Genomic DNA, 57,671 nt, shown 5'->3' on the forward strand with positions numbered 1-57,671 from the left:
AACATTAACTTAATGACATTGCTTCAGAGACAACTTGTTTTTTGGGCTAGTCCGTGCTTGAAAATCATTCCTATGGAGGACTTTGGCTGACTGAGGTTTCTAAGATTGTTAGTAAGAGCTGTACAGTTATAGAATAAAAAGCAGCTAACTTGCTTTACAATTATAAGCAAGTTGGCTGTTTTTAAATCTTTTATAGTTTAATGTGTTAATTCTTTTTTTATTCTCTCTATCTCTTCTTTACCTAGTTCTGTTGCAGTGCATACTTGTTCAACTGTGAACCCCATTTTCAAAAGGTTTTTCGCCACAGCTATTTTTCCATTTTCCAAACCTTTTTCCAAGCCTTTTTCCAAGCCCTTTTCCAAACCTCTTTCTGTCGCTTTCTTTTCTAATTTTTCTATAGTTTTTCCTAAATTGCTAACCATAAAGTCTACCTCCTCCTGATTAGATTTGTCTAATACATCTTCAACTTCTTTCTGTAAATCTTCTGCCAATCTTGGCTTTACTATTTTCTTCAACCATTGCTTAAATATAGTAAACTGTTCTGGCGAAATTTTCTTTAAAATATATATAATTTTTCTTAATCTTCTTACAAGTTCTTCTTCGTTCATTTCTTGATCTAATAAAAATACAGCAGAAACTAAATTTGCTACATTATAAAGTTCTTCTTCAGTATATCTATTAATGTCAAATAAAGAATAATTAAAGTTAAGTATATTATCTTCAAACAAGTTAGAGCCACTTAATATTTCTTTAAATTCTGTCTTTGCAGTCCAATTGTTTTTACCATTGTATAAAACTAAAGGTACTATTGCTGGAAGCTTAAAAGTTTTTCTTTTCCTCTCAACTTTATCTGTATTTTTAAGAATATCTCTCCAAACTTCTACCATATAAAATAATAACCTCATAGGCATTTGAAAATCTACCTTTGACTGAAATTCTAGAAGTACATAAAATATTATCTCATCTCCATCAATATTTACTTTATATAAAATATCAGATTCCTCTTCCTCAAAGTCTGAAAGAATATACGACTTATCCACTAATATTAAATCCTCTTCTTTTATCTTATATACCCAATCCTTTTTGAGGAAACTTCAAAAAAGTCAAGTTTCATATTCACTCATAAGACTAACTATAAGTTGTCAACTTTTAAAAAGATGTATTACATTTCAAATCCATCTTTCTTACAGTCTACTTTCCTCATCTAATGCCTTTATCTGAGTAGCTAGTTTATCTATATTAATTTGTATATTTTTTAGCTCCTCTGAAGTTATATTATCATCTTTAGCCTTAGTTGCTAACTCTTTCATTTTAAGAAGCTTTTCTTCTATAATATCAAGCATTTTTTGTCTATAAATTACCCACTTAAGTTCTTCCTCTAATTTCTTTTTTATCTCATCATTTTCCTTCATTTATATCACATCCAGTTGTTTAGTTGAGAATTAAGAATTGAGAATTAAAAAAGCAATTTACATTTGCTACTTATTCAATTGACAAATTATCTGTATTTCTCAATCAATTTTAATTACTTTATTTATCGTAATATAGAAGCTTTTCTTGATAATGAATAAGAGAAACAGTTAAGAGAGAAGAGTTAATAGTTAAGGTAGAAATTCTTTTAGAGAATTTCATAAACTAAAAACAAGCTACCAAAATAGATATTTATGCTAAATGTTAGATGAAATATTAATTAAAATTGGGTATAATATAAGTAAAAGGAAGTGATCAAATGAATGAGGATAAAGAGTATATTTTAGACCCTAAAAACGACGTAGTATTTCAAAAAATATTTGGTAGTCCAGAAAATGAAGAGATATTAATTAGTTTTTTAAATTCTCTTTTAAGTAAAACAGAAAAACAAAAAATAGAAAAGGTTGAGTATGTTGATACAAAATTAAATAATATTGATGTAGTAGATGATAAAATAGGTGTTCTAGATGTAAGAGTTGTTACTGATAACGGTACACACATAAACGTAGAGATTCAGCTAATAAACAAATATAACATGATTAAGAGAACCTTATTTTACTGGTCACGTTTATACTCAAATCAGATTAAAAGAGGCGAAAACTATAAAGACTTAAATAAAACAATAACTATAAATATCTTAAATTTCAACTATATAGATAGCGAAAAATATCATAATATATATCACTTATATGAAGATGAGGCAAAAAGTCAGTTAACAGACTTACTTGAAATACAGTTTGTAGAACTACCAAAGTTTTTAAGCCAAAATCCTGAAATAGACAATAGTTTAGATGGATGGTTAACTTTCTTAACAAATCCAGGAAGGGAGGGAATCGAAATGGCAGAACCGGTGATTGGAAAAGCTATAGCAGTATTAGATTTCTTAAGCAGAGACCCAGAAACTGTTAGATTAGCAGAACTTAGAATGAAAAAGATACTAGATGAAAGATCAATGCTTGAAGGTGCTAGAGAAGAAGCAAGGAAAGAGGGACTTAAGGAAGGACTTAAAGAAGGACTTGAAAAAGGACTTGAAAAAGGGCTTAAAGAAGGAGATTTTAAAGGTAAATTAGAAACAGCAAAAAACCTTTTAAAACTTGGTTTATCAGTAAAGGATATAATTTCTGCAACCGGACTTTCAGAAGAAGATATACTTAATTAACTGACCTATTGAATTAGTTATTAAAATAAAAACGAAAATTCTCAAAAGAATTTTCGTTTTTTTATATACCTCCTCTATGATCTGGCATCATTCAAATGGCGACCTTTGTCCAACTGAGGTTGATAAGAGTTAAGAGTTAATAGAGAATAGTTAAAAGTGAAGGTAGAAATTCTTTTAGAGAATTTCAGAAACTAAAAAACAAGCTATCAGAGACAACTTGTTTTTGGGGCTAGTCCGTGCCCGGGCATCATTCTGAGGGAGGACTTTGTTGGACTGATATTGCTATTTCAAATCCATCTTAGTTACAATCTACTTTCCTCATCTAATGCCTTTATTTGAGTAGCTAGTTTATCTATATTCATTTGTATATTTTTTAGCTCCTCTGAAGTAATATTATCATCTTTAGCCTTAGTTGCTAACTCCTTCATTTTAAGAAGCTTTTCTTCTATGATATTAAGCATTTTTTGTCTATAAATTACCCACTTAAGTTCTTCCTCTAATTTCTTTTTAATCTCATCATTTTCCTTCATTTATATCACATCCAGTTGTTTACTTGAGAATTAAGAGCTAGTCCGTGCCCGGGCATCATTCCGAAGGAGGACTTTGGCTGACTGAGGTTGCTACTGAATCAACCTTAACAGATTATATAGTAATGCTAGTCCATATCTAACCCAAATTTCTAACAATTACTAAAAAAGATAAGGAATTAATTATTAAGTTTAGTTCTAGATTTAATATTCAATCATCAGCTATTTATTTCCAATTAACTATCATATATGTCTCTTCTATCACATAAAATATACTATTATTTCATATGGAGTGATTGTAAATGATAGATATTTTTTTATCTTATAGCAGTTATGATAAATTTAATATTAATATCATGGACGATAATTTAAGTCCATTATCTTCCAAATATAATATATGGTATTATGATCAGAATTCAAAAATAACAATGGAAGAAGTCTTAGAAAAGCTAAACTATACAGACTTATTTATTTTAGTGGTTTCGAATTATTCTCTAAATAGCAAATATGTCCAAAAGGAGATAGACCACGCCATTCAACTAACAAAGGAAGGTCAAATAAGAGGATTATATTCTATTTTAATTGATAAAAGCATCGACATATCTTCCGATGACAGACTTCCAAATTACTTAAAAGAAAAAATATTCAGTGTCAATTCTTCTGTAGAAATCTCTAAAATTATAGAATGGATTGCAAGAGATTATTAAATAGGTATAAGGCGGTATAATATGAGTGAAAGTAACAAAAATAGTGCAAAAAAATACTTGATTGATAATTATTCTTACTATGATACAAAATCAGTTTTGTATAAAAGATGGTATTCTTTCTTAACAGCACTTGATATCTTTATAGCTTCAACGATTCCATTTACAACTCTATTTATTGATAGTTTCTTTTGGATTAAATATGCTATTGCACTAATGGGTTCTATTACAGCAATTTTGTCATCACTAAAGGCAACCTTTGCTTTTCATAAAAACTGGATTGAGTATAGAAGTACAGCAGAAATATTAAAGTTTCATCAGTATTTATATGAAACTAAGTCTTCTCCTTATAATCAAAAAAATAGAGATGAAATTCTTATATTAAATATTCACGCTATTGTTGAAGTAGAGAATAATAATTGGAAATCATTTCTACTAAAAAACAATAAAATCTATATAAATAATAATCCTATAAATCCTATTGAGTAACCAACGTATAGGTTTTTAAAAATATCTGCTTTTTGCATGGATATTTCTCTCCATTTACTCCAGTTATTATATAATCACCTCTACTAATATAATGCTTTCCCTCTAAAGTTTTTATAAATGGAATTTTATCTATTTCCATAGGGTTAATATAATTATTAATATCTAATCCAGACTTAATTGCAACCTCAACCTCATCAAATCCATCTTCCAATCCATATCTATATTGCTCAGCCTCAACAGGTATCGGTTTTTTAACATACATTGACATAATCTCAATCACCTCAATAATATTATTACTCATTTATAAATATATTAAACAAATTTATTATTATTTCTTATATACTATGTGTGATATATTCCTAAAGTGATATATGCTATATAATATAGATTGATAGAATCGAAATTTTTCAATTATTTTTTCACTTTCCAACTATAAAATTAACAACTTCCTATTTGACTTTCCTCATCCAATATTTTAACTTGAGTTGCTAAATTAGTTATCTTAAATTTGTATATTTTTTAATTCGTGAGAATCAGTACTCTCATTCATAGTTCAGTTACTGATTTTATGCATTCTAATATTTGTTTTAAATTTATTTCACCTTGAATCTAAGACTCAGTAATCCATTGACTGTTTAAAATTACTTGATTATTATTTTCATTTAATTGTATAAACACATCATCCCAACCAAGCAAATCTTCTTCATAATGAGCTATTTCTATCTCTTATCTCAATTATCTTATCATGTACTTTTGACAGTTCAGCATCAGATTTTATATATTCTTTCTTTTTAAGAGATGCTTTATTCTCTGTGGTCTTAAACCATCGATCATACAAAATTATTGCATGAAAAAAGCAACACTATAAAACGGCATTTCATTTCCATGTTTCTTCAAAAAGTTGCTATCATTACTTATTTCATCAGTTACTTTTATAACTGTTTCTATGAATGAGTAAACTTCGCTTAAATTTCTTCTTATACACCGATATAATCCTCATATCTTTTATAATTTTTCAAAACCTTAATATCATTTAAATCTTTAATCATATCTTCAGTTGATTTTATTTTCCTATCCTTCTAATGCACCTTATTATATAGAAAGAAGCCAAGGCATCCACCCTGACTTCTTAAAATTTCTCTTATCAATTCTACAATTTTAAAGAAACTCCTTCTCCTTGCGTCGAATGAGTGAGTGATTCACACAATTTTAGAAAAAGACTAAAATTGGTTCACTGCTTATCTTAATAACTGAAGAACTTGTTGAGGTTGTTGGTTAGCTTGAGCAAGCATTGCTTGAGCAGCTTGGCTAAGAATGTTATTCTTAGAGAATGTAGACATTTCTTTAGCCATGTTTACATCTCTGATTCTTGATTCAGCTGAAGTTAAGTTTTCACTTGAAGTTCCTAAGTTAGCTATTGTGTGTTCTAATCTATTTTGGTAAGCTCCTAGTTTTGCTCTTTCAGATGAAACTTTTTGTGTAGCAGTATCAATTACTTTAATTGCTACATTTGCTTGTGTTTGAGTTGAAGCTTTAAGTCCAGATACTCCTAAGGCAGCTGCTCTCATATCATTCATATCAATACTTAAATTTTGATTAGTATTAGCACCAATTTGAAGAGTAGCTCTTCCATCTGTTCTTATATCTGCTGCTGCTGTCGTTTCAGCGAAAGATGATAATGCATTTGTAGCTGCAGTTTTAGTAACTCCTGCTGAATCTTTCACTGTAATAGTAAGCCCACCTATAGCATTAGATATACCAGTACCTGTAGCTGTAGCTACTAAATTTCCTGAAGCATTTGTAGTCATAGTATACCTCGAGTCATCTAAATCTGCAACCGTAAGTGTTCCAGCTGCAACAGTACTAGATACTGTAGTTCCATTACTAACATAAGATATTGTTATTTGATCAGTAGCTGTTATACCTAAACTATTTCCATCTTTATCTTGTAAACTAACTAATGTATCTGTATCTGCTGCTACTGCACCGCCTGATTTTAAAACACTACTTGTATTTACATTTGCTACTGCTGTGTTTACAGCCTTCCCCATAGATCCATCTAAAAGATTTTTAGTATTAAATTGAGTTGTATTACCAATTCTATCAATTTCATTTGTTAATTGATCCATTTCTGATTGTATTGCAGTTCTATCATCGTTAGTTGCTGTATCATTTGCTGATTGAACTGACAACTCTCTCATTCTTTGAAGAATTGAAGTAGTTTCATTTAAAGCTCCTTCTGCAGTTTGAACCATTGAAATACCATCTTGTGCATTTGCAGATGCTTGATCAAGACCTCTGATTTGACCTCTCATTTTTTCTGATATAGCAAGACCTGCAGCATCATCTCCAGCTCTGTTTATTCTTAAACCTGAGCTTAATTTCTCCATTGACTTACTTGCATTTGATTGGTTAATACCCATCATTCTGTTAGCATTTAATGCTCCCATGTTGTGATTAATTATCATAATAAATTCCTCCTTGAATTTTGTATCAAGACATCCATGTCTTGATATTTTTTATTTATAGTTAAGACCTTAAGTCTTACTAACTTATTTATTATTTATACTTAATTATCGGTATTATCTAATAGTACTTTACACTTTTAATAAAAAAATTAAATTTTTTTATTAAAAAATCCATTTCTGTATGCAACATTACTCTGGTATTGTTTTGATGCATTTCTTGATATTTTAATCCTATCAATTTCTTGTTTAACTTTTTCTTTTGCCAAATTAAAAGCCATGTTTATTTTTATTTCTGAATCCTTATACTCTTTAGAATTTAAGAATTCTTTAAGTTCCTCTTTGTTATACTGAGCATACTCTATATAAAATTCTTTTCTTCTATTAATAAGACTTTCTATACCATTAAAATCTTCTTCTTCTATTAATTCGAGAAATTTATTCTGAATGTTTAATGCTTCTTTTCTATAATTATAATTCATAATCATATCTAGCTACTAAACTGCTGTGTAAGCCAGCTGCTTTGTGCATTATAATTATTCATTATCTTTTCCAAAGTAGCATACTTTTGATATAGTTTTGTTTCCCTACTCTTTAAGTTAGTTTCTAGAAGTTTTATTTGTTTTTCTCTTTTTAATAGATCATCTGTCATATCATTATCTGAATAGGTAGCAGTTCCTTCATAACCTACTCTTTGTAAAAATGTTGATGCTGATGTCATTACGGAATTATTAAGTATAGTTTTAATTCTTTGAAATATCCCAGAATTATTGTAAATTTCACTTTTATTGGTTAAATTACTTGGCGCTGATTTTGCAAATAGATTAACTATTTCATCAGCATTTTGTTCAAGTGATGTGGTTAGCTTATCTTCATCTATTACTAATTGTCCAGCTTTAGTTGTATCACTACTGAAATCTATTCCTAACTGCTTTAGAGTTAATCCCGTTCCTTGTATAGAGTCTGTAAAAGCTCTCCTTAAATCTGAAGTTATTTGAGTTAAGTCGTTATCTCTTTTTAATAAACCTTGTTTAACTTTGGTTTCCCACTTCTCTATTTGATCGTCTGTCATGCTTTCTCTTTGTGAATCAGTTAGTGGTTTATAGTTAAGATCTTTTTTCTCATTTAATTTTGTAGTTATACTTTCTATTACTTTGTTATAGTCATTGACAAACTCTACAAGTTTATCTTTAAGTGCAGTTGCATCATTTTTACCAACTATGCTTACAGCAGAACTAGTTACGTCTGCTACTGTGAATTTTACATTATCTATAATGAAAGTGTTTGAATCATATTCATTTGTATCTGTATTACCATAGGAATCTGTTATCTCAACCTTGGCTTTCTCACCTATACCCTTAAGTTCGCTTGCCTCAGATGTTACGGGAGTTCCATTAGCTATACTTTTCGGGCCATCTTCAGCCGTATCTTCACTTAATGAAAATATGTTGGCACTACCAGATGATTTAAATTGGAATACTAACTTATCATCTTCTCCTTTAGATACAGTAATCTTTTTATCTGTTAACATATCTTGTAGTATAGTTACAGCTTCATCAGTAGATTTTCCATCCAAACTTGTAGTTAAGTCTAGTTTCACTTCTGTTCCATTAATATTAAACGTGACATTTTTACCACTAATATCTTCTAACTTAACTCCCATAGTGCTGGTTGTACTTCTGTCTATAGCCACTGAAATATCTTGACTTGAACCTGTTGATGAAGTTTCGAAAATAAACTTCCCACTTAAATCACTTTTACTTACTTTTGCTTCTACTCCTGCATTTTTCATCTTTGCATTAATTGTTGCTATAATATCACTAGCGTTGGTTAAATCAATATCTACACTTTTACCATTTGCAGCTACACTTATAACTTTTCCTTTAAGAGATTCTAAGTCCCCAACTTCCACTCTAGCTGGCTTCGCCAAACTTTCCACTTTAACTTTATAGTTACCAATTTTAGCTCCTGCTAGACCTTCAGCTGTTACCGCATTTTCATCTGTACTTGTAAACTTAGAAGTTCCATAATTCTTCGTTAATAGTAACGAGTCAGCTTTAGCAATATCAGTATATTTAGTAAATAGACTTCTCAAATCTTTTATTGAGTCTCTATATAAAGTTTGCTTAAATATTTGTAAATCTCTAGCTTGTTTTGCTTGGTCAACCTTAGTTTGATAAGCTTGCATAGCTTGTTTTACCATAGCATCTGTATCTAACCCAGTAGCAAGCCCTGTTATTCTATTATAGGATGTACTGGTTGTAGACGATGTCGATGAAATACTTGCCATATTATATCACTCCCTCTTTTTTAGTTAAGAGTTAATTGTGAACAGTGACTAGTTATTGTGGAAATTCAGCTGTACTGAATTTCTTCCGAAACTATTAACTATTAACTATTAACTATTAACTATTAACTATTAACTATTAACTGCTACTTCTTCGATAGCTTATAAGCCTCATGCCATGTATCTCTTACGTCTTCAATTACTGGCATAAGCTTGTCTAATCTTTCTTCGCTTTTTTCCATATTTATTTGAAAAAGCTCATTTTTTATAAACTCATATACATTAAATAAATTATTTGCCCATTCACCTGCATTTCTGTCTAGGCTTATCATTAGTTCTGTAAATATATCTTGAGTTCTTGTTAGGTATTCATGAGCGTTTTTTATATCTTTTTTATTTATAGCCTCTTTAGCTCTTTTTGCGAATTTTACAGCTCCATCTACTAACATTATTAGAAGTTGCTCTTTTGAAGCATAATTAACTGAATTATTTTTATATACATTAACTGCATTTGGGTACATATTATTCCTCCTATTTTTTTGTATCTATAAATACCCCTTTGGAGTTTTCTGATACTTCTTTTTCTCCTTCAACTTGAAGGTTGTCTACCATTACTCCATCAATTACTATCTTTTTTTCTTTTTTAGTTTTCTTTTTATCTTCCAATATATCTTTGAAATTTTTATCTTTTCTAAATTTTTCTTTTTCCTCGTTATATGCTTCTACTGTTATTCCTGTTTTTCCATGAACCTTATGATCATCAGTTTTTTCTTGAAGCTTTCTTCTTAAGTCAGTATCTATTTTATTTAGTTTAAACTCCATAGAATCACCACCTTAAGTTTAAGCTTTTTTATCAAATAAGGACTCAGTCTGCTCTACCATTCTAGCAATTAAATCTAAAACTTTTTTAGGTGGTACCTCAAGTATTACTTCTTTTGTTTTGTTATCTATTATTTTCACCATTATATCGTACTTAAATTTATCATGAACCTTATACTCTGCATGGGTTCCTTCATCCTCTAAAAGCTTATTAAGCTTTTCTACAGCCTTTTTAACATCTTTATCTGTAAAATTTTTTTTATCCTCAGTTTGAGTTTTTATTTCAGTCTTTGGTGTCTGACTGCTTGAATAATAATCTAGGTTTAGTTGCCCCCCTTGACTAACTCCGTTAATATCCATTTACCCCACCTCTTTAAGATTATTTTTTTAAATCTTTAAGTATATCTAAATTAAAAGTTAAGGCTTCTTTGTTTTCTTTTTCGACTTCGTCATAAAGTTCTTTTCTTAAGATTGTGATATTTTTAGGTGCTTTTATAGCCAGTTTAACAGAACCATCTTGTATTTTGGAAATCTCTATTTCTATGTCTTCTCCTATAAGTAGAGCTTCCCCTTTTTTTCTTGTAATAACCAGCATCTAAATCACCTCTCAATCAAAGGATGCTTAATTTTATATTCTTCCTTATCTATTATTATCTGCTCACCTAGTTTTTTATCCATATTTATAACTATAGGAGCTTTTAAATTTACTGTTATTTTATGTACGTCTGAATTTAATGTAACTGTATTATATAACATAACTTCTTTTGGTGATGATATATTTAACTTTTCGATTAAATCATCATTAAGATCTATTTCATAGTTATTCTTAACCTCAAAGGGTGAAATTACAACCAGTCCTACAGCTTCATCTTCTATTGATTGAAGAATCTTAAATACAGGATTTTCTTTTATATCAGCTATTATAAACTTTTTTAAGTTCTCTAACCCCATTATTCCTTTTTTAAAGGTTATTACTTCCTCTTCATTATAAGTGAAGGTTCCATGCTGTTTTGTTTTTAATTCCATTTTATCTTCCTCCTATTATTTTAGGAAATCAAGTAAAGAAGGTTGTAGTACTCTAGATGAAGTCTGAAGTGATGCCATATAAACTGTCTGCATCATTGAATATTGCATAAGCTTTTCTGTTATGTCTATATCCTCTGTTTTTGATAAAAGTTCTGTCATATTAAAGTTTTCATCCTCATTTTTAGATTTAGCAGACTCCATTCTGTTTTGTTTAGCTCCTACTTCAGCCATTATCTTTGAAAGGTTACCCATAGTAGCTGTTAAATCAGCTAAATTTTCTCCAGTTATTTTACTGGATTCTGTAGCATCTGAAGATTCTAAATTTTTAGTTATATCACTTAAAAGCTCCATAACATTTATATTTTTGCCCTTATCACTTTTAAACATTAATACATCCGATGCTGAAACATTATACTCCATGCTAACACCTTGAGATATTTCTGTAGACATTTTACTCTTTATCATATCTATTTGAGCATTTATATTGGAATTACCACTGTTTAAAGGTAAAACCTCTCCATCTTTTCCTGAAAAATTCAACACATTGTTTCCTGTAGTTGGATCTTCTGTAACAGTTACTGGTTTAGAAGTTGTTTTATTTCCTCCAAATAAGTATCTTCCATCAAAGTTAGTATTAAGTATCTGAGATATCTCACTAACCTTTTCATTTATTTCATCTTTTATAGCTTTTTTTTCATCAGAACCATAAGCAGCATTTCCTGCTGATATCATAAGTTCTCTAACTCTTTGAAGAGAATCATTTACCTGTCCTAAAGCTGTATCTGTAGAATCTAGCCAATTTAAGGTATCCTTTATATTTTCGTTATATTGCTTGTTTGAAGCAATATCTGTATATAACTGCATTGATCTAGCTACTTTAAAGGGATTGTCTGATGGTTTACTTATTTCTTTTCCTGTTGTTAATTGGGTTTGAACCTTTGACATATTATATAAATTAGTACGCATATCTCTTAAATAATTGTTAGATAACATTCTGTTAGTTACTCTCATTTAGTATTCTCACCTCTTATCTTTTTAATCCATTAATAACTACATCCAAAAGCTCATCTACAGTAGATATTATTTTTGCATTTGCATTATAGGAATGTTGGAATTGAACTAAGTTCGCCATTTCTTCATCTAGTGAAACTCCTGATACAGAGTCTCTGCTTTGTTCTAGTGAAGCTAATAAACTGTCTTGGTTAGTTACCATTCTTTCAGCTTCTTGAGACTGTACTCCAAGTTTATCTATCATATCTTTAAAGTAAGCATCTAACTTCATACCTGAAGTATCGCTTGATATCTTCATTCCATTATCGCTTAAAGTTGCACCACCTTTAGCTGGGTTAAACATATCTTCTCTTGAATTTATGTTTTCACCGAAGTCTTGAACTCTAAGTAAAGTGTTTTGTAATTGTGCTATAGCTAAAGCTCTATCTCCATTACCTTCTCCATCTACAGTGTTATCACTGGCATAGGCATAGGAGTTATCATTAAGCTTAGCTTTTATCTTCATTACATCTTTTAAAAGCTCTGTGTTTACGCTTATATTTCCTGCGTTTATTTCTCCTTCTGCTGCTAAGGTAACATCTAAATTGTTAAGTTCTCCATTAGCTTTATATTTAGCAACATCTTTATTAACAAAAAATGGTGAGTAGTCTTTATCAGGGTATCCACCATTATTACTGCTCTTAGGAAGTCCTGAATGTATAGCATTTACTGAAAGTGCTATAGACTTTGCAACTTTGTTAAGTTGATCTATATACTCATTAATATCTTTTTGTACTGACATTATTCCTGAAAGTTCACCTGAGGTTGGTTTAAAGTCCATAAGCTCTCCAACATGTATAACTTCTCTCGAGTTTGTTGGATAACCATCTCCTTTAACTGGAACTCCTTCTGAGTTACTCCATAGAACTCTGTTTGCTTTGAGTTCATTCAACTTGTCCTCAGTTAGTCCAGTTACTTTAAGTGTTCCTTTGTTTAGCTCTGATGAAGTGTCTCCAAGTTTATAATAAGTTATCACATAAGTTTGTCCACTTACATCAGTTGCATCTTTTTGTATGTCACTTATATAAGAAAATCTAGAAACATCTGAGTTTTGATCAGCTGAAACCAGTTGTCCATACTTCATGTCACCTTTATCTACAGGTTTAACATCTACGCCTTCAAATTGTTTTCTGTCTACTGTTATATTAAACTTACTGCTTAGTTGATCTAAAAGTAAATCTCTTTTATCCATTAAATCATTAGGGGTATTTCCTGATACTTCAACACTCATTATTTCTTTATTAAGTTGATCTAGCTGATTCAGTATACTATTTACATCTGTAACACTGTTTTTTATTAAATTTTGAGCATTCGTTTGAAGATCTGTAAGTTTAGTGTAGGTATGATTTAATGCATCTGTAAGGGCTTGTGTTTGTTGAGCCACAACTGTTCTTGCATTTGAACTTTGTGGTTGTTTAGATAGCTCCTGCCAAGAAGAAAAGAACTTTGTCATTAAAGTAGATATTCCTGTATCTGAAGGTTCATTAAATATACTTTCTACTTCTTTTAAAAAACTGTTTTTTATATCATATTTTCCTAATGTACTATTTTCATTTCTTACTTGGTAGTCTAAAAAGCTGTCTCTAATTCTTTGTATGGCAGAAACCTGAGCCCCTGTTCCCATCTGACCTGCTGTTATAGTACTTGCTGGTCTTGTTGTTTCAACTTTAGCTACTTGTCTTGAATATCCAACTGTACCGGAGTTTGATATATTATGAGATGTTACATCTATTGTTTTTTGGGCTACAGTCATCCCTCTTTTAGCTATATTAAATGTTGAGAATAATCCTGACATAATTACCTCCTACCTATTTATCTTCCCATAAGAGTTATAGGTGTCCATATCTCTTCTTGGATTAATAAGGTTTAATAATTTATTAGTAAATACTAAACTTTGCTTAATTAATAAATCGTTTGTTTCCTTCTGTAACTTTAGTATTTCTAACAATTTCTTTATTTCTCTATATAAATTTTCTAATTCTTCATTTTCTGAGTCCCATATAAACTTTTGAAAATCTACATTTCCTACTGCTCTTCTTCTTTTAACTTCCCACTCGGCAACTTCTTTATTGGAGCCCTGAATTTCTTCTACTACAGCCTCCATTTTAAATATATCTTTCTTAAGTATATACTCATGTTGCCTCTCTAAGCTATGCAAAAGTTTTTCTAGACTTTCCTTTTCTTTACTTAATATATCTTTTAAGTTTTCAACCATTAAAAGTCTTTACCTTTCATAACATTATACATAGCTCTAGAAATAGCCTTTGCAGTAGGTTTATAAGTACCATTAGCTAATTGTTTTTTTATCTCTTCTATTCTCTTAGTGTTATCCTTTAGTTCTTCTATACCATAGCTTTGAAGTGTTTTAGCTGCTTCTGATATCTCTACTTTATCTTTAACACCCTCTATTTGTTTGTTTTCTATTTTTTTTCTACTTACATTCTGATAAGCATTAATATTAGTTTGAGATACACCTTTAATATTCATAACAAAACCTCCAAGCTCTTAATAATTATTCTATTTATATTATCGGACTTAATATAAATTTATTTAGAAAAAAACTTTATAATGCAAAAATTACCTAGTGAGTTGCATTATTTCCTTATTAAAAAACTAAAAGTTAAAAACTCCTATTATTATCTGAATTATCTCAGTAATAAAAAGGAGTTTCCCCTATTTTAGTGATTTTATTCTCTCTTGACCCGATACAATACTAGTTATTCTTACACCAAAATTTTCATCTACTACCACAACTTCACCATAAGCTATTTTCTTGCCGTTAACTAAAATTTCAACTGGTTCTTCTGCAAGTTTATCTAACTCTATTAAAGATCCATTTGAAAGACTTAATATATCCTTTATACTTTTCTTTGTTCTTCCGAGTACAACGGATATTTCTAGAGGTACATCTAATATTAAATCAATATTCTTATGAGGTACTCCTGTTGCTTCATTTCTTAAAGGCTCAAAATGTGCTTGATGAACTTCTACTGGTGGCATTTGTGGTGCAGGTTCTCTGTATGTAACTGGTTCTTCGTATGTATAATGTGCTTCCTCAACCTGTATGTTTTTAGGTGGAGTTTTTTCTAAAACTTCTTGTTTAACTTCCTGCGGTTTATCCTCTTCACCCATCATTATGGCTACTATTTTTTTAGCAGTTTGTATAGGTAAAATTTGCATTATACTTGAATCTACTAAATCACCTATAGTAAGTCTAAAAGAAACTTTAACTACAGATTCATCATCATTCATACCTTCTGAAAGTTTATCGTCTGGATTCTCCCAAGTTTTAGATGTTGGAGGAGATATATTAACTTCTCTAGCAAACATAGTTGCCATTGAGGTTGCAGCGGAACCTATCATTTGATTCATAGCTTCTTGAACAGCTGATATCTCAAGCTCTGATAAAACCTCCTGAGTAACAGTTCCATCTCCACCCATCATAAGATTAGCTATAACAGATGCATCAGAAGTTTTCATAATAAGTATGTTTCTTCCTACTATACCTGATGTATACTCTACTTCTAATATTATGTTAGGAGTTTCAAAACCATTTTTAATTTCATTTACTGTATTTATACTTACTACAGGAGTAGTAATATTTACTTGCTGATTTATTATTTGTGATAGAGCTGTTGAGGCTGATCCCATTGAAATATTTCCTATTTCCCCCAACAAGTCTTTTTCTATATCTTTTATGATCTCTTCATCATTACTTCCTAGATCAGGTGAAGGATCGCCGCCACTTCCATTTAATAGCGAATCTATTTCTTCTTGAGAAAGAAACCCATTACTCATCGTCTTCCACATCCTTATCTAAAATATCTAGAATAGATACACCTATATTTTTTCCTACTATACCAGGCTTTGCATAATAACTTGCTTCATTTTCTACAAACACTTTGACAGGTTCAGTAAATCTATTGTCTAGTTTTATAATATCGCCTTTAACTAACCTTAAAAAATCATCTATATTTAAATGGGTTTTTCCAAGTTCAGCTGACACTTCAACATCCACAATATTTAATCTTTCTTTGATTTTTTCTTGTGTATCATCTGAATCTTCTTCTGATTCATTTTTAAACCAATATTGTACTACTAGTTTGTCAGAGATTTTCTCTAAACTCATATATGGTATACACAAATTAATAAAAGAACTATTTTTGCCAAGTTCTACTGAAAAAGAGATTAATGCCACCGGTTCAGCAGGTGCCAAAGTCTGATTTAAGGCTGGATTAGTTTCTAGACCCTCCACTTTAGGTTCAACTTCTAATATATCTTCCCAAGCAAGTTTTAAGTTAGAAATTAATCCAGTATTAACTTGTTTTATTATATTTTTATCTATATCCGAAAACTCTTTAGTTGAATAATATTTTCTCTCACCATTACCACCTAAAAGTATATCAATAACTTGATAAACAAACTGTGGATTGGTCTCAAATAAAATGTTTCCGCTTAGTGGTGGCAAAGTGAAGATAGTTAGCAATGTAGGATTAGATATCGAATGTATAAATTCTTCATAGGGCACTTGTTCTACAGTTTCTAAAGTGACTTTAACGTTTCTTCTTAACTGAGCACCTAGATAGTTTGCAATTATTCTAGAATAGTTTTCATGAATAAGTTCTAGAGTTCTAATGTGCTCTTTAGAAAACTTCTGAGGGCTTTTAAAGTCATAAAGTTTAACTTTTTGTTTCTCTTCATCCCTTTGTAGCTCCTCAGGTTCAAGTTCCCCTGTAGAAAGTGCAGATAACAAGGCATCTATTTCACTTTGAGATAAAACCTCTGCCATGCTTTTCCCTCACTTTATTATGGATTCAATAATTTATTTATATCAATTATTGTTACTATTTTATCCTCTAGATTTAGTATTCCTTTTATATATCCTTGACCTTTTGAAGACTCTAGCTTTTGCATAGTAGTCTCTTCAAGTTCAATAACTTCTTGAACAAAATCAACAGTTATTCCTATTTGTTCACTTTCAATGTCTAATATGATTACATTAGACTGTTCACTTGTTAAATGATTGTTTTCGAGAAGTAAATTTAAATCTAATAAAGATATTATGTTACCTCTTAAATTTATTAATCCTTTTATGTATGATGGAGAATTAGGAACTTTAGTTATCTCCATCATATCACTTATATTTTGAACATTTAGTGTTTCAACACCAAAAAACTCTTCACCTAATTTGAAGACAACAATTTGCATAGGTATCCCCTCCTAAAAGCTAACCAATAGCCTTTTTAATCGCTTCTAGCACTCTCTCTGCTTGGAAAGGCTTAACTATAAAATCTTTTGCTCCAGCTCTTATAGCATCCATAACCATGCTTTGTTGACCCATTGCTGAACACATGATAACTTTAGCACCAGGATCGAAAGCCTTTATTTGTTTTACAGCTTCTATTCCATCCATATCTGGCATAGTTATATCCATTGTAACAACATCTGGACTTTCTTTCTTATAAAGTTCAACAGCTTTTAATCCATTGTTAGCTTCTCCAACAACTTCAAAACCGTTCTTTTCTAAAATATCCTTAATCATCATTCTCATAAAAGCAGCATCATCAACTATTAATACTTTTGACATTTACATTACCTCCGTAATTAGATTACACCTATTGCACCTAATATTTTTTCTAATGAACCAGGCATTGGTAAGAAGTAAAAATACCCTCCAGCCTCATTGTTTTTTCCTGTTAAAAATTTTGTTTCTATTTCTAGTATATTTTCACTATATTGTGCAGCCTCAATCAATGTAGATGATAGAATCGCACTTAGCATATCATGAGCCATTGCTGGTACAGATGCCATAATTGATAGATTTGTAAATTTACTTATGGCATTCATGTAAGCTCCTGATATTATATTTCCAACTTCACAAAGAGCGGAATTTCCCATTTCTGATAATAACAAATCTTCTGAACCAAGTAAAGCTTCCACAATCTCTTTTGCAGATTCTTTTTCAAAAATAAACAGAATATTTCCCGGGCAATCTCCTAAAACTCTTATTAGTATGCCCAAAACTTCTTTTTCTTCTGTAATATTAGTAAAAATATCTTCAAAATTAATTATATTAACAAAAGGAACAGTCATATCTATTTTTTTATTCACTAATTGAGAAAGTGCGGTTGCAGCATTTCCAGCTCCAATGTTGGAAACTTCTCTAATTGCATCCAACTGTAAAGGGCTTAATTTACCATGTTCCATCTTATACCTCCTACCACTCTATTATAATAAAGCGGCTACATCAAGTATTAAAGTTACAAGTCCATCACCTAGGATAGTTGCTCCTATGTATTCCTCTAGTGATTCTAAACTCTTACCGAGTGGCTTAATTACAATTTCTTGTTGTCCTGCTAAAGAGTCTACTAGTAAGCCAACGGTTTTCCCTCCAACCTTTACTATAATAACAAATTTCTTACCTTCTTCTCTACTTTGAATATTAAGTCTTTCATTTACTCTTACAAGTTGAATAACTTGATCTCTGTAGATTATAACTTCTTTTCCATTAGTCTTTTTAATATTTTGTTCTTTATAATCAATAACTCTATCAATAAAGCCTAAAGATATGGCAAAAGTCTCGCCTCCTACCTTAACTAGAAGAGCTTGTATTATTTGTAAAGTTAGTGGAAGTTTAATTATGAAAGCTGAACCTTTACCAACTTCAGAAACTACTTCAACAGTTCCTCCAAGTGCAGATATCTTTGTTTTAACAACATCCATACCTACTCCTCTTCCAGATATATCAGTAACTACTTCATTAGTTGAGAAACCTTGAGCAAATATAAGATTTCTAATATCTTCATCACTCATTCCATCGGTATTTATACCAACTTTTTCAGCTTTAGCTTTTACTTTAGCTACATTTATGCCAGCTCCATCATCTTCAACCTTTATAACAGCCTTTGTACCTTCTTGATAAGCTACAAGTTTAACTGTTCCTATAGGATTTTTACCACTTGCAATTCTTTCTTCTTTACTTTCAACTCCATGGTCAGCAGCATTTCTAAGTAGATGAATTAGAGGTTCTCCTATTTCATCTATTACTGTTCTATCTAACTCAGTTTCAGCACCTTCTATTACGAAGTTTATTTCTTTGTCAAGTTCTACTGAAACGTCCCTTATCATTCTTGGGAATCTATTAAATACAACATCTAATGGTAACATTCTTATCTTCATTACTAAGTCTTGAAGATCTGTTGTAGTTCTTGCTACTTGTTCTAAAGTTTCATTAAGTTCTTGTGACTTGTACTTTAAACTTATTTGTTCAAGTCTCGTTCTATTAATTACAAGTTCAGAAACCATGTTCATAAGTTTATCTATACGATCTAAGTCAACTCTTACTGACTGATGAGTTTTCTTGTTATCTTTAGCATTGTTTTTATTAGTTTCAACTTGTTTTCTTTCAACTTGTTTAACTTCCTGAGTAGCTTTTGCTATCTCTTTAACTGGTACGTCTAACTTTGTATAAGCTGCTTCAACACTACTAACTTCAGAAGTTTGTTCTATTTTACTCTCATCCATATTTACATAGTTAGCTTTTACACTCACAATTTCAGAAATTCCCATAACTAAGTCATAAACTTCTTCTTTAGTTGAATGAGTTAGTAATATAAACTTTAATACAAAGTCAAAGTTTTCTGACTCTATATCTTCTGTACTTGGGAAAGATTTAATAATCTCACCATGTTCCTCTAAGTCTTTAACAACTAAAAACGCTCTTGCAGACTTTAACAGAGTTGACTCACTTAAAGTTATAACTAAACTAATAGCATTAAAGTTCTTTTCCTTAGCTTGCTTAATTACCGATAAGTCGTACTGATTTAGTTCTAACTCTTCTTTAAACACTTCAACAGTTTCTTCTACTACTTCCTCTACTACATCTTCTACTACTTCTTGTTTAGTTCCTATAGACTCTAAATCTTGTATTATAGAACTAATATCTATCTGCTCATCTACACCATCTTGGATGTTGTTTATCATCTTTTCAAGTGTATCTAGACAAGCAAAAAGAACTGTTACTACGTTCTGAGTTACTTTTAACTCTCCCTCTCTAAACTTAGAAAGTACATCTTCCATTTTATGAGTTAACTCTGCTACATTGGTAAATCCCATAGTAGCTGCCATTCCTTTTATGGTATGAGCAACTCTAAATATTTCATTTAATTTATCCATATCTCCTGGATTTTGTTCAAGCTCTAGTAAAGATTCATTTAACATTTGTAAATTGTCAAAGGATTCTTCTAAAAACATTGATAAATATTGCGATGTATCCATGTTATCCTCCTTATAGTTTTCTATATATAAAAGTAGACGCTTTTTCAAAACCATATTTTTTATAATCGTAAATAGTTTCTGTAGCTCCTACAAAAAGTAGTCCTCCCTTTTTAAGAGACTCTGCAAACTTACTATAAATAGCTTCTTTAGTATCATTATTAAAATAAATGACAACATTTCTGCAAACAATTAGGTCAAAGTTTTTCTCATAAGTCCCAAGTATTAAATCATGTTTTTTAAAAGTTACTTTCTTTTTTATAGAATCATCTATATAGTATTTATCGTTAACTTTCTTAAAATATTTATTTAAATCTGTAGGACTTACATTTTTCATTTCATTATCAGTGTATTCACCCTTATTAGCTTTACCTAAAATAGTAGTATCTATGTCTGTTGCTAAAAGAGTTAAATTCCCTTTATAATTTATATTTTCTGCAATCATTGCAAGAGAATAAGGTTCACATCCTATAGAGCAAGCTGCACTCCATATTTTTAAGGATGAGCTTTTAGCAAAGTCTTTTTTAAGTATATCTTCTAGTTGTTTAAACATCTCAGGATTCCTAAAAAATTCTGTTACGTTAATCGTAATAAAATCTAAAAATCTTTGTTTTTGATTAGGATCTTTAGATATTAATTCTTTATATTCCTCAAGATTTCTAACTCCAACTCTATTCATTAAACTTTCTATTCTTCTATGCAGCTGGTTAGGTTTATAAGCCGATAGGTTTATTCCTATATATCTATGAACCCACTTTTCAAATTCTAAGAAATCCATGGCGCCTCCTAATTTTTACTGACTATTTTTATTATACTGTCTTTTATTTGACTTAAAGGTAACACCATATCTACTTTTCCAGTATCGTAGGCTGCTTTTGGCATTCCATATATGGTACAAGTACTTTCATGTTCTGATATAGTTATTCCACCTGCATCTTTTACTGCAACAGTACCTTTTGAACCATCCCTGCCCATTCCAGTTAAAATAACAGAGACAACATTTCCTCCATACACTTTAACCGCTGAAAACAATAAGTTATCTACTGCCGGTCTTACTCCCCATACAGTAGGCTCTTCATTTAAATGGATTCTCTTATCTACACCAACTTCCATGTGATATCCTGCTTTTGCTATATATATCTTATTTCTCTCAACTATCATGCCATCTTCTGCTTCTATTACCTGCATATTAGAATTTTCATTTAATCTATCTGCAAAGGCTTTAGTAAATCCTTTAGGCATGTGTTGAACTACAAAAACCGGAACATTTAAATCTTTTGGAAGTAGGGGAAGAACACTATATAAAGCCCTAGGGCCTCCTGTTGAAGCTCCTATTAAAAGCGCCTCCACTCTTTTTTTAGAACTTGTTACTCTTTCTATATGTACTGGTTCAACTTTATGTTTTATAGTACTTATCTTCTTGTTTACAGACTTTGTACTTCTTATCTTTTGTATTAAATCTTCTCCAACTTTAGTAATATCTAAAGATATAGATCCTGATGGTTTTGCTACAAAATCATAAGCTCCCAGTCTTAAACAATCCATGGTCAATCTTGAACCATTAACTGTTAAGCTACTTAACATTATCACCGGTGTAGATACTTTTCTGCCTTTTAATTCTCTAAGAGTTGTTACTCCATCCATCTTAGGCATTTCTACATCTAAGGTAATAACATCAGGTGTGAATTTATGTAATTTTTCTAATAAGTCTTCTCCATTTCTGGCAGTAGTAATAACTTCTAAATCATCCTGCTCATTAATAATATCTGATATTATTTTTCTCATAAGAGCTGAATCATCAACTACTAAAACTTTAATTTTATGCAATTCAACCAACTCCATTATATTTCTTTAGTTTCTTGTCCTATGGTTCTCACTATGACTACTCCATTTTGAGGATCTACAATCATAGTTCTTCCTTTATTTCCGCCAACATCTGAAGCAATTATTGGGATTTTAAGTTCCCCTAATGACTTTATTACAGCTTCAGCATTTCTTTTTCCTATATCATTTATCATAGTTTTATCTGAAAAGTTAAACATGGAAGCTCCTCCGACAATTTTTGCCTTCATGTGTCTTATAGAGCAACCTTCTTTTTGCATCTTGTCCATAAGTATTGGGATTGCTAAATCTGCAAACTTATACGGATTAGTTACATTTTTAAAACTTTTACTATCAGGAAGCATTATGTGCGCGAGTCCAGCTATTTTTTTTATATTGTCATATAGAGCAATACCTATACAAGAGCCTAATCCTATAGTCATAATTTTTCCTGGTGGATTAACGATATTTAAATCTGCAATTCCAACCTTTATCTCATTGCTCTGCATTTTACGCCTCCTAAAAAATTATCTGATTTTCCTCTTCAGTTAAAACTTTAGAAAGATTTAATAGAATAACAATCTTATTATCTTCTAATTTTATTAATCCTTCTATATATCTTCCAGAAATAGCTGATGTAATTGCTTTAGACATTTCAATGGACGATGTATTAATATCCTTAACTTCATATACATTATCAACTAATATTCCAAATTTATTTGTTTGTTCCTTTGTTACTACTATCTTAGAATCCTGATCATTACTAGACTGAGGATTTAAAGAGAATTTCTTTTTCAAATTAATTATTGGAAGAATACCAGTTTCGTAATTTATAACCCCTTCCATAAAATGAGGAACATCTGGTATCAAGGTTGGTTTTTCGAAACCTAATATTCTTTCAACATCCATTATGTTAATTCCATAAAACTCGTTATTTAAACTAAAAATTAAAACTTTCATCTCAGTAGATGACATAGCAATTCCTCCTATAATACAAACTTATCAATATTTACATCTCCATATTGATCTAAATATCCGTGTACATTTTTACACGGCGCATCAATAACATACTCTCTTTTTCCAAATATAAATTTTGTTCCCATGTATACAACATCAGCATATATATGTCCAGTTTTGCTGGTTATTAATGTTGTTTTTCCTCCGCCTTCTGAGCCAACTATCTTGCATTTTATTTCATTCTGCGCTTTTAATGACCCTCCCCTTATAACAGAATTGTTATTTTTAAAATATATACTGCCTTGAGCGGATATATTAGATAGATAAGCGCCTTTCCCTGTAAATATTATATCCCCAGAAGATTCTATATTAGAATCTTGAGTGTAGTTTATATATAAGTTTACAGGAAGCTTTAGTTCTGAACTTAAGCTTTTAATTCTATTATCTAATAACTCTATAATTTCATATAATTCATTATAACTTTTTATTTCGCTAACGCCTAGAGAAAAAAGTTTAGTTTTCAGTAGTTGTTTTATTTTTTCATTTTCTTCTCCATTTATGCTTTGGTTTACTAATAGTATTCTTCCCTTACTAGATAATGTTTTAAATTTACTTTCTAGTAGTGTAAGTATTATTTCACCATCTCTAACGCTTCCAACATTTAAATTTCTTTCTTTTATTTGGGTTATAACATCTATTAATTCAGATAAATCCTCTCTTATTCCCTTATATAAGTACACTTCATTCATTGCTAGAGTGTTATCTCCTCCTGCAATGACTCGTCCTCTTATTACAGTTCCTTTTAAGGTCATCTCTCCCTTTGAAGTTAAAAAGGCGCCTTCAACATTTTTTTCAACTATTAATGTATTTCCTGCACTAACAGTCATTCCATCTTTTATGTTGCCCCTTACATGCACATCTCCAATAAAATGTATATTGCCACTTTTCACATCTACATCAACATCTTGATTAAAAACTTTATAAACGTAAAAGACTCCCCCTTTAACGCAAGGTCTTCCATCAGTAGATGAATATACTTTATTATCTTTAATGTAGCAGCCTTCTCCAGCTTTTAAGTTAATTTTATTAAATGTTTTTCTTTTTTTTACTTTCCCAAAGATATCAATACCATCTTTTCCTTCTGATCCCTGTATTATCTCTCCTAAGGGCTGATTAGCTTCAATATTTGCTATATCATAAAAATTTCTATAATCTACTTTATCTAAATCTCCATGCTCTTTTGACTTAGTCTCTTCAGCAAAAAATATATTAATCCTATCTCCCACATCATCAATAGGCTTTAACCCTTCTGCTACTGTTATTCCTTCTACTATTTCTTTCTTTGTAAGTTCTTCTATTACATCCTCTTTTATACCAAAGGTTATTCCATTACTTTTTAAAGCGTCTTTTATTTCTTCTTTAGTAAATTTAGGTGGGTAGTTTTTTTCTTTTTCAACTATTTCAATATCTATGTTATAAGTTCTTTCACAATCTTTAATAGAGTAATTAATTTCTGGTTCATAAGTAATCCATAAATTAGCTTTCATATTATCATCTGAGGTTTCTATATTTAAATTTCTTTTAGCTTCTTTTTTTTCTATATGATAGTCTAAGTTGTTTTCTTCTAAAACTTTTATTTTATTAAAAACTCTTTCCTCATCTACAAAAAATTCTATGGTTTCTGGTATGTTTATTAGTGCTGGTTTTTTTTCATTTTTAGGATTCTCTATTAAAAACTTTCCGTCAATAATAGAAACATATCCTTTATCATCTATGATTTCCTTTGGTGTTACTTCAAGTTCTATACTCTTTTTAAACAAACCTTTTTTTTCATTAAGTATTCTATAACTTAATCGTTCTATAGGTAAATTTAATTCGTCGCAAGCTTCCTTTAAAGCATTTTCCAAAGTATCACTTTTTATTACAATTCTCTCCATAAACATACCCCTTTCAACAAGACAAGTATACCATAATTAGCTAAATTTATAAATTACTTTTATTTGCATTAACATAAGTATTTATCTTATCATCGTATGTTTTTATCAAAACCTTTATAATCTCATTAACATTTGAATTAAATATTCTATCATTAACTGAAGTAATTGGTAAAATTTTAGGAGATGTACCTGTTATAAATAGTCCATCTAATCTATCTAAGTCTTTATAATTAACTTTTTCTTCTTTAAAATCTATATTATTTTCTAGGCATAGTTCTATAATTTCTCCTCTAGTAACTCCTGGAAGTACAGCTTCAAGAGGTGATGTTATAATAGTATTGTTTTTTACCATAAAGATGTTAGATCTGCTTCCTTCAGTTATATTTCCGTTTCTATCCACTAATATAGCTTCATAGGCATTGTTTTCTTTTATTTCTTTATTAACTAAATCCCTAAAGCTATCATTAACTATTTTTGCATTAGGATTTGTTCTTTCTCCAAAATACAATATAGTTTTAACGCCTTTTAAATATTGTTCTTCTGCAGGATAACTATGAGGTATAAAAAATATCTTAAGTTTGTTATCTTCTGTAACCTCTATTGTTATCTTTACATTTCCATCTTTAACTTTATTAGTTTTCGAAAGTTCTATTATAGAGTTTTTTATCTCCTCATCCTTATATGGATTTACCTTATCTATTATTTTAAATGAATTATTCATTCTTTCTAAATGATTTTCTAAAAAAAGAGGCACTCCATCAATTATTCTCAAAACCTCATATATTATAGTTCCTTTTGGTTCTTCAAAATTTTTTGATAATTTCTTCAGATTATTTTCTATAAAATATTCATGTAAACAGGGCATGTGTATCAACTCCTAAATATTAGTTTTAGATATATTATAGCTCTTAATTGTTAAAATAAAAGGTGCACAATACAAATTATATGTATTATGCACCTAAAAAATCTTAAGCTAATTCATCTTGATAGAATTTTGATACTATCTCGAATTCATTTTCATCTTCTACAGGGATTAGAGACTCATCTGTATCTGCTTTCATTAAGAAAACTGAATCATCATTTGGATCTTGAATTAATGCATACACATTATTCTTTAAAGACTCTTCACTACCTGTATATTCAAAGCTATCTACAACATCAAATGATACTATATTTCCATTTTCATCTTCAAAATCAACTACTAGAGTTTCTCCTTCTTCATGATCATGGTCATGTCCGCATCCACATTCATGGTCGTGATCATGATGATGGTGTTCGTGGTCGTGTCCACATCCACAGCTTTCTTTTTCTTCACCTTCGCAGCCGCATTCACAGCCATTATTTAATTCTTTATCTGTCATATTAATTCCTCACCTTAACTAGCTATATACTAGTAAGTATGAGAAGTCACCTCCTTATATAAAAATGGTACTCTTTTCATTTTAACCGTAATATCTAAATATTAAAAGAAAATTTTTAAATTTTCTTAAATAATTATTTATTCCTCTTCAAAAGCATCTAGAAAACTATGTTTAACTCCACCCTTTTCCCATCCTAATATGGAATCCATAGCTACATTTTCAGCTGCTTTAAATATTGATTTATCAACATTTTCAAAATTCTTCTTTAGGTTTTCTATAAGTTCTTTTATTTCATATCTCTTATTACCTGTCTTTTTAGCTGCAACCATACAAGCGCAGTTAAGAGGCCATATTCCTGAACTTTGAGTAAAGTTTTGTATAGACTGTTCTTCTATGTAATACATAGGTCTAATAAGTTCTATTCCTTCGAAGTTTTTAGCCTTAAGTTTAGGTAACATGGTTTTAAAATTCCCTGCGTATAAAACATTTAGCATAGTTGTTTCTATAACATCATTAAAATGATGACCTAAAGCCAGCTTATTGCAACCAAGTTCCTGTGCTTTTGAATATAAAGATCCTCTTCTCATCCTAGCGCACATATAACATGGATATTCCTGTGCAATTCTATCTACAACATCAAAAATTCCTGATTCATATATCTGTACAGGTATATTTAAGTGGTTGCAGTTATCTATTAAAAGTTCTTTTATATTTTCATGGTACCCTGGGTCCATAGCTATAAACTCAAGCTCAAAATTAACTTGCCCATGTTTCTTAAGTTCTTGAAAAAGCTTTGCCATAAGCATAGAATCCTTACCTCCTGATATGGCTACCGCTATCTTATCTCCTTCTTCAACAAGTTTATAATCCTTTACTGCCTTTATAAACTTAGTCCAAATCTTTTTTCTATATTTCTTAATTAAACTTCTTTCTATTTCGTCTAGTGGTTTTCTTTCATTAAAAGGTACTAATATTTCACAACCTTCTCCTGCTGTTTTACTCAAGTTTTTCACCTCTTTATTTATATCGGTTATAATCTTTTGTTATTATAACACCATTTTTTTTATTTGTCCTGACTTTTTTAGTTGAGAACTGAAAGTTGAAATTTGAGAATTAAATGAGAACTAAAAATAGACAGTTGACATCTGAAATTTCTCATCTGTCAACTGTCCAAGCTTATCTTATAATTATTAACTTACTTTATAGTTACTTGTAATTCCCTTAAGTATTCCTGATTTTTTAAGATAAGAAAATAAAGGAACTCCTACTAAAGTTACAACTACAAACTCACCTAACCCTACTTGGAACATTGTTAAAAATAAGGGGAACTGAGCAACGTAATACAGCATGTACCCTATCATAATACCATTAATTATAGTAGGCCATAAAGATGCAATAACTGTAGCTAGGCTTTGTTTTTTTATAAATTTCATTGTGTAACTCATAAGTACTAAAGATATAAAGGTTGCTAAAGTTCCAACTACTATATCCGTCATCCCATATGGTCCTAAAAGGTTAGCTAAAAAACACCCTAAAGTTAATCCTCCTATATAAAATGGATCCAATAAAACTAATAACACCATAATCTCTGATACTCTAAATTGTATAGGCCCATAACTAATTGGTGCTAAAAAATAAGTTAGCGCTGCATATAGTGCTGCTATAAGTGCTGAAAATACTATTCTTCTTGTTTTCATACTTTCCTCCAAAAAAATTATTTTGAAAGCCTGGGAATTAATAAAAAAAACCGTAGAAATATAATTCTACGGCTTTAAGTCAACAAAAATAAATAGGAGAGATAAATCTCCTACTACATGTACAACTTAATGTATTAATGCCGTAGTTTTGTTTTAAGGCAGGAGGCTTCCGAACTGCCTTTGTTAAGTTTACTTTCCTATTATATGTTATGATTACCTTAAAATCAATATTTTTTAAATAGCAATTTATTACTTTATTATAGAAAAAGCTTGAGTTTTGATTAACAAAACTCAAGCTTTTTCCTATTTCTTATTTTTATTTGCTGCTAAATCTTTTTCAAATTCTTCCACTGCATTTTTTGTAAAATTACCTACTCTTACCCACTTAACGCCTTCACTATTGCTGCCTTCATACACTTTATGCTTCAACCTTACCACTCCTTCCAGGATAATTACTTATAAAGCTACTACCTAGAATTAGTATTCCTCCTATTACAGTGTTTATGCTTATTCTTTCACTTAAGAAAAGTGCTCCAAAAATCACCGAAGAGACAGGATCAATATAACTTAACACTACTATTTTATCTGTAGCTACATCTTTAAAACTTGAGAAGTACAGCATGTACGCAATCCCAGTATGTACAACTCCTACAAAAAGCAGTATAACTAAAGTCAACCCACTCTCAACTCTAAAGTTTCCTCTAGTTACTACTAGTGGAAGCAAAATAACTATACTTAAGGCCATTTGTATTAAAGTTCTGATAATATCATCTATGTTATTAAGTTTCTTGTTCATTAAAACTATTAAAGCATATACAATAGCAGCAGCTAATGCAAAAAGCATTCCTTTTATATGATTATATTCTCCAGAAGTTTCTCCATTAGAGATTAATATCAATGCTAATCCTGATATAGCTACAAATACTGAAACCAAACTTTTAAGTTTTATTTTTTCTTTAGTTATTATAGGAGAAAGCAAAATAGTAAATGCAGGTGCCAAGTAATAAATCAAAGTTCCATTTCCAACTGTTGTATACTTATATGACTGGAATAAAAATACCCAGTTTAGTCCTAAAAGTAAACCTAATATAATTAATATAAAAATTGATTTTTTATTACTGCTTTTCAACGAATCTATAATAGGTTTTTTAAAATAAAATTTATTTATCATAAAAATAAACAAACTTCCAACTACAGCTCTTGAAAATGCAATCTCTACAGAACTAAGGTGTATATTTTTTACGAATATGCCCAAACTTCCCCAAATTAGCATAGCCCCTATTAATTTAAAACTACTTTTTTTATCCAAAAATATTACCCCCATTCTTAATTATCCATTTTCAACTAACTCTACTAATTTGTCAACAAAAAAGGCTATCACAAATTTGTGATAGCCTTAAACTTTTAATTATCTCTCTTCCCTAAAGTAAGGTAAACTTAAAGACTTAGGTGGTGAGTTCTTTTTGGATTTTTTACTCGAAATTATAACTAGAACTACTATAGTAACCACATAAGGTAACATGCTTAAAATATATGAAGATACTATTGGGTTAGCTATTCTAAATCCTACTATATCAAGTCCTCCAAATAAGTATGCTCCAAGTAGAGCCTTATATGGATTCCATGCAGCAAATATAACTAAGGCTACAGCTATCCATCCTCTACCTGCTGTTATATTATCTGCCCATACTGGAACATATACTAATGAAAGATAAGCCCCACCAAGACCGGCTAAAGCTCCTCCAAGCAGTATGTTAACATACTTGTATAAACTTACATTTATACTTACAGCATCTGCTGCTCCTGGATTCTCTCCAACTGCTCTTAGGTTTAAACCTACTCTAGTTTTGTATAAGTAAATGCCAACTATTATAGTTAATACATAAGATATATAGATAAAGGTATCGTGATTGAATAATATATCTCCGAAGAAAGGTATGTCTCCTAATACAGGTATCTTAGTTTCAGCAAAAAAGCTTTTAACACTATCAGGAACAACTTGCCCTACAGCCTTTTGTCCAAGTAATGAAGATACTCCAGTTCCAAATATAGTTAAAGTTAAACCTGTAACAACTTGATTAGTTCTAAATGAAACAGTTAAAACCGCATAAATTAAACCACCAAGTGCCCCTGCTCCTGCTGCTGCAAAAAGAGCAAAGATAGGATTTCCTGTTTTATATCCTATTAAAAATCCAGATATGGCTCCTAAAAGCATCATACCTTCTACTCCAAGATTTAAGTTACCAACTTTTTCACATAAAATTTCTCCCAAGGTAGCTAATAAAAGAGGTGTTCCTGCAATTATTGCTGCATGTAAAAATGATTGAACATTCATTATTTCACCCTCCTAAAGTCTATTCTATATCTAATAAACATTTCACTAGCTAAAACACAAAATAGTATAAGAGCTTGAATAACTGAAGCCGCTGCATTAGGAATTCCAAAAGCAGTTTGTATATAAGCTCCACCTTGAGTAAGCCCTGCAAATAGTATAGAAACTATAAGCGCAAATATAGAATTTAAGTTTGATAACCAAGCTATTATTATAGCAGTATTTCCTGCTCCATTTGTAACTTCTGTAGACAAAGTCTGACTTACAGCTGAAGCTTGTATAAATCCAACAAGACCACATAAAGCACCACTTATAAACACTGCTTTTAATATAGTTTTATTGATGTTTATTCCTGCATATTTTGCAGTATTAGTACTATCTCCTAAGACAGCTATTTCATATCCCATTTTACTATGCTTCATAAATATATAAAAAACTACTACGATTATAAGTGCAATTATCCACCCTATATGTACTCCAAAAACTCTAGGTAATATAGCATTATCTTGAAAGTTAGCTATTTTAGGAAACCCCATAGCATTTTTGTCTTTTAACAAGTCAAACTGAAGTAAAGTTATAAATTTTAATGCAACGTAGTTAAGCATCAATGTAATTATAGTTTCATTTGTATTAAAATAAACTTTCAATACTCCAGCTAAAGCTGCCCATAATCCTCCGCAGATTATAGCTGCTAAACACATAACTAATAGAAGTACAGGTTTTGGAAGTGAAGTTAAGTTTAAAGCAACTATAGTTGCTCCAAAAGCTCCCATAAATATCTGTCCTTCTCCACCAATGTTCCAAAAAAGCATTTTAAAGGCTACACCTACACCTATAGCTGCTATAAGTAGCGGTATAGCTGTTATTATAGTTTGTCTTACTCTATTAGCTGTACCAAATGCCCCTTTAATCATTCCCCCAAAAACTTCAATAGGATTATGTCCTAGGGTAACTAAGAACAATCCTGCAATAACTATAGCTATAACTATAGCCATAACTCTTATTCTAATACTTACAGATTTATTTATATCTTCTCTTTTAACTAATCTCAAAGTTTTATCCTCCTTTAGGCTTTGGCTCCTACCATCATGAGTCCTAATTTTTCTCTAGTTGCTTCTTTGCTATTAATAGTTCCACTTACATTTCCATTACATATAACCATTATTCTATCGCATAATTGCATAAGAACGTCTAAGTCTTCCCCAATGAAAAGAACAGCAGTCCCCTTCTTTTTAGCATCGTTAATTAAACTATAAATAGTAAAGCAAGTATTAATATCTAATCCTCTTACTGGATAGGCCATAACTAAAAGTTTAGGATTAACACTTAGTTCTCTTCCTAATAATATTTTTTGAATATTACCGCCAGATAAGTTTTTAATAGGATAATGAATTGACGGTGTTTTTATTTCTAGATGATCTTTAAGTTCATGCGCTTTTTTCTCTATAGGTTTTCTATCTATTAATAATCCTTTTTGAGAATAATAAGACTTTAACAAAAGATTATCTACCATATCCATAGAACCAACTAAGCCCATACCTAATCTATCTTCTGGTATAAAACTCATGCTTATTCCTTTTTTAACAAATTCTCTAGGATTTTTCCCAGCTAAATTTTCTCCATCAAATACAATAGCTCCATTTTTAGCTTTAGTAACTCCTGCTATAGCTTCACAAAGTTCTTTTTGTCCAGCTCCAGCTATACCAGCAACTCCAAGTACTTCTCCCTCTTTAATATTAAAGGATATGCTTTTAATTGCTTCTATTCCTTCTTCACTTAAAACAGTTAAGTTATCAACCTTTAGAAGTTCTTTTCCTTCTTTAACTTCAACATTTTCTATAAATAAGTCTACTGCTCTTCCAACCATAAGTTCAGTTAACTCTTTAGGAGTCGTTGCATCTTTGTGAAGAGTTTTTATACTTTCACCTTTTCTTAAAACTGTTATTTTATCACATATTTCCATAACTTCATCCATCTTATGTGATATAAATACTACAGCACAATCCATTTCTTTCATTCTTCTCATAATTTTGAACAGTTTTTCAGTTTCTTGAGGCGTAAAAACAGTAGTAGGTTCATCTAATATAAGTATCTTAGCTCCTCTATAAAGAACTTTTAGAATCTCAAGGTTTTGCTTTTCTCCCACAGACATATCTGATACATACTTATCTAAATCTATATCTAAATCATATTTTTTGCATATATCTATAATATCTGCATCTGCTTTTTTACCTTTACTAAATAGCCCTTTTTTCATACCTAACAGTATATTTTCTCTAGCAGTCATAGCTTCTACTAGTTTAAAGTGTTGATAAATAGTACCAACTCCTGCATCCATAGCTTCTTTAGGCGAAGTAAAGTGCACTTCTTTCCCATCTAATTCTATAGTTCCTCCATCTGGTGAGTAAACTCCAGATATAACACTTATTAATGTACTTTTTCCTGCACCATTTTCCCCAAGTAGTGCATGAATTTCACCTTTATAAAGTCTAAGATTTACGTTATTATTAGCAATTACTTTTCCAAATCCTTTTGATATGTTTTTCAACGCTATTACTGGTGTATTATTACTCATTTACGCCTCCATAAAATTAAAACTGAAGAAATGTTACTCTCTTCAGTTCTATTATTTTTAATCCTTAGATTAGTTGCTTGGAATAGTTCCGTCTACTCCTTGAACAAACCAGTTTATGTTCCAAACTTCATCGTCTGTTAATGTTTGACCTTCTTTAACTTTAACTGCACCGCTTTGATCTTTTATTGGACCTTGGAATATTACATTGTTTCCTTCTTTTATCTTAGCTTCTGCTTTTTCTACTGCTGCTTTAGCTCCTTCTGGTGCTACTGAAGTTAATGGTGCAAGAGAAACTATGTTATCTGCATATCCGCCCCAGTATTTTTCTGATTTCCAAGTACCAGCTTGAATAGCCTTTATTTGACTTACATAGTATGGACCCCAGTTCCAAACAGCTGATGTCATGTTAGCTTTTGGAGCAGTAGTGCTCATATCTGTATTATATCCTAATGAGAATACTCCTTTAGATTCAGCAGCTTGTTGTGGACCTGCTGTATCTTGATGTTGTGCTATAACGTCTGCACCTGCATCGATTAATGCTAAAGCTGCATCTTTTTCTTTAGCTGGATCATACCAAGTGTTAGTCCAGTTAACTTTAACTTTAACGTTTGGATTTACTGATTGAGCGCCTAATGTAAATGCATTTATATTTCTAATTACTTCTGGTATTGGGAAAGCTCCTACAAAACCTAATGTATTTGATTTTGTCTTCATTCCTGCTACAACACCATTTAAGTACATCATTTCATGAATTTTACCAAAGAATTGTCCCATATTGTCTGCTAATTCATATCCTGAACAATGTAAGAACTTAACATCTGGATATTTTTTAGCTGATGATAATAAACCATCTTGGAAACCAAAACTTGTTCCTACTATTACTGTAGCACCTTGGTCAACCATATCATCTACAACTTTTTCTACTTCAGCTTTATCTTCTGCAACTGATTCTTTGTAAATTGTTTTTACGCCAGTTTCTTTTTCAAGATAAAGTCTTCCTTCATTGTGAGCATAACTATAACCACCATCACCTATTGGTCCTACATAAATAAAACCTACTGTTAAATCTTTCTTGTCATCCTTTTTACCCTCTGTACCTGAGCTGCTACATCCTGTTAATACTAGTGCTGCTGCTATTGTAGCGCTTAACATTACTTTAAGGAATTTTTTCATGATTTTTCCCCCCGAAAATATTATTTTTATTGTTTTGTTTAAGGTTTCTTTAAAACAAAAAAATCCTGAGCAACTATACTGCTCAGGAATGCATAATAAATATTGCCAAAAAACACAGACAATAACAATTATACATTCGTAGTCAGGCAGTTTACGGCATCCTGGTAGAAACGTTTGAACCATATCATCAAACATATACGAAATGAATAATAACCTCTTTGTTAACACGAACATTCGTATTAACACATCTTATATTTGTATGTTACACTCTTAGAGATTAAAAATCAATATTTTTTTTCAAAATAATTATTTGCATTTATTTTAAGTTTATTTTTTAATAATCTATTAAAATGAAATCATCTTCACTTTACATATTCGTTTTTTTCTGAGCTTATGTTTATGGTACTTAATGGCATTTAAGGAAACGCTAATTTAAACTTCTAATTCAATAGTTATAGGGCAATGATCCAAACCAAAACACCATTTAAAAATTCAGCACCATTAACATTACACTAAATAATATTCACTATCTTTTCCTCCTACTAATAATTATTATCTATAGAATAAATTATATTATAAATATTCTTCTCAATTAATTAAAATGATATAATAGGGACAGTTAAGTAATTTTATCAAGGAGGAAAAGTTATGATAAAAAATGACTTTAATGATAATGTAGTTTCTGAATTTTTAATGATAATCCCTAAATTAGAAGAATTAGATATAGAAAGCTTCAATAAAGATATTACTGAATTATATAAAAAATACACTGGTTATAATTACTTAGTTATAGAAAACCTTCCTTATGAAGAGATAGTTAATTTATTAAAACCATCTAGAATAGAGGATTATACTAGATTACTTATTGTTGCTACTTTAATATTCTTAGAAGGTATTAAACTAGAGGATTATTTTAGAATGATGAAATCCTACAATATATTTAATACTTCTATAGAAAAAGGTTTAGATACAAAAGAAAGTACGTTTAAAATTGTATTCTTAAAGATTTTAGAAAGTTTACGGGATTTTGAACTTCCATCAACTCTATATTACCAAATTTTTAATCATTATAAATACATGGGTGAGTATGCTAAAGGGGAAGATTGTTTATATGAATTAATAGAATTAGACTCTTCTTATCAAAATCACCTTCAAGAATATTATGAATTTCTTTTAATATTAGATGATAATGAACTTGAAAATGGTGGTCTAAATAAAGATGAAGTTGAGGAATCTTTAAGAGAACTTTAAAAATAAAGCAATAGTTAAAAGTATATTATCGTACTTTTAACTATTGCTTTTAATTTAAATCTTAATTTTTCCAGCTTCCTTTTTCAAGAACTCTAGCCATCATTACGCCCATAAGCGACGCCATCATAAGACCTCTTGTCCAACCACTAGAATCCCCTAAACAATATAATCCTTCTATATTACTTTTAAAGTTCTCATCTATGTTTATTTTGTTGCTATAGAACTTTATCTCTGGTCCATATAAAAGAGTTTCACTAGATGCAAAACCTGGTACAACAGTGTTCATAGCATCTATGAAGTTTAAAATATTAGTCATAGTTCTATAAGGTATAGCAGCAGTTAAGTCACCTGCAACAGCATCTGGAAGTGTATACTTTACGTTAGTTCTATCTAATTCATGCTGCCAAGTTCTCTTTCCTTCTAATATATCACCATATCTTTGAACTAATATCTTACCATTACCAAGCATGTTAACTAGTTCTCCAACCTTTTGTCCATATTCTATAGGCTTGTCAAAAGGCTCCTTAAAATTATGGGAGCTAAGTATAGCTAAGTTAGTATTTTCTGACTTCTTGTCCTTATAAGAATGTCCATTAACTATAGCTAAGTTATTATCATAGTTTTCTTGGCTTACAAAACCACCTGGGTTTTGACAGAAAGTTCTTACCTTATCTTTAAAAGGTTTTGGGTATCCAATAAGTTTAGATTCATATAAAACTCTATTAACTTCATCCATAACTTCATTTCTTATTTCAACACGAACTCCAACATCTACAGTACCAGCTTTATGGCTAATATTGTGATCTACACACATATCCTTTAGCCAATCCGCACCTTTTCTTCCTGCTGCTACTACAATAGTTTCCCCATATATTACATCATTTTTTTCTTTCTTTAAAGAATCTGTAGCTAGTACACCTTTTATTTTATTATCTTCTATAATTAAATCCTTAACTAAGGTATCAAATCTAATTTCTACACCTAACTCTATTAGTTTGTTCTGTATTTTAAGATAGATGTCTTGGGCTTTTTCTGTTCCTAAATGTCTTATAGGACAGTCTACTAATTTAAGTCCACCTTCAATGGCTTTCTTTCTTATCTCTTTAACCTCTTTTTCGTTGCCTACTCCTTCAATTTTTGAATCTGCACCGAATTCTAAATATATTTTATCTGTATAATCAATATATTCTTGAGCATTAGAACTGCCTACTAAATCAGGTAATTCTCCACCTACTTCATAACTTAAAGATAACTTACCATCTGAAAAAGCACCCGCTCCCGAAAAACCAGTAGTTATATGACAATATGGTTTACAAGATACACATACTTTAGTCTTATCTTTAGGACAATGTCTTTTATCTATACTTTTACCCATCTCTAAAATTAAAATCTTCTTTTTACTTTCTTGTTTTACAAGCTCTAAAGCTGTAAAAATCCCAGCTGGACCTGCTCCTACAATAATCACATCATACATAGTATCATCCTCCGCTTTATTTTGCACAATCCAACCTTTAGGCATCTTACCCTTATATGCAAAATTATTTATACGAATATTTTTTAATATTCTTGGGATAAAGTTCTCCCCAATAGGAGAGTTTATACTAATTAATATAAAATTGCAATACTTTTACGTATATTTTTCTTTATTATTTCAATAATATTCGCATAAAAAAATCACTTCCATGTTTTTTCATAGAAGTGATTTAATATATTATTTCTTATTATATTTCATATGAAGTAATTCATGAGCTAAACCCTGTCCCGGTTTTCCCATATAATTTTCGTACATTTTTATTATAGCACTATTTTCATGAGATTTTCTCTTAGGTAAATTCTTATCTTGGTTGTAAAGAACAGATGCTCTAACAGCTCTAATATCCATTTTAGCTCTATCTATAGAATTTACATGAGGTTGTCCTCCCCCATTTACACATCCACCTGAACAAGCCATAACTTCGATAAAGTGATACTCTTTACCTTCAAGTCTACCTGCTTTTATAAATTCAAAAACATTCACAGCTCCATTTATAACTGCAATATTTATATCTTTTCCTGCTATGTTTACAGTAGCCTCTTTTATTCCATTAAGTCCTCTTACTACTTCGTACTCAATTTCTTTAAGCTCTTTCTTTTCTATGAAGTCTTTAGCACTTCTTAAAGCTGCTTCCATAACGCCTCCAGTAGCACCAAATATAGCTCCTGCTCCTGAGTATTCTCCCATAGCTGGGTCAGCTGTACTATCCTCTAAATTAGCAAAATCTATTTTTGCATCTTTTATCATCTTTGCAAATTCTCTTGTAGTTATAACTGCATCTATATTTCTTAATCCTTCATACTCCATCTCTGGTCTATCAGCTTCAAACTTCTTAGCTGTACAAGGCATAATAGTTACAGTAAACACATTTTTAGGGTCTAATCCTTCTAATTTAGGATAATAAGTTTTACTTGCCGTCCCAAAAATTTGTTGAGGGGACTTTGCAGTTGAAATATTATCTAAAAACTCTGGATAATAATTTTCTACCTGTCTAACCCAAGCAGGGCAACAAGATGTAAACATAGGGAATGGTCCATTATTCTCTAATCTTTGAGCAAGCTCCGTAGCCTCTTCCATTATTGTCATATCTGCACCAAAGTTTATATCAAAGATTTTATCAAAACCTAACTTTCTCATAGAAGTATATAATCTTCCAGTAACATCAACACCATAACCCATTTTAAAGAGTTCTCCCATAGCAGTTCTTACTGATGGCGCCATAGCTACTATTACATGTTTTTCTGAATCTGCTAGTGCTTCTTTAACTCTCTCCATGTGTGACTTTTCTGATAGTGCATCAACTGGGCAAGCCGCTACACATTGTCCACAAAGTATACAGTTTGTATCATCAAAACATTTATTGTCTGTTGTTGTTACCTTTAGTCCATCTCCATTATCAACTAACTTTATGGAACTAGTTCCTGTTTTCTTTTCACAAGCTGCTTCACATCTTCCACAAAGTACACATTTAGTTCTATCAATAACTATTGACTTACTTCTATCATCAACATATTGAGCTTTGTCTGCAACTACAAATGGCTTACTAGCTCTTGCTTTATGTTTAATAACTAGTTTTAAAAACTCACAATTTTCTCTTCTTTTACATGGGCCACATTTAAATTCATGTTTATCTAATAATGTTGATATTCTATCTTTAACAGCATTTTGAACTTTTTCACTGTTAGTATTTATAACCATTCCATCTTCCACATAAGTTGTACAAGATGTTGCAAGTTCATCTCTACCTTCTATTTCTACAACACATACACCACAATTACCGATTTCATTACAATCATCTAAAAAGCAAAGAGTTGAAATATCTATTCCATTTTCTCCTGCTAATTTTAAAATAGTAGTAGCTTCATTAAATTCTACGATTTTTTCATTAATAACTACTTTATTCATAGTCTCCTCCAAGTAAATAAAATATTACTTTCCTGTAATCAGTTATTAATTTTATCATAGATTTTTTAGAACACTAGCTTTCTCTAAATTTAGACTATTCTGAATTTAATACACAATTATAACATTTATCATTCCTCAATCGTTTACAGATATTATTTAAAAAATAAATTAAATGTGAACTTAATCTTAGTTAAAAAAATATCATTAAATTTATGATTTTAATTTTTAGCATTTCTTGTCCAATTTACTAACTGTCTAAAATATTGCTAATTATATCACAATCTATTTACATTTTGCAAATAAATTTAAAAATACCATATACATTCATATAATATATATGGTATTTACCTTTAAGACATTAAGAAAAGGCTAATAAACTTCTCCATAAAATTGATAATTTTTTCACTAATGTTGGGATACACTTCTTTTATTGTATTTATAATTTCTTTTAGATTTGAAGAATTATCAAATAGATATGTTCCTTCTCCGCTTTGTTTAAATATAGAAATTACACCCTTTGATATTCCCCCTATTGCTATATTAGAACTTGCATACCCACCACAAGCCATAAGTTTGCTAATTGCTACACCTCCTACGCTTACTCCAAAAGCCATTGCAATTCCACCTATAGAAAGTAATCCAGCTAAGCTAATTCCACCTATTGCAGCTAAAATGCCCATTGCTATAGCTCCAAAACTTATAGCCCCAATAGAAATTCCCCCAAAAGCTAAAACTCCAATTGCAATACTTCCTATTGATATTATTCCTTTTGCTACTCCCATAGGCTTACAGTTTATATGAACTAGTGGTATTCCTAAAACAGTAACCTTGGATTTATATTCATACCAATAATAATCATGAAAATATCTTCTTTCAATTCCTATATTCTCTCTAAACTCTTCTGCAACATCTTCAGGATCTCCCAATAAAATATATGGATTAGTTTCTCCTGTTATCTGCTGCTTTTCTATTAGTGATGAATATAAATCTTCTCTTATATTTCTAGCTTTTTTCCCAGTTAAGCCAATGTTGCTAACTATTTTATTTATATAATTATCAAATTCTTTATTCATAAATTTCCACCACCCTTATTATCAATATACTTTAAAACCCTATTTGTTCTTTCATTTAAAATATGCCACGTCATATCTTGGTTAAATGCTTCTATTTTTCCATGTTCCGTTATTTTATAATATTTTCTCGGAATTTTTCTCTCCTCATCGAAGGAAACCTTATAACTCTCCACCCATCCCTTATCTTCAAATTTATATAACATTGGGTAAAGTGTTCCCTCCTTTAAACTGTGATAGCCTTCACTTAATTCCTCAAGTTTTTGAATTATTTCATAGCCGTACATATCTTTATCTTTGAGTAATTTTAAAACTAACATAGAGAGAATTCCTTTTTTAAGTTGATTCTCGAAATCTGCCAAAATATCACTTCCTTACTTAGGATATCTATATACCTAGGTTACCTAAGTACATTGTATACCTAAGTATTTATGTTTGTAAAGTATTTAGTTAACAATAGTATGCTTTTTTTCTAAAAAAAGAGACTGCTGAAATATATCAGCAATCTTTTATTAATTTATATAGTCTGGTCTATTAGGAATTATAATAGCGCAAATTATATATGCTAGAATTCCACTTCCTCCTAAACACACAAATAGTACCCACCCTAATCTGACTAGTGTTGAATCTATATCAAAATATTCGGCTATTCCGCCACAAACACCTGAAAGTTTTTTATCTGTTTCTGAAAGATATAATTTTTTATTCATTATTAATCCCCACCTTGTAATATAATAGGCTTTAATATATTATACTACAGCTTTTATGATTATTCATGTTTTCTACTTTCTTTTAAGAAAATCTTTAGTTTTATATATTATTTAAATTTATATTTTGGTTAAAAATTGAAGACTGTCCCCAAGTAATGACATTCCACTATCATTATCTAAAGTTAAAATGCTTTCTGGATGAAACTGAACTCCTAATATTTTTAGCTTCTTATGCATTACTCCCATTAGTATTCCTTCTTCATCTTCACAGATATTTATTAAATCCTCTCCAATTTCTTTTCCATACAAAGAATGATATAGTCCCACTGTAAATTCTTCCTTAACTGATTCCCATGGAGCTTCTTTTGATTTTTTCACTTTGAGTTTTTTGCCGTGTCTTGGATTCTCAATATAGTCAAGCTTTCCTCCAAAATACTCAACTATTCCTTGAAGTCCTAAGCAAACTCCAAACACAGGTACACCTTTTTCTATAGCTATCTTAATACTTTCATTTAATTTAAATTCCCTTGGTGTTCCTGGTCCTGGTGAAAGAATTAAAACATCAAACTTCTCTTCTTTTAGCTTCATTCTTCCTTCATCCCCTCTATATGTCTCAACATCAAAGCCTAACGTCTTAATATAGTTAGCCAAGGTATGCACAAACGAATCTTCATGATCTATAATTAATGCTCTTTTCTTTTGGGGACAGTTAACAATTTTTTTCGTGAAATTACTGCTTAACTGTCCCTCAAATTTCTCTAAACTTTTAAGCATAGCTAATGATTTTACTTTTGTTTCTTCTTCTTCATCCTCTTCAATAGAATTCATAAGAAGTGTAGCTCCAACTCGTATTTCAACCTTTTTATCTATATATCTTAAAGTTCTTAAAGTTATTCCTGTGTTCATATCTCCATTAAACTTTATAAAACCTACAGCACCACCATACCAGTTTCTTTTATCCTTCTCAACTTTTTCTATCCATTCTATCGCTCTCTTTTTAGGTGCACCTGTTAAAGTAACTGCCCACATGTGAGTTAAGAACGCATCTAAAGCATCGTAGTTTTCTTTTAATGTTCCTTCTACATGATCTACCGTGTGAATTAAATGAGAATACATCTCTATAGTTCTTCGATTAATTACCTTAACCGTCCCCTCTTTACACACTCTGCTTTTATCATTTCTATCAACATCTGTACACATAGTTAACTCTTCTTCATCTTTTTTAGAGTTTAGAAGTTTCTTTATCTGTTCGCTGTCTTCTATGGCATTGTCACCTCTTTTTATAGTTCCACTAATTGGGCAAGTCTCAACTTTTTTATCTTCAACTCTTACAAACATCTCTGGTGATGAACCAATTAAGTATTCTTTACCTAAATTTATAAAGAAGTTGTAGGGACTTGGATTTATATTCTTTAAGTTGTGATAAATCTCTTTTGGATAAAGTCCAGTTTCTCTAACTATTGAATAAGATGGAACAACTTCAAACAAGTCACCTCTTCTAAAGCTTTCCTTTGCCAAGGTTACTATTTTTGAGTAATCTCCTTTTTTGATATACTCCTCATTTAATGTCTTTTGAATATCTTTTTGACTTATTGCTTCATTGTTTTCAATGATTGTGGTTATTCCTTCATAAGAAAAATCATATTTTACACAAAAAGTCTTTGATAATTTATTATCTCTTAAATAGATTTTCTCTGGGAAATACAAAACTACATCTTCGCTGTCATCTCTAGATTTATAAAGTTTAATATCATCTTCAAATTGAAAAACAAGATCATAACCAAAAGCTCCATATAGTCCAAGCCAATTATCTTCACTTTTAAATCCGTTCATAAGAGCTCTTATTATTGTAAATATACTTCTCTTTTTACTTCTTTCCTCTTCCCTATAAACCTTGTTATCTTTCTCTAGTGTGAATTTTATTATGTCTTCGTTAATCTCTAAATTCACGCCATCTATTTTCTGTAAAATTACCTTTACTATTTTTAGAAGTTCTTTACCAGATTTACTTAATGCTCTTACCTGTCCCTGAAGTCCTGTAGTTCTAACTTCTAAATAAGGATTTACTACTCCAAGCTCCCATCTTGAATATCTATTAGGAAATTCATAGTTTGATGAAAATAGTGCTCCTTTATTATTATTTATTTCTTCCTCTAAGAAACTTAAATCCTTAAAGTCTAGCTCTTTTTTACAGGCAGTAATCTCAATATTCATTGGTGTTATATAATTTTTATTCATACTCACTCTCTAGCCGCCTTAATTAATTCTGAAATTTCTGCATAACCGTCCCCTCTTAAAAGTTTGATTATTTTGCTACCTACAATAACACCATCTGAATATTGTTTTATCTCTTTTACATCCTCTTTACTACTTATCCCAAACCCAGCCATGATAGGAAGAGTGGAATTTTCTCTAATCTTTGCAAGACTGTCCCCCAAGTTTTTCTTATCTATTTCCTTTTCGCCTGTAACTCCTAATGAGGTTACAACATATAGGAAACCTGAACCTACTTCGCATAAATCTTTAACTCTTTCTAAAGGAGTTGTTGGTGAATACAAAGGTATATAATCTATTTCATACTTTTTTATATATTTTTCTATAAAGGAAAACTCCTCTATTGGAACATCTGGGAGTATTACTCCTTGAACTGATAACTCAGATGATCTTTTAAAAAACTCCTCTAACCCAAACTTAAATATTGGATTTATATAACTCATTATAACTAAAGGAACTTCCGATACTTCTCTAACTTTTGATATCAACTCAAAAACTTTATGAACATTCATCCCATTTTTCAAAGCCTTGATTCCACTTTCCTGGATAACTGTCCCATCAGAAGCTGGGTCTGAAAAAGGTATCCCAAGCTCTATTAAAGTCGCTCCTTCTTTTTCTAAAAACAGTATATCTTTATAGGTTCTCTCTAAAGAATCTTCTCCAACCATGATATAAGGAATAAATGCTTTTTCCCCTTTTTCTTTTTTCTCATTTAATAGCTTCAATAAATTACTCATTAGCTTCACCCCCAAATAATTCACTAACTCTTTCTACATCTTTATCTCCTCTTCCAGATAAACATACAACTAAAATTTCATCTTTTTTCATAGTTTTTGCTTTCTTAACTGCATAAGCAACAGCGTGAGCAGATTCTAGAGCTGGAATTATCCCTTCCAATTTTGATAAAAGTTTAAAGCTTTCTAACGCCTCATCATCATTAATTGGATAATATTTTGCTCTCTTTGTATCACTTAGATAACAATGTTCCGGTCCAACACCTGGATAATCTAACCCTGCTGATATTGAATATGGTTCAATAACTTGACCATCTTTATCTTGAATTAAATACATAAGTGCTCCATGTAAAATTCCTTTTTTCCCTTTAGCTATTGTTGCTGCATGTTCCTCTGTATCTACTCCAAGTCCACCTGCTTCAGCTCCAATAAGTTCAACTTCTTCATCTTCTATAAAAGGATAAAACATTCCAATTGAATTACTTCCTCCACCTACGCAAGCTACTATTGCATTTGGAAGTTTACCTTCTGTTTCTAATATTTGCTTCTTAGTTTCTTTTCCTATTACACTTTGAAAATCTCTAACCATCTTTGGGTATGGATGCGGTCCTAGAACTGAGCCAAGTATATAGTTTGTATCATTAACATTTTCAGCCCAATATCTTAAAGCTTCGTTGCAAGCATCTTTTAAGGTTTTGTTTCCACTTTCAACTGCCACAACCTTAGCCCCTAAAAGCTTCATTCTAAACACGTTTAAAGCTTGCCTTTTTACATCCTCAGCACCCATAAAAACTATACATTCTAAGTTAAACATAGCTGCAACAGTTGCTGTAGCTACCCCATGCTGCCCAGCTCCTGTTTCTGCAACCACCTTTTTTTTTCCCATTCTTAATGCTAGTAAGGCCTGCCCTACTGTATTATTTATTTTATGTGCTCCAGTATGGTTTAAATCTTCTCTTTTTAAATAGATTTTAGCTCCACCACAAAACTCACTTAATCTTTCAGCATAGTATAATGGAGTTTCTCTTCCTACATATTTTTCTAGATAATAATTGAATTCTTTTTGAAAAGCTTCATCCTTTATTGCCTCTTTATAGTATTTCTCTAGCTCTTTTAATGGTTCCATCAAGGTTTCTCCAACAAACCTTCCACCATAAATATCAAAATGGCCTCTTTCATCCGGTAAATTATACATTTATTTATGCCCCCTTACTATTTCTATAAATTCTTTTATTTTCTGCTTATTTTTAACCCCATCTACTTCCACACTTGAAGAAACATCAATCATACAAGGTTTTGCTGCTTCTATTGCATCTAGTACATTTTCAGCGCTAAGTCCTCCAGCTAAGATTATTCTTTCTCTATCTTTTTTGTTAACTGTCCCCAAAAATTCTAAAACTTCAGATGATAATTTGTTTCCATTTCCACCGTTTAAAAGGCCTTTTCCTTCCAGTAAAATAAAAGGAACTTCATAGTTTAAAGCTTTTTCCACATCTTCTAACGTCCCTACGTTAAAGGCTTTTATAACTTTAAAGGGAAGTTTTCTTATAAAGTTTTCATCCTCATCACCATGAAGTTGTACCATGGATAATCCGCCTTCACAGTAATATTTTTTTATCTCGTCTTCTGATTGATTAACAAAAACCCCAACTTTCTCGACCTTATTTCCTAACCCTAAAGTAATAGCTTTTAAGGTATCCAGATCTATTCTTCTTTTTGATGGACAAAGAATAAATCCAAGCGCATCTGCACCTAATTCTTCAACATACTTTCCTATTTCTCTGTCTTTAATCCCGCAAATCTTTATCTTTGTCATAAAGTTAACTCCCTAAAAGTTTCTTCAACATTTCCTGAAGTTACAAAACTTTCCCCAACTAATATTCCTTTAACTCCATGTTCTTTTAGCTTCTTAACATCTTCTCTTGTTTTTATCCCGCTTTCTGAAATAATTAGTCCATCTTCTTTTATATATTTAGAAAGTGCTCTAGTTGTATCTATGCTTACTTCAAAGGTTTCTAAGTTTCTATTATTAATTCCTATAATATCTGGTTTAAGTTCCTTTGCCCTTAAGAGCTCTCCTTCATCATGAACCTCCATTAAAACCTCTAAATTCATAAAATGTGCATAATCTAAAAGTTCCTTTGCCGCTTCATCTGATAAAACCTTAAGAATAAGAAGAATCACATCTCCACCATAAATTTTACATAAATCAATCTGTATTTTATCTATAAAGAAGTCTTTATTTAATATGGGGACAGTTAAGCATTTTCTTGCATTTTCTAAATCCTTATAGTTTCCTTTAAAATATCTCTCTTCAGTTAAAACAGATACTGCCTTAGCTCCAGCATTTTCATAAAATTTAGCCATTTTTTCAACATCTAGATTTATATTTAAATCACCTTTTGAGGGAGAAGCTCTTTTTATTTCTGATATTATTCCTAGAGTTTGGCTTTTTATTAGGGAATTTTTCAGTGACTGTCCCCTATTATTTTTAAGTTCCATAGCTTTATTATGAATTTCTTCTCTATTCAAAAATCTTAAATCTTCTTTCTTTTTTTCAACTATTTCCTCTAAAATATTATGCATAACATTGACTCTCCTCAATTAGTTGATTTAATTTATTTAATGCTTTTTTTGAATCTATAATTTCTTTTCCTCTATCTATTCCCTCTTCTAAAGAGGAGACTTTATTAGCAGCTAGAAGTCCCAGTGCACAATTAAACAAAACTGTATCTCTGCATGCTCCTTTTTTTCCATTTAAAATATCTAAAGTTATCTGTTTGTTGTATTCTGGCTCCCCACCTTGGATGTCCTTTAATGTTATTCTTTGAAAACCCAACTCTTCTGGAGTTATACTCTTGTATTCTATACTCTCTTTTCCTACTATGGCCAAATGTGTTTCTCCAGTTAAAGTTCCTTCGTCTAGCCTGTCATCTCCATTTAAAACAATTCCCGTTCTTCCCATAGCCTTAAGTGCTTTTGCTATTGGCTCAACCAAATCTTTTCTATAAACCCCTAAAAGTTGTGACTCTAGTTTAAACGGATTTGCAAGTGGTCCTAAAATATTAAAGATAGTTGGTATTCCAAGACTTCTTCTAACAAGCATGATATTTTTGAATTTAGGCTGCATGTTTGGTGCAAATAGAAAAACTATTCCAATTTTCTCAATAAGTTCTTCTATACCCTCTTTAGTAATATTAATATTCACTCCTAAAGAGGTTAATAAATCTGCTGATCCACTTTTTGATGATATTGATCTGTTACCATGCTTGGCAACCTTCACACCCCCAGCTGCTAATAGAAAGCTATTGGTTGTAGATATATTAAAGCTTCCACTTCTATCTCCACCAGTCCCACAATTATCAAAGAGACCTTCTATATTTTTTAGTTTTATAGCATTTTCTCTCATACCTTCTGCCATTCCAGCTATTTCTTCATAACTCTCACCTTTTGTTTTTAATGCAAGTAAAAATCCCCCAATTTCTCCTTGTGTAGCTTCATCTGAAAACATGTAGTTTACAGCCTCTTTTGCTTCTTTTTGATTTAGATCACTTCCCGATGATACTTTTAATAAATAATCTTTAAATTCCATTATAAAAGCCCCCTTTTTAAATCTATTGATTGTAATAAAAAAAGCCCTCTATAGAACTATAAAGTTCTATAGAGGGCGAATATCCGCGTTGCCACCTCTGTTAGCATAAATAAAATTACAAAAGATTATAATCTTACTTATACCATCTCATTGTCAGATACTTTCATATCTTATCCCTGTAACGTAGGAAAACGTATTGCATACTCAAATTCAGCTCTCTCTCGTAAGTCCATTCACTAAAAAAGTTATTGTAAGTTCACACCAACCCACTTACTCTCTGAAAATCCCTTTAAAAGTTACTACTCTTACTCATAGATTTTAATAATATTTTTTTATTAATACTATAATATGATTATGGTTATATTTTGTCAATAAGAATTAGGGACAGTTAACAAAATTTGTTTAAATAAACTTGTTAACTGTCTCTAAAATGTTTAACTCTCCTTTTTGATGTCAATAATTTAGTTAAGGAGATGATTTTTATGCCAAGGTTACCAAGAATAAAACAAGATAACGGTATTTTTCATGTTATAATGCGCAGTATAAGTGATGTAAATCTATTTAAAACTTCTGACGACAAAGTAGAATATTTAAAAATAATTAAAGAAACTCAGCATCTTTTTAAATTTAAAATATACTCATATTGTCTTATGAGCAATCACTGTCATTTTATAATTGACAGTTGTGGAGCTGATATTTCTAAAATTATGCATAGAATTAACTTTAAATATGCACGATACTTTAATTTCAAATACAATAGACATGGTCATTTATTTCAAGATAGATTTAAAAGTAAATTAGTATCTGATGAAAAATACTTATATTCATTATCACTATATATACATAGAAATCCAATGGATATTAGAAACTATTCAAAATCTCCTGAGAAATATAGATTTTCAAGCTTATCTGTATTTTTAGGAATTAAAGCTGATGAATTTGAAATTCTAGACGATTTGTTTATTCTCTCACTTTTATCTGATAGTTTAAAAAAAGCAAGAGAAAAATACTTAGAGGCTCTTTTGATTACCAGTAAGTTGAAAGATAAAGATATTAATATTAAACAAGATAAATCCTTATATATAAGTGGAAAAGTTTATATTAATAGAAATTATTCTCCTAATTCCATAATTAATTTTATATGTAATAAATTTAAAGTGAACAAAAATCTCATATTCAGTAAAAATATTAGAGAATTTATACACATACGTGCATTAATAGTAACTATGCTGCGCTCTTTATGTGATATTAATATAAAATCCATATGTGGTATATTGGGCAATATTTGTGCATCTAACGTATCCCGCTTGTCTTCAGTTGGCCTAAATTTATTAATGGATAATCGTAATTATTCAAAGTTTATTGATGAATATGTTGCTTTGAATTTAAAAGCTGTTTAAGAAATCATATCTTAAAAATTCTTTTTTAATTTTTTTATTCTTTGAGAATTCATTGTGGACAAGTATTGCTTCTTTATAACTATTCGCTTATAAAAGCGTTGATTTTACTTGCATATTTTTTATAACTAATACTTAACTGTCCCTAAAAGATATAGTTTTTATGAGCCTATCTTCGCCTATTACAACATTTTCAAAAATATCTTTAGCATTCTCTAAATATCTACTAGTGTCCTCCATAGCTGGTGAGAAGTGAGTTAAAAGCAGTTCCCCTACCTCTGCATTTTTAGCTAAATTAGCTGCCTCTCTAAAAGTCATATGTTTATTCTTTATCGCTTTTTCTATATCATTATCATCACCATAAGTACCTTCACATATAAATAGATAACTGTCCCTAACAAAGTTTATAATTTCATCTATAGGTCTTGTATCTGTTATTATTGATAATTTAATTCCTTTTCTATCACTACCTAAAACCATAGATGGATTAAATATTTTACCTCCAAACTCTATTTCATTTCCTTTTTGCAAAACATTCCATAGATCTTTCGGTATGTTATTTTCTAATGCCTTTTCAACACTAAATTTTGGTGCTCTTTTTATATAAAAACTATACCCTAAGCAAGGAGCTGAATGATCAAGATTTAATGTAGATATATTAATAAAATTATCTAACTCTATAGAATCAAGTGGATTTTCTATTATCTCAATATCATAAGGTAGATATGGACATATTACCCTTAGCGAATTAACTGTATTTTCAATTCCTTCTGGGCCTATTATTGCTAACGGCTCTGTTCTTCCGCTATTTCCTATAGTAGACAATAAGCCTGGAAGCCCTACAATATGATCTCCGTGAATATGCGTTATGCATATAATATCTATGGTTTTGAATCCCCAGCCAATCATTCTCATAGAAACCTGAGTTCCTTCTCCACAATCCACTAATATCTTTCTGCCTCTATAATTTAATAAAATTGAAGAAAGATTTCTATTTGGCATTGGCATTCCTCCACCACAACCTAATAATGCTACATCTATCATAAGATTCACCTCCTTGTTATATTATGCACTAAATTTATTTAATGTTGTAATATATATTTTGAGAAAAAATTATGGGACGGTTAAGTATAAAATTTATACTTAACCGTCCCCAATTATGCTTTTATTTAAACTTCACAAGCATATTCTTAGCTGCTTGTTCAATATCATCTTTCCCTAAAATAGCACTTACAACTGCTATTCCATCTATTTTACTTTCTTTTAATAGTTCAACATTACTTTCGCTAATCCCACCTATACCAACTACAGGGACAGTTAAGGATTTTTTTATCTCACCTAAAAGTTCAACCGAAACTGAACGAGCATCCTTTTTTGTATCAGTTGGAAAAACAGCTCCAATTCCTAAGTAGTCTGCCCCTTCAGCTTCTGCTAATTTAGCTTCTTCTAAAGTTGCAGCAGAAATACCTAATATCTTATCATCTCCAATAATTCTTCTGGCAACCTTTGCAGGTATATCACTTTGACCTACATGAACTCCAGCTGCATCAACTGCTAAAGCAATGTCAATTCTATCATTTATAATAAGAGGAACATTATATTTGTCTGTAATCTTCTTAACTGCCACAGCTAAGTTATAGAAATCTAGAGAGCTTATATCCTTCTCTCTTAACTGTACTAGTGTGACTCCACCTTTGATGCTTTTTTCTACAGCTTCACAAAGGTCTCTTCCTTTTAAAACATCTCTATCCGTAACTAAATATAATGTATAATCTATATTATTTTTCATCTACCTTACCTCTTTCTAAAATAACTTCTGGAGACAAGTTATATATCTCATCTATAATGTTTGATCTTAGTTTACCTGTTCCCTCATTTTCTCCTAGTCTTTCATTAGCTTTTTCTCCTGCAATTCCCATAGAGACCACTCCAGCTAAAGCTGCTGTAAATGCATCTTCACAAACTCCTGCAAATGCTCCAGTTAAAGCTGTACACATACATCCTGTTCCAGTAACTTTTGACATTATCTTGTGTCCATTTTCTACAATCGCAACTCTTTCTCCATCAGTGATTATATCTTTAGCTCCAGTAATTGCGATAACTGTCCCCCATTTTTGTGCAATCTCTTTCGCTAGTCCAACTTCATTTAAAGAACTTTCTTCTAAAGAGTCTACTCCTTTAGTTTTAACATCAGCTCCATATAAACTCTTTATTTCAGATAAGTTTCCTCTAATTACAGAAAACTTTACTTCTTTAATCAGCTCTGCCCCAACCTTATTTCTAAATGGAGTTGCTCCAACCCCTACAGGATCTAAAACAACTGGAACTCCAAGTTCATTAGCTTTTTTACCTGCAGCTATCATCGATTTTACAGTATTACTGTTAAGTGTTCCTATATTTATTACTAAAGCAGAAGCTATGCTAACCATATCCTCAACTTCGTTTATATCATCAGCCATAACTGGGGATGCACCTATCGCTAAAGTTATATTAGCACAATCATTAACAGTAACATAGTTTGTTATTTGATGAACTAAAGGAGACTTTTCTCTAACATCTTTTAAAGCTTGAACAACATTATTTTTCATAAAAAAACACCTCAATTAAAATTATTTTAAACAAAAAAAAGACACAACCCATAGGATTGTGTTTAACTTCATAAAATACTATTAAACAAAACACTTCCTACGCTGGCATTATCCAGTTCAGGTACTAGGGTTAAAGAATTTTAGTTCTTACTCTCAGTTGGCAATAATCCAACACCCCTGTGCTATTTAAGTTATATTTTTATAATAGCACTATAAAATTTCTTAAGCAATAGATAGAGAAAGTATTTTACTTTATAGGGTATAATGTTAATATAGTAGATACGTTATGAATTTATAGAAAAAGGTGAAATTGTTGAATAATATTAATTTTAAAGATTTTAATTTAAATCCTAATATTCTAAAAGCTTTAGAGGAATTAGGATACTCAAATCCTACAGACGTACAGAAAAAAGTTCTTCCTATAGTACTTCAAAAGAAAGACTTAATTGTAAAAGCTCAAACAGGTAGTGGAAAAACTGCTTCCTTTGCAATACCTCTATGTCAATCTATTGATGTAGAAATAAAAAACCCTAAGGCACTTGTATTAACACCAACTAGAGAGCTAGCTGTCCAAGTTAAAGAAGACATAAATAACATAGGTAGATACAACAAAATTCGTTCTGTTGCTATCTTTGGAAAACAACCTATAACTAGTCAAATAAATGAACTTAAACAAAGAGTTCATGTTGTTGTAGGTACTCCAGGTAGAACTCTAGATCATATTAAGCGTGAAACTTTAAATGTAAGTGAAATAGAATATCTAGTTTTGGATGAAGCTGATGAAATGTTAAGTATGGGCTTTTTAGAAGAAGTTGAAGAGATTTTATCTTATCTTCCTAAAAAGAGAACCACTTTGCTATTTTCTGCAACTATTCCGGAGCAAATTAAAACAATTTGTGATAGACATATGAAGTCCCCTAAAAATGTTGAAATAACTCCAAACAAGCTTACTGTTGAGAGTATAAAACAAGGATACTTTGAAGTAAAAGATGAAGATAAGTTCTCTTTACTTGAAAAATTACTTATAAAAGAAAACCCTGACAGTGCAATACTTTTCTGTAGAACAAAAGAAAATGTTGATACTCTTATTTCTAAACTTGAAGGAAAAAGATATCCATCAAAAGGACTTCATGGAGGAATGCTTCAACCAGAAAGATTAAGAACTATAGATGAGTTTAAATCAGGTAAGTTTAGATTCCTTATAGCTACTGATATAGCATCAAGAGGTCTTGATATAGATAAGGTTTCTTTAGTAATAAACTATGACCTTCCTATGGAAAAAGAGAAGTATGTACATAGAATTGGAAGAACAGGAAGAGCTGGAAACTCTGGAGTTGCCTTAACCTTTAAGACTCCATATGAAGATAAGTTCTTTCAAGAAATTCAAGATTATATAAATTATAAAATCCCTAAACTTTCTCCACCTAGTAGAGAAGAATTCCTTGCAAATAAAGAAGACTTCAAGCTAAAAAATGAAAACTTCAAAAAAGTTACTACTAGTAAAAAGAAAGAAGTTTCAAAAGACATTACTAAGATATACTTAAACGGTGGAAAAAAGAAAAAGATACGCCCTGGTGATATTGTAGGTGCAATATGCAGAATTCCTGGTATTGAGCCTGATGATATAGGTATAATAGATGTTTCTGACAATGTCTCCTATGTTGACATTATGAACGGTAAAGGTGATTTAGTTTTAAGAGAACTAAAAAATGCAACTATAAAAGGTAAATCTCTAAAAGTAGAAAAAGCTAAAAATTAGTTTAGAAAAGATGAGCACTATATTACATGCTCATCTTTTAATTTTAGCTTATATTCATATTACACTTAACACCATTTCTCCTTAGTTCATCTGCAAGTGCAACTTTAAGTTTTTTTATTATAGTACTCTTAATTTCGCTTTCCACCTTACCCCTAATCAAATCTTGTGGAACAAAACCAGGAATTCCGTGATTAGCTGCTACCTCACCAGGATTTTTAACATCAATGGTTATTGAAATATTTATCATAACCGTCCCCTAAAAAATTATTACTGTACTATATTTATGCTATAAGCTCAAATAATATTATTTATTTTTTGTTAATACAGCTGTTACCCACTCATTGGTTTTTGTACTTTTATTTAAGGTATATCCGTAGCTTTTAACTATATCTAAAACTTTTTCACTACTCCACTCAACCATACCCGAAACGAATAGTACACCATTTGGTTTTAATACTTCATTTATAAAATCCATTGAAGATAGAGTTTCTTCACCGCCAATATTTATAAATACAACATCAAACTTACCTGAAACTCCAAAAGTCTTTGATGTGACATCACTTATAACAACTTCTATGTTATAAACATTATTTAAAGATGCATTATATAGTACTTCTTCAGTAACATCTCTAATATCTAACGCAACTACTCTATCCGCATTTTTTATAGAAGCTGCTAAACTTAAAATCCCTGAACCAGCTCCTAAATCTAAAACTGACTCTCCTTGAAAATCTCTATCTAAAATATAACGTAACAAGTCTTGAGTTGTTTCATGAAGACCTGTTCCAAAAGATCCTTGAGATTCAAAATTAATCTTATTTAAACCATTTGGTGAATAATCCTTTTCTGCTATTATCCATCCATTATTTAAATCTATAGGTTCAAAACTTTGCTGCCAGTTATCTTCAGAAACCTCTACTAGCTCCAAAGTCTCTTCAATCTCAAATTCATCTTTTATCTTATCTACTAAGCTTTCCGCTTCTGACCTATCCTCATCATAAAAATATACATGTAAATCTATCTCTCTATCCTCTTTTTCAAAATACCCATACCCATTATCGTCAACTGTGACCTCATAAGGTACATCATAATAGGTAGATGATACCCCTAAAATCTCTAGTTTCTCTATTGTCTCGTTAATTAAAGAATTCTTAACCCTTAATAAAACTTCAAAAATAACAATCACTCCTACTCCATATTTCGCTTCATTAGTATTTTACACATATTTTGTAGGTTTTTAAACATATATATAAATTTAATCAAAATCTATACTGTTTTCTTCTATTCTTGATATTGAGAGAAGCTTGTTAAAGTTCATTAAAGAATCAGCTATACTTAAAGTCTTAAAATCAGTCTGCAGATAGTTTTCACTCTTATTTCCAAAGGATTCTATAGCTTTTATTCTAACAGTATACTCTGTGTTTGGAAAAAGCCCTTTTATCTTAAAGCTTAATCTCGACTTTATATATTCCATATAAAAATCTGAAAAAATCTTCATTTTTTTAAACTCCTTATTGTTATTTTTATTAACAACACTGATCTCATAAGAATGAATGAAATCTTCATGTAAAGCTTGAGTGAAACTTATCTTTGCAACATTATTAGTAACATATTTAATATGAACTGAACTTTCTTTCTTAAAATAAGGCTTTTTTCTTAAATACCTTCTATTATCTGTATATAGAAAGTTGTCCTTATTTGATGGTTCATTTATTATCCATCTATCCTCATTAACTTGTTTTTTTGTAAAATCAATAGTAGCGATTTTAACCACATTGTCCTCTGATACTTTTACTATTAATCCTTGTGATACCTTGTCTGCCTTTGGCTGAATTGTTCCGTTTACCTTCCCCCTTTCTAACTCAATATAGCTAGTTGAACCAGCACCTACAGAGGTAAAGTCTTTTTGATGAATGCTTCTTTCATCATTCAAAGGGTAATGAGAATGTCCAGAGAAATTTATTACTTGAGGGAATTCCTTTAAAACTTCATATAGATCCTTGTTTCCCCAAGCCTCACTTCCATAAACAGTATTTTCAATATGCTGATGAACTCCTAAAAATATTGGTTTCTTATAATCATCATCCCTAGCTACCTCAAGTTCATTTTTAAGCCAAGCTAAAAGTTTTTTACTAAATAGTCCACTTAATCTTTTTCCTTCAGTACTAATTGAAATGAAATGATACCCTTTTATAACTTTGTGTGAATTAATGTCTTCATTTAAGTTATCTTTAAATCTTTTTTGTGCTGCTTTAATTGATACCCCACCCCAGCAGTCATGATTACCCATAAGAAATATCTTTTCTCCTAAAAACTCTGAATACTTGTTATAAATCTTGTTAAACTTCTTGTATTCTTTCTCTCTTCCACTATTAGTTATATCTCCAGTAATAATTAATGCATCTAAATTATGTTGATATTCTTTTAATCTACTTAATGCTAAATCAAGTTTTTCATCTTCTTTAGAATTATGAGCTTTTACATGTATATCACTTATTACTGCAAAATTTAATTCCACAAAATCATCCTCCAAAATTTATTTCTAATATAAATTTAGCAAATGAATGTTAATCAAAGATGTAAACTATGTTAAAACTACAAGAACCCATTTTATAAATAATAAATAGTATATATTAAGAAAACAGAATTTCTCTGTAGAAATCTTAGGAGGCAAAATAAGTGTCTAAGAAGCGTGATAAACCTAGTGGCTCAAAAGATACTAAGAAATCTAAAAATAATAACCCCCCAGATGTAAATAAAGATAATTTTTCTAATAATTCAAATAAAAATAATCAGTCTTCTGATGATTCTACAAACTTCGATCCAGATCAATATAGACATGATATGGGAGAATTAACTCTTCTTAATGATCAGCTTTATGCAGTTTATACAGGATTAGCATCTTATTTGTATCTACTTAAAGCTACCCAGGAATCTATAGATCAAATAGTTATTAAATATCAAGGTGGTGATGTAACCAAACTTCGTAATCCTGCAATAGATTCAAATTTATCAACTATTTTTATTTTCTTTACAATTTGTCAATTTACTAGAATAGCATATTATAGATTTATTCAAGTTTCCCGGGAATATGAAGAAGGTACTACTGACGTTCATCCTAAATTTAGGCAAGAAATACTTTATGGTCTCATAGTAAGTCTTGTTAATATTATTGATCAAAGAATGAGAGAATTAAACTCTCCTTATTCTCCAATATTAACTCCATTCCCAGGTTAATGTGTTCTTCCATTTGTAACAATAATAAGTATAATTTCATAAATTATATTGATTGGTAATATAAGTAAATTAATTTAGGAGGCCCATGTTATGTATGATAATAACGAAAGACATTCGAGTAAATCTCATAAAGAACACAAAATGGATTATGCTAAAGCTTATGTAAGATTCCAGCCATTTGAAAATGTCTATGATGCAGACACTTCTCTAAAGCGTGGAACTATATTTAGAGATTTAGACAAACCTTATGCTAAACAATTACTTTAGGAGGATTACAATGGATAAAAAAGATCTACTAAAAAAAATTCAAGAAGTTGGATTTAGTCTTGTTGATGTAAATCTATATCTTGATAACTATGAAGATAATAAAGATGCCCTTGAATACTTTAACTGCTTGTCAAAAGAACTTATGGATTTAAGAAAAGAATATGAAAAGAAATATGGTCCACTAACTAACTACGGTATACAAACTGCAAAAGATTGGGATCAATGGGTTTCTGGTCCTTGGCCTTGGGAACGTAAATTTAATGATTAAAATTTGGAGGGAAAATTTTTATGTGGTATTATGAAAAAAGACTAGAATATCCTGTGGACATAAAACAACCTGACCTACGCTTTGCTAAACTAATCTTAACTCAACTAGGAGGACCTGATGGCGAATTAAGTGCATCAATTAGATATCTTAGCCAAAGATATACTATGCCTACTGGAAAGTCAAAAGGTTTATTAACAGACATAGGAACAGAAGAGCTTGCACATGTAGAAATAATTTCTACAATGATGTACCAATTAACTAAAGGCACTTCTATAGAAGAACTAAAGAAACATGGTTTTGATACGAACTATGCAGTACATGGAAAAGGAATCTATCCTTCTGACCCAGGTGGAGTTCCTTGGACAGCAGCTTATATTCAAGCTACTGGAGATCCAGTTGCAGACCTTACTGAAGATATGGCTGCAGAACAAAAAGCAAGAGCCGCTTATGAAAGGCTAATTCTTTTAACAGATGATCCTTCTGTTAAAGATGTATTGAAATTTTTAAGAGAAAGAGAAGTAGTACATTTGCAAAGATTTGGTGAAGCTTTAGTAATGGTTCAAGATCACTTCCAAAAATAAATTTATAGTGTAAATTACTTATTTTATTACTTATAATTACACATAAAACTCCCATTGAAACTTACTTCAATGGGAGTTTTATTATACAAAAAGTCTGTAAATTGTAGTTGTTATAAAACATAAACCTATTCCTATAACTGTTGGAAGTATTGCAGCTAAAATTGTCCACTTTATACTTCCAGTCTCTTTTTTTATAGTCAACAATGTTGTAGCACAAGGCCAATGCAATAAAGTAAATATCAAAACATTTAATGCTGTTAGTGTGGTCCATCCATTTGCTACTAATATTTGACGAAGAGAATCTATACTATCAAACTCCACCATAGATCCTGTTGATAAATAAGCCATAAGCAGTATAGGTACAACTATTTCATTAGCTGG

Annotated in this window: 65 protein-coding genes, 2 riboswitches and 1 other annotated feature (1 of these 68 running past the window's edge); of the genes, 10 read left to right on the forward strand and 55 right to left on the reverse strand. The window is 30.5% G+C overall.

Annotated features, from left to right (window positions below; genetic code table 11):
* Positions 1-197 precede the first annotated feature (197 nt).
* Entirely contained in the window at positions 198-1,040 is an 843-nt protein-coding gene (locus B3N22_RS16325) for an Rpn family recombination-promoting nuclease/putative transposase (RefSeq protein WP_414632239.1), read from the reverse strand.
* Positions 1,041-1,184: 144 nt separating this feature from the next.
* Entirely contained in the window at positions 1,185-1,412 is a 228-nt protein-coding gene (locus tag B3N22_RS16330) for a hypothetical protein (protein ID WP_286908746.1), read from the reverse strand.
* 317 nt (positions 1,413-1,729) lie between these two features.
* Between B3N22_RS16330 and B3N22_RS16335 the strand changes: the two genes are divergently transcribed.
* The gene (locus tag B3N22_RS16335) at positions 1,730-2,629 is read left to right on the forward strand and encodes an Rpn family recombination-promoting nuclease/putative transposase (RefSeq protein WP_286908747.1); all 900 of its coding nucleotides are present in this window, start codon (positions 1,730-1,732) and stop codon (positions 2,627-2,629) included.
* Positions 2,630-2,931: 302 nt separating this feature from the next.
* Here the strand turns inward: B3N22_RS16335 and B3N22_RS16340 are convergent, their stop codons facing one another.
* Positions 2,932-3,159 (reverse strand): hypothetical protein, encoded by a 228-nt coding sequence (locus B3N22_RS16340; protein ID WP_286908748.1) that lies wholly within the window; start codon positions 3,157-3,159, stop codon positions 2,932-2,934.
* A gap of 299 nt (positions 3,160-3,458) precedes the next feature.
* Between B3N22_RS16340 and B3N22_RS16345 the strand changes: the two genes are divergently transcribed.
* Together B3N22_RS16345 and B3N22_RS16350 are read left to right on the forward strand one after the other, a co-directional pair.
* Positions 3,459-3,863, forward strand: coding sequence for a TIR domain-containing protein (locus B3N22_RS16345; protein ID WP_286908749.1), 405 nt, complete (start codon positions 3,459-3,461; stop codon positions 3,861-3,863).
* Positions 3,864-3,884: 21 nt separating this feature from the next.
* On the forward strand, positions 3,885-4,349 hold the full coding sequence (locus B3N22_RS16350) for a DUF4231 domain-containing protein (protein ID WP_286908750.1): 465 nt from the start codon (positions 3,885-3,887) through the stop codon (positions 4,347-4,349).
* On the opposite strand, the gene B3N22_RS16355 is transcribed toward B3N22_RS16350, so the two are convergent.
* The 34 genes from B3N22_RS16355 to B3N22_RS16520 all read right to left on the reverse strand — a co-directional run bounded on the left by B3N22_RS16355 (position 4,339) and on the right by B3N22_RS16520 (position 34,123).
* A complete protein-coding gene (locus B3N22_RS16355; protein ID WP_286908751.1) occupies positions 4,339-4,617 on the reverse strand; it encodes a hypothetical protein in 279 nt (92 codons plus the stop codon). The genes B3N22_RS16350 and B3N22_RS16355 overlap by 11 nt on opposite strands.
* A 970-nt stretch (positions 4,618-5,587) precedes the next feature.
* On the reverse strand, positions 5,588-6,817 hold the full coding sequence (locus tag B3N22_RS16360) for a flagellin N-terminal helical domain-containing protein (protein ID WP_286908752.1): 1,230 nt from the start codon (positions 6,815-6,817) through the stop codon (positions 5,588-5,590).
* 149 nt (positions 6,818-6,966) lie between these two features.
* On the reverse strand, positions 6,967-7,296 hold the full coding sequence (locus B3N22_RS16365) for a hypothetical protein (protein WP_286908753.1): 330 nt from the start codon (positions 7,294-7,296) through the stop codon (positions 6,967-6,969).
* 8 nt (positions 7,297-7,304) lie between these two features.
* On the reverse strand, positions 7,305-9,104 hold the full coding sequence (fliD, locus tag B3N22_RS16370) for a flagellar filament capping protein FliD (RefSeq protein WP_286908754.1): 1,800 nt from the start codon (positions 9,102-9,104) through the stop codon (positions 7,305-7,307).
* Between the two features lie 143 nt (positions 9,105-9,247).
* Entirely contained in the window at positions 9,248-9,622 is a 375-nt protein-coding gene (gene fliS, locus B3N22_RS16375) for a flagellar export chaperone FliS (RefSeq protein ID WP_286908755.1), read from the reverse strand.
* 10 nt (positions 9,623-9,632) lie between these two features.
* A complete protein-coding gene (locus tag B3N22_RS16380) occupies positions 9,633-9,923 on the reverse strand; it encodes a hypothetical protein (protein WP_286908756.1) in 291 nt (96 codons plus the stop codon).
* A gap of 18 nt (positions 9,924-9,941) precedes the next feature.
* Positions 9,942-10,280, reverse strand: a complete 339-nt coding sequence (locus B3N22_RS16385) for a flagellar protein FlaG (RefSeq protein ID WP_286908757.1) — start codon at positions 10,278-10,280, stop codon at positions 9,942-9,944.
* A 19-nt stretch (positions 10,281-10,299) separates the two neighbouring features.
* Positions 10,300-10,515, reverse strand: coding sequence for a carbon storage regulator CsrA (csrA, locus tag B3N22_RS16390; RefSeq protein ID WP_073018612.1), 216 nt, complete (start codon positions 10,513-10,515; stop codon positions 10,300-10,302).
* A 5-nt stretch (positions 10,516-10,520) separates the two neighbouring features.
* Positions 10,521-10,946 (reverse strand): flagellar assembly protein FliW, encoded by a 426-nt coding sequence (fliW, locus tag B3N22_RS16395; RefSeq protein WP_286908758.1) that lies wholly within the window; start codon positions 10,944-10,946, stop codon positions 10,521-10,523.
* A gap of 15 nt (positions 10,947-10,961) precedes the next feature.
* Positions 10,962-11,957: a flagellar hook-associated protein FlgL gene (gene flgL, locus B3N22_RS16400; protein WP_286908759.1), complete on the reverse strand. Its 996-nt coding sequence runs from the start codon at positions 11,955-11,957 to the stop codon at positions 10,962-10,964.
* A 16-nt stretch (positions 11,958-11,973) separates the two neighbouring features.
* Complete coding sequence (gene flgK, locus B3N22_RS16405; protein WP_286908760.1) at positions 11,974-13,791, reverse strand: flagellar hook-associated protein FlgK; 1,818 nt, start codon at positions 13,789-13,791, stop codon at positions 11,974-11,976.
* Between the two features lie 9 nt (positions 13,792-13,800).
* Positions 13,801-14,211 (reverse strand): flagellar protein FlgN, encoded by a 411-nt coding sequence (locus tag B3N22_RS16410; protein WP_286908761.1) that lies wholly within the window; start codon positions 14,209-14,211, stop codon positions 13,801-13,803.
* Positions 14,211-14,483, reverse strand: coding sequence for a flagellar biosynthesis anti-sigma factor FlgM (locus tag B3N22_RS16415; RefSeq protein ID WP_286908762.1), 273 nt, complete (start codon positions 14,481-14,483; stop codon positions 14,211-14,213). Before B3N22_RS16415 ends, B3N22_RS16410 begins: the two co-directional genes overlap by 1 nt.
* Before the next feature lie 186 nt (positions 14,484-14,669).
* On the reverse strand, positions 14,670-15,794 hold the full coding sequence (gene fliY / locus B3N22_RS16420; RefSeq protein ID WP_021800892.1) for a flagellar motor switch phosphatase FliY: 1,125 nt from the start codon (positions 15,792-15,794) through the stop codon (positions 14,670-14,672).
* On the reverse strand, positions 15,787-16,785 hold the full coding sequence (gene fliM, locus B3N22_RS16425; protein WP_073018605.1) for a flagellar motor switch protein FliM: 999 nt from the start codon (positions 16,783-16,785) through the stop codon (positions 15,787-15,789). The genes fliY and fliM overlap by 8 nt, the downstream gene beginning before the upstream one ends.
* A gap of 17 nt (positions 16,786-16,802) precedes the next feature.
* Complete coding sequence (locus tag B3N22_RS16430) at positions 16,803-17,204, reverse strand: chemotaxis protein CheW (protein ID WP_181601067.1); 402 nt, start codon at positions 17,202-17,204, stop codon at positions 16,803-16,805.
* A 19-nt stretch (positions 17,205-17,223) separates the two neighbouring features.
* The gene (locus B3N22_RS16435; RefSeq protein ID WP_021800889.1) at positions 17,224-17,583 is read right to left on the reverse strand and encodes a response regulator; all 360 of its coding nucleotides are present in this window, start codon (positions 17,581-17,583) and stop codon (positions 17,224-17,226) included.
* A gap of 17 nt (positions 17,584-17,600) precedes the next feature.
* On the reverse strand, positions 17,601-18,203 hold the full coding sequence (locus B3N22_RS16440; RefSeq protein WP_021800888.1) for a chemotaxis protein CheC: 603 nt from the start codon (positions 18,201-18,203) through the stop codon (positions 17,601-17,603).
* A 21-nt stretch (positions 18,204-18,224) separates the two neighbouring features.
* The gene (locus B3N22_RS16445; protein ID WP_286908763.1) at positions 18,225-20,273 is read right to left on the reverse strand and encodes a chemotaxis protein CheA; all 2,049 of its coding nucleotides are present in this window, start codon (positions 20,271-20,273) and stop codon (positions 18,225-18,227) included.
* Between the two features lie 10 nt (positions 20,274-20,283).
* Positions 20,284-21,048: a CheR family methyltransferase gene (locus B3N22_RS16450; RefSeq protein ID WP_286908764.1), complete on the reverse strand. Its 765-nt coding sequence runs from the start codon at positions 21,046-21,048 to the stop codon at positions 20,284-20,286.
* Positions 21,049-21,056: 8 nt separating this feature from the next.
* On the reverse strand, positions 21,057-22,097 hold the full coding sequence (locus B3N22_RS16455) for a protein-glutamate methylesterase/protein-glutamine glutaminase (protein ID WP_286908765.1): 1,041 nt from the start codon (positions 22,095-22,097) through the stop codon (positions 21,057-21,059).
* 14 nt (positions 22,098-22,111) lie between these two features.
* Entirely contained in the window at positions 22,112-22,600 is a 489-nt protein-coding gene (locus tag B3N22_RS16460; protein ID WP_021800883.1) for a chemoreceptor glutamine deamidase CheD, read from the reverse strand.
* 10 nt (positions 22,601-22,610) lie between these two features.
* Entirely contained in the window at positions 22,611-23,066 is a 456-nt protein-coding gene (locus B3N22_RS16465) for a chemotaxis protein CheW (RefSeq protein WP_021800882.1), read from the reverse strand.
* An 11-nt stretch (positions 23,067-23,077) separates the two neighbouring features.
* Complete coding sequence (locus tag B3N22_RS16470) at positions 23,078-24,985, reverse strand: FapA family protein (RefSeq protein WP_021800881.1); 1,908 nt, start codon at positions 24,983-24,985, stop codon at positions 23,078-23,080.
* A gap of 46 nt (positions 24,986-25,031) precedes the next feature.
* The gene (locus B3N22_RS16475; protein ID WP_286908766.1) at positions 25,032-25,850 is read right to left on the reverse strand and encodes an aminotransferase class IV; all 819 of its coding nucleotides are present in this window, start codon (positions 25,848-25,850) and stop codon (positions 25,032-25,034) included.
* Positions 25,851-25,953: 103 nt separating this feature from the next.
* Positions 25,954-26,346, reverse strand: a complete 393-nt coding sequence (locus tag B3N22_RS16480; RefSeq protein ID WP_021800879.1) for a DUF1292 domain-containing protein — start codon at positions 26,344-26,346, stop codon at positions 25,954-25,956.
* 137 nt (positions 26,347-26,483) lie between these two features.
* Positions 26,484-27,350, reverse strand: a complete 867-nt coding sequence (locus B3N22_RS16485) for a tRNA 2-thiocytidine biosynthesis TtcA family protein (RefSeq protein ID WP_286908767.1) — start codon at positions 27,348-27,350, stop codon at positions 26,484-26,486.
* Positions 27,351-27,536: 186 nt separating this feature from the next.
* Complete coding sequence (locus B3N22_RS16490) at positions 27,537-28,055, reverse strand: QueT transporter family protein (protein WP_414632240.1); 519 nt, start codon at positions 28,053-28,055, stop codon at positions 27,537-27,539.
* Positions 28,056-28,346: 291 nt separating this feature from the next.
* Positions 28,347-28,472 carry a hypothetical protein gene (locus B3N22_RS16495; protein WP_278335128.1) on the reverse strand — a complete coding sequence of 42 codons (126 nt, stop codon included), beginning with the start codon at positions 28,470-28,472 and terminating at the stop codon, positions 28,347-28,349.
* The gene (locus B3N22_RS16500) at positions 28,462-29,352 is read right to left on the reverse strand and encodes a DMT family transporter (protein ID WP_286908769.1); all 891 of its coding nucleotides are present in this window, start codon (positions 29,350-29,352) and stop codon (positions 28,462-28,464) included. Before B3N22_RS16500 ends, B3N22_RS16495 begins: the two co-directional genes overlap by 11 nt.
* A 99-nt stretch (positions 29,353-29,451) precedes the next feature.
* A complete protein-coding gene (locus B3N22_RS16505) occupies positions 29,452-30,378 on the reverse strand; it encodes an ABC transporter permease (RefSeq protein WP_286908770.1) in 927 nt (308 codons plus the stop codon).
* Positions 30,378-31,370 carry an ABC transporter permease gene (locus tag B3N22_RS16510; RefSeq protein WP_286908894.1) on the reverse strand — a complete coding sequence of 331 codons (993 nt, stop codon included), beginning with the start codon at positions 31,368-31,370 and terminating at the stop codon, positions 30,378-30,380. The genes B3N22_RS16505 and B3N22_RS16510 overlap by 1 nt, the downstream gene beginning before the upstream one ends.
* Before the next feature lie 71 nt (positions 31,371-31,441).
* On the reverse strand, positions 31,442-32,950 hold the full coding sequence (locus B3N22_RS16515; protein ID WP_286908771.1) for an ABC transporter ATP-binding protein: 1,509 nt from the start codon (positions 32,948-32,950) through the stop codon (positions 31,442-31,444).
* Positions 32,951-33,019: 69 nt separating this feature from the next.
* Positions 33,020-34,123, reverse strand: coding sequence for a BMP family ABC transporter substrate-binding protein (locus B3N22_RS16520; RefSeq protein WP_286908772.1), 1,104 nt, complete (start codon positions 34,121-34,123; stop codon positions 33,020-33,022).
* Between the two features lie 119 nt (positions 34,124-34,242).
* A riboswitch (purine riboswitch) is annotated at positions 34,243-34,344 on the reverse strand.
* Positions 34,345-34,771: 427 nt separating this feature from the next.
* On the opposite strand from B3N22_RS16520, the gene B3N22_RS16525 reads away from it, so the two are divergent.
* Positions 34,772-35,374: a DUF6483 family protein gene (locus tag B3N22_RS16525; RefSeq protein WP_021800872.1), complete on the forward strand. Its 603-nt coding sequence runs from the start codon at positions 34,772-34,774 to the stop codon at positions 35,372-35,374.
* 61 nt (positions 35,375-35,435) lie between these two features.
* Here B3N22_RS16525 and B3N22_RS16530 read toward each other — a convergent pair whose 3' ends face one another.
* The 11 genes from B3N22_RS16530 to trpD all read right to left on the reverse strand — a co-directional run bounded on the left by B3N22_RS16530 (position 35,436) and on the right by trpD (position 47,193).
* A complete protein-coding gene (locus B3N22_RS16530) occupies positions 35,436-36,848 on the reverse strand; it encodes an NAD(P)/FAD-dependent oxidoreductase (protein WP_286908773.1) in 1,413 nt (470 codons plus the stop codon).
* Between the two features lie 237 nt (positions 36,849-37,085).
* Complete coding sequence (locus B3N22_RS16535) at positions 37,086-38,813, reverse strand: ferredoxin hydrogenase (RefSeq protein ID WP_286908774.1); 1,728 nt, start codon at positions 38,811-38,813, stop codon at positions 37,086-37,088.
* Between the two features lie 350 nt (positions 38,814-39,163).
* Complete coding sequence (locus B3N22_RS16540) at positions 39,164-39,886, reverse strand: hypothetical protein (RefSeq protein ID WP_286908775.1); 723 nt, start codon at positions 39,884-39,886, stop codon at positions 39,164-39,166.
* Positions 39,883-40,203, reverse strand: coding sequence for a PadR family transcriptional regulator (locus tag B3N22_RS16545; protein ID WP_286908776.1), 321 nt, complete (start codon positions 40,201-40,203; stop codon positions 39,883-39,885). The genes B3N22_RS16540 and B3N22_RS16545 overlap by 4 nt, the downstream gene beginning before the upstream one ends.
* Before the next feature lie 192 nt (positions 40,204-40,395).
* Positions 40,396-40,593: a PspC domain-containing protein gene (locus tag B3N22_RS16550; protein ID WP_286908777.1), complete on the reverse strand. Its 198-nt coding sequence runs from the start codon at positions 40,591-40,593 to the stop codon at positions 40,396-40,398.
* 117 nt (positions 40,594-40,710) lie between these two features.
* Positions 40,711-42,831 carry an anthranilate synthase component I gene (locus B3N22_RS16555; protein ID WP_286908896.1) on the reverse strand — a complete coding sequence of 707 codons (2,121 nt, stop codon included), beginning with the start codon at positions 42,829-42,831 and terminating at the stop codon, positions 40,711-40,713.
* Between the two features lie 2 nt (positions 42,832-42,833).
* The gene (gene trpA / locus B3N22_RS16560; RefSeq protein ID WP_286908778.1) at positions 42,834-43,604 is read right to left on the reverse strand and encodes a tryptophan synthase subunit alpha; all 771 of its coding nucleotides are present in this window, start codon (positions 43,602-43,604) and stop codon (positions 42,834-42,836) included.
* A complete protein-coding gene (gene trpB, locus B3N22_RS16565; RefSeq protein WP_286908779.1) occupies positions 43,597-44,796 on the reverse strand; it encodes a tryptophan synthase subunit beta in 1,200 nt (399 codons plus the stop codon). The genes trpA and trpB overlap by 8 nt, the downstream gene beginning before the upstream one ends.
* Complete coding sequence (locus tag B3N22_RS16570) at positions 44,797-45,417, reverse strand: phosphoribosylanthranilate isomerase (protein ID WP_286908780.1); 621 nt, start codon at positions 45,415-45,417, stop codon at positions 44,797-44,799. It lies immediately after the preceding gene.
* On the reverse strand, positions 45,414-46,187 hold the full coding sequence (gene trpC / locus B3N22_RS16575; protein WP_286908781.1) for an indole-3-glycerol phosphate synthase TrpC: 774 nt from the start codon (positions 46,185-46,187) through the stop codon (positions 45,414-45,416). The genes B3N22_RS16570 and trpC overlap by 4 nt, the downstream gene beginning before the upstream one ends.
* Positions 46,180-47,193, reverse strand: a complete 1,014-nt coding sequence (gene trpD, locus B3N22_RS16580) for an anthranilate phosphoribosyltransferase (RefSeq protein WP_286908782.1) — start codon at positions 47,191-47,193, stop codon at positions 46,180-46,182. The genes trpC and trpD overlap by 8 nt, the downstream gene beginning before the upstream one ends.
* 68 nt (positions 47,194-47,261) lie before the next feature.
* Positions 47,262-47,515 (reverse strand) — a binding site (T-box leader).
* 160 nt (positions 47,516-47,675) lie between these two features.
* Here trpD and B3N22_RS16585 point away from each other — a divergent pair.
* A complete protein-coding gene (locus B3N22_RS16585) occupies positions 47,676-48,593 on the forward strand; it encodes a transposase (protein ID WP_286908783.1) in 918 nt (305 codons plus the stop codon).
* Between the two features lie 132 nt (positions 48,594-48,725).
* Here the strand turns inward: B3N22_RS16585 and B3N22_RS16590 are convergent, their stop codons facing one another.
* The 3 genes from B3N22_RS16590 to thiM all read right to left on the reverse strand — a co-directional run bounded on the left by B3N22_RS16590 (position 48,726) and on the right by thiM (position 51,178).
* A complete protein-coding gene (locus tag B3N22_RS16590) occupies positions 48,726-49,634 on the reverse strand; it encodes a ribonuclease Z (protein WP_286908784.1) in 909 nt (302 codons plus the stop codon).
* 121 nt (positions 49,635-49,755) lie between these two features.
* Positions 49,756-50,379, reverse strand: coding sequence for a thiamine phosphate synthase (gene thiE / locus B3N22_RS16595; protein ID WP_286908785.1), 624 nt, complete (start codon positions 50,377-50,379; stop codon positions 49,756-49,758).
* Positions 50,369-51,178, reverse strand: coding sequence for a hydroxyethylthiazole kinase (gene thiM, locus B3N22_RS16600; RefSeq protein WP_286908786.1), 810 nt, complete (start codon positions 51,176-51,178; stop codon positions 50,369-50,371). The genes thiE and thiM overlap by 11 nt, the downstream gene beginning before the upstream one ends.
* A gap of 77 nt (positions 51,179-51,255) precedes the next feature.
* A riboswitch (TPP riboswitch) is annotated at positions 51,256-51,367 on the reverse strand.
* Between the two features lie 124 nt (positions 51,368-51,491).
* Here thiM and B3N22_RS16605 point away from each other — a divergent pair.
* On the forward strand, positions 51,492-52,937 hold the full coding sequence (locus B3N22_RS16605) for a DEAD/DEAH box helicase (protein WP_286908787.1): 1,446 nt from the start codon (positions 51,492-51,494) through the stop codon (positions 52,935-52,937).
* Between the two features lie 43 nt (positions 52,938-52,980).
* On the opposite strand, the gene B3N22_RS16610 is transcribed toward B3N22_RS16605, so the two are convergent.
* From B3N22_RS16610 to B3N22_RS16620, 3 genes are all read right to left on the reverse strand, one after another.
* The gene (locus tag B3N22_RS16610; RefSeq protein WP_021800858.1) at positions 52,981-53,184 is read right to left on the reverse strand and encodes a hypothetical protein; all 204 of its coding nucleotides are present in this window, start codon (positions 53,182-53,184) and stop codon (positions 52,981-52,983) included.
* 57 nt (positions 53,185-53,241) lie between these two features.
* The gene (locus B3N22_RS16615) at positions 53,242-54,123 is read right to left on the reverse strand and encodes a 50S ribosomal protein L11 methyltransferase (protein WP_286908788.1); all 882 of its coding nucleotides are present in this window, start codon (positions 54,121-54,123) and stop codon (positions 53,242-53,244) included.
* 69 nt (positions 54,124-54,192) lie between these two features.
* Positions 54,193-55,455: a metallophosphoesterase gene (locus tag B3N22_RS16620; protein ID WP_286908790.1), complete on the reverse strand. Its 1,263-nt coding sequence runs from the start codon at positions 55,453-55,455 to the stop codon at positions 54,193-54,195.
* Positions 55,456-55,616: 161 nt separating this feature from the next.
* On the opposite strand from B3N22_RS16620, the gene B3N22_RS16625 reads away from it, so the two are divergent.
* The 4 genes from B3N22_RS16625 (at position 55,617) to B3N22_RS16640 (ending at position 57,290) form a co-directional block, all read left to right on the forward strand.
* Positions 55,617-56,174 (forward strand): hypothetical protein, encoded by a 558-nt coding sequence (locus B3N22_RS16625; RefSeq protein WP_286908792.1) that lies wholly within the window; start codon positions 55,617-55,619, stop codon positions 56,172-56,174.
* 90 nt (positions 56,175-56,264) lie between these two features.
* Complete coding sequence (locus B3N22_RS16630) at positions 56,265-56,441, forward strand: spore coat associated protein CotJA (RefSeq protein WP_286908793.1); 177 nt, start codon at positions 56,265-56,267, stop codon at positions 56,439-56,441.
* Between the two features lie 10 nt (positions 56,442-56,451).
* A complete protein-coding gene (locus B3N22_RS16635) occupies positions 56,452-56,709 on the forward strand; it encodes a spore coat protein CotJB (RefSeq protein WP_021800853.1) in 258 nt (85 codons plus the stop codon).
* Positions 56,710-56,729: 20 nt separating this feature from the next.
* Positions 56,730-57,290: a manganese catalase family protein gene (locus B3N22_RS16640; protein ID WP_286908795.1), complete on the forward strand. Its 561-nt coding sequence runs from the start codon at positions 56,730-56,732 to the stop codon at positions 57,288-57,290.
* Positions 57,291-57,371: 81 nt separating this feature from the next.
* Here the strand turns inward: B3N22_RS16640 and feoB are convergent, their stop codons facing one another.
* Positions 57,372-57,671 carry the 3' end of a ferrous iron transport protein B gene (feoB, locus tag B3N22_RS16645; RefSeq protein ID WP_286908797.1) on the reverse strand. The gene runs 1,827 nt beyond the window's last position, so only the last 300 of its 2,127 coding nucleotides appear in the window; its start codon lies beyond the right edge, outside the window; the stop codon is at positions 57,372-57,374.

The organism is Clostridium sp. UBA1652 (genome assembly GCF_002320975.1).
Lineage (GTDB): Bacteria > Bacillota > Clostridia > Clostridiales > Clostridiaceae > Clostridium_T > Clostridium_T intestinale.

Bases quoted from the DNA above. Each gene is read 5' to 3' on its own strand.
- B3N22_RS16330 (WP_286908746.1), bottom strand. From the start codon at position 1,412: ATGAAGGAAAATGATGAGATAAAAAAGAAATTAGAGGAAGAACTTAAG.
- B3N22_RS16335 (WP_286908747.1), top strand. From the start codon at position 1,730: ATGAATGAGGATAAAGAGTATATTTTAGACCCTAAAAACGACGTAGTA.
- B3N22_RS16340 (WP_286908748.1), bottom strand. From the start codon at position 3,159: ATGAAGGAAAATGATGAGATTAAAAAGAAATTAGAGGAAGAACTTAAG.
- B3N22_RS16345 (WP_286908749.1), top strand. From the start codon at position 3,459: ATGATAGATATTTTTTTATCTTATAGCAGTTATGATAAATTTAATATT.
- B3N22_RS16350 (WP_286908750.1), top strand. From the start codon at position 3,885: ATGAGTGAAAGTAACAAAAATAGTGCAAAAAAATACTTGATTGATAAT.
- B3N22_RS16355 (WP_286908751.1), bottom strand. From the start codon at position 4,617: ATGTCAATGTATGTTAAAAAACCGATACCTGTTGAGGCTGAGCAATAT.
- B3N22_RS16360 (WP_286908752.1), bottom strand. From the start codon at position 6,817: ATGATAATTAATCACAACATGGGAGCATTAAATGCTAACAGAATGATG.
- B3N22_RS16365 (WP_286908753.1), bottom strand. From the start codon at position 7,296: ATGAATTATAATTATAGAAAAGAAGCATTAAACATTCAGAATAAATTT.
- fliD (WP_286908754.1), bottom strand. From the start codon at position 9,104: ATGGCAAGTATTTCATCGACATCGTCTACAACCAGTACATCCTATAAT.
- fliS (WP_286908755.1), bottom strand. From the start codon at position 9,622: ATGTACCCAAATGCAGTTAATGTATATAAAAATAATTCAGTTAATTAT.
- B3N22_RS16380 (WP_286908756.1), bottom strand. From the start codon at position 9,923: ATGGAGTTTAAACTAAATAAAATAGATACTGACTTAAGAAGAAAGCTT.
- B3N22_RS16385 (WP_286908757.1), bottom strand. From the start codon at position 10,280: ATGGATATTAACGGAGTTAGTCAAGGGGGGCAACTAAACCTAGATTAT.
- csrA (WP_073018612.1), bottom strand. From the start codon at position 10,515: ATGCTGGTTATTACAAGAAAAAAAGGGGAAGCTCTACTTATAGGAGAA.
- fliW (WP_286908758.1), bottom strand. From the start codon at position 10,946: ATGGAATTAAAAACAAAACAGCATGGAACCTTCACTTATAATGAAGAG.
- flgL (WP_286908759.1), bottom strand. From the start codon at position 11,957: ATGAGAGTAACTAACAGAATGTTATCTAACAATTATTTAAGAGATATG.
- flgK (WP_286908760.1), bottom strand. From the start codon at position 13,791: ATGTCAGGATTATTCTCAACATTTAATATAGCTAAAAGAGGGATGACT.
- B3N22_RS16410 (WP_286908761.1), bottom strand. From the start codon at position 14,211: ATGGTTGAAAACTTAAAAGATATATTAAGTAAAGAAAAGGAAAGTCTA.
- B3N22_RS16415 (WP_286908762.1), bottom strand. From the start codon at position 14,483: ATGAATATTAAAGGTGTATCTCAAACTAATATTAATGCTTATCAGAAT.
- fliY (WP_021800892.1), bottom strand. From the start codon at position 15,794: ATGAGTAATGGGTTTCTTTCTCAAGAAGAAATAGATTCGCTATTAAAT.
- fliM (WP_073018605.1), bottom strand. From the start codon at position 16,785: ATGGCAGAGGTTTTATCTCAAAGTGAAATAGATGCCTTGTTATCTGCA.
- B3N22_RS16430 (WP_181601067.1), bottom strand. From the start codon at position 17,204: ATGCAAATTGTTGTCTTCAAATTAGGTGAAGAGTTTTTTGGTGTTGAA.
- B3N22_RS16435 (WP_021800889.1), bottom strand. From the start codon at position 17,583: ATGTCAAAAGTATTAATAGTTGATGATGCTGCTTTTATGAGAATGATG.
- B3N22_RS16440 (WP_021800888.1), bottom strand. From the start codon at position 18,203: ATGGAACATGGTAAATTAAGCCCTTTACAGTTGGATGCAATTAGAGAA.
- B3N22_RS16445 (WP_286908763.1), bottom strand. From the start codon at position 20,273: ATGGATACATCGCAATATTTATCAATGTTTTTAGAAGAATCCTTTGAC.
- B3N22_RS16450 (WP_286908764.1), bottom strand. From the start codon at position 21,048: ATGGATTTCTTAGAATTTGAAAAGTGGGTTCATAGATATATAGGAATA.
- B3N22_RS16460 (WP_021800883.1), bottom strand. From the start codon at position 22,600: ATGCAGAGCAATGAGATAAAGGTTGGAATTGCAGATTTAAATATCGTT.
- B3N22_RS16465 (WP_021800882.1), bottom strand. From the start codon at position 23,066: ATGTCATCTACTGAGATGAAAGTTTTAATTTTTAGTTTAAATAACGAG.
- B3N22_RS16470 (WP_021800881.1), bottom strand. From the start codon at position 24,985: ATGGAGAGAATTGTAATAAAAAGTGATACTTTGGAAAATGCTTTAAAG.
- B3N22_RS16475 (WP_286908766.1), bottom strand. From the start codon at position 25,850: ATGCCCTGTTTACATGAATATTTTATAGAAAATAATCTGAAGAAATTA.
- B3N22_RS16480 (WP_021800879.1), bottom strand. From the start codon at position 26,346: ATGACAGATAAAGAATTAAATAATGGCTGTGAATGCGGCTGCGAAGGT.
- B3N22_RS16505 (WP_286908770.1), bottom strand. From the start codon at position 30,378: ATGAATGTTCAATCATTTTTACATGCAGCAATAATTGCAGGAACACCT.
- B3N22_RS16510 (WP_286908894.1), bottom strand. From the start codon at position 31,370: ATGGCTATAGTTATAGCTATAGTTATTGCAGGATTGTTCTTAGTTACC.
- B3N22_RS16515 (WP_286908771.1), bottom strand. From the start codon at position 32,950: ATGAGTAATAATACACCAGTAATAGCGTTGAAAAACATATCAAAAGGA.
- B3N22_RS16520 (WP_286908772.1), bottom strand. From the start codon at position 34,123: ATGAAAAAATTCCTTAAAGTAATGTTAAGCGCTACAATAGCAGCAGCA.
- B3N22_RS16525 (WP_021800872.1), top strand. From the start codon at position 34,772: ATGATAAAAAATGACTTTAATGATAATGTAGTTTCTGAATTTTTAATG.
- B3N22_RS16530 (WP_286908773.1), bottom strand. From the start codon at position 36,848: ATGTATGATGTGATTATTGTAGGAGCAGGTCCAGCTGGGATTTTTACA.
- B3N22_RS16535 (WP_286908774.1), bottom strand. From the start codon at position 38,813: ATGAATAAAGTAGTTATTAATGAAAAAATCGTAGAATTTAATGAAGCT.
- B3N22_RS16540 (WP_286908775.1), bottom strand. From the start codon at position 39,886: ATGAATAAAGAATTTGATAATTATATAAATAAAATAGTTAGCAACATT.
- B3N22_RS16545 (WP_286908776.1), bottom strand. From the start codon at position 40,203: ATGTTAGTTTTAAAATTACTCAAAGATAAAGATATGTACGGCTATGAA.
- B3N22_RS16550 (WP_286908777.1), bottom strand. From the start codon at position 40,593: ATGAATAAAAAATTATATCTTTCAGAAACAGATAAAAAACTTTCAGGT.
- B3N22_RS16555 (WP_286908896.1), bottom strand. From the start codon at position 42,831: ATGAATAAAAATTATATAACACCAATGAATATTGAGATTACTGCCTGT.
- trpA (WP_286908778.1), bottom strand. From the start codon at position 43,604: ATGAGTAATTTATTGAAGCTATTAAATGAGAAAAAAGAAAAAGGGGAA.
- trpB (WP_286908779.1), bottom strand. From the start codon at position 44,796: ATGTATAATTTACCGGATGAAAGAGGCCATTTTGATATTTATGGTGGA.
- B3N22_RS16570 (WP_286908780.1), bottom strand. From the start codon at position 45,417: ATGACAAAGATAAAGATTTGCGGGATTAAAGACAGAGAAATAGGAAAG.
- trpC (WP_286908781.1), bottom strand. From the start codon at position 46,187: ATGCATAATATTTTAGAGGAAATAGTTGAAAAAAAGAAAGAAGATTTA.
- trpD (WP_286908782.1), bottom strand. From the start codon at position 47,193: ATGGAATTTAAAGATTATTTATTAAAAGTATCATCGGGAAGTGATCTA.
- B3N22_RS16585 (WP_286908783.1), top strand. From the start codon at position 47,676: ATGCCAAGGTTACCAAGAATAAAACAAGATAACGGTATTTTTCATGTT.
- B3N22_RS16590 (WP_286908784.1), bottom strand. From the start codon at position 49,634: ATGATAGATGTAGCATTATTAGGTTGTGGTGGAGGAATGCCAATGCCA.
- thiE (WP_286908785.1), bottom strand. From the start codon at position 50,379: ATGAAAAATAATATAGATTATACATTATATTTAGTTACGGATAGAGAT.
- thiM (WP_286908786.1), bottom strand. From the start codon at position 51,178: ATGAAAAATAATGTTGTTCAAGCTTTAAAAGATGTTAGAGAAAAGTCT.
- B3N22_RS16610 (WP_021800858.1), bottom strand. From the start codon at position 53,184: ATGATAAATATTTCAATAACCATTGATGTTAAAAATCCTGGTGAGGTA.
- B3N22_RS16630 (WP_286908793.1), top strand. From the start codon at position 56,265: ATGTATGATAATAACGAAAGACATTCGAGTAAATCTCATAAAGAACAC.
- B3N22_RS16635 (WP_021800853.1), top strand. From the start codon at position 56,452: ATGGATAAAAAAGATCTACTAAAAAAAATTCAAGAAGTTGGATTTAGT.
- B3N22_RS16640 (WP_286908795.1), top strand. From the start codon at position 56,730: ATGTGGTATTATGAAAAAAGACTAGAATATCCTGTGGACATAAAACAA.